This is a genomic window from Pseudomonas sp. JY-Q (genome assembly GCF_001655295.1).
Classification (GTDB): domain Bacteria; phylum Pseudomonadota; class Gammaproteobacteria; order Pseudomonadales; family Pseudomonadaceae; genus Aquipseudomonas; species Aquipseudomonas alloputida.
In genome coordinates this window covers 4852414-4908397 of the sequence record NZ_CP011525.1, presented here as the reverse complement: position 1 = coordinate 4908397, position 55984 = coordinate 4852414, and the positions used below count along the sequence as shown (strand labels likewise).

Here is a 55984-nt window from a genome sequence, read left to right as displayed (position 1 = left end):
TCAACGAATACAGCAAGAAGCGGGTGCATTCGGCTACCAAGTGTAGAGCATGACTCGTGCCAAGCCTTGCTGTCGACCTTAAACCGCTTGTATTGCTCGCGCTTGACAGTCTCGACATCTCTCCGGGGTTCGCCAGGCCGAATAAATAGCGCTTGCTCGTTCGGTTATCCGAACGCATGGGTCGCCGCACATCCAGATATCGCGTGTGGTAACTATGCAGTGCGCGGCAAGGGCGCAGACGTAGTGTGCTCTGCTCTTTGCCTGGAGAGCTCCACAGATGTCACCGCACCGGCCCCCGAACGATTCCATCGATAGCCTGATTGCCCAAAACTTGCCTGGATGGCTAGTCGACCACGCGCAACCGGAAAGGCTCGATGCGTTACGAAACGCCCTGCGGCGGCAGGCGAACTGCAATGCGCGGCTTGGCCCGATCCTCCAGGCCATCCCTTCTTTGCAGGCCTACGCAGCAGCGTTGCTCAAAACGAAACTGCGCAAGAGCGGCTTCAGCAACCCGGACGTGACGGGCTGGAGGGTAAGGGTCTCGCAGCGGCTGTTGCTGCCCAGCGCTTCGCCTGCGCTGCTGCGGCCCACCTATGTTCGTCGTTCCAGGCGGTCATTGCTGGAGGCGGCGCTGCATAACTATCATCGCAGGGAGACACGCCCCGGGCTCACGCTCAAAGGTGAACTGGTCGATGGCAACGGTAACCGCCTGCCGATGAGCTTCCACGCGTTTGCCTCCGCATGTCGCGAGGTTGACGCAGGGGGCAAGTACCAGGCGTTGCTCACCCACCATCTACAGCCTGAAGATGGCCCGGAGGATGAACCGGGCCAGGCCGTTTCCCGCTTGCACGGGCTGTTCGAAGCGAGTTTCAAGGCCCATTTCGAGGTGGCGATGCGGGTCGCTGCGTTGAAACAGGACATTGACGAGCGCACGTATTTTTTTCTGTTGCCGCTTATTGCCGAAAAGCCGGTGGTGCCTGCGCTGGTTGGCACTGTGGTTCCCCGACAGTTGTACCTGCTGGGCCGCCCGGTTCAAGGCGTGCTGACGCTGGAAGTGCGTCCGTCAGCTGAGGGCGCAGTGGAGTCGGTGGTGCTCTGGGTACCCGATGACCCTCATCAGCCCGTCTCCCGTCATGCCAGCTGGGATGCACTCGACAAGTACCTCGGTAAGCGCTTCCGTGCGCCGGCCTATCGGCGCTTTTTCGCGCGCTTCATTAACGAGCGTCAGCGCATCAATTTCTATCGGGTATTAAACGAACGGGTCGCGCAGGCATCGGCAGCCGGGGTGGAACTCGACGCCCGTTCTGCACCGATCACTGACGCACCGTTCGTACACCTGCGCCGGCAACACCTTGCCAAGATCAGGGATGACGCCAAGGTGCTCGCCGTGCCCACCGATGTCGAAGATGACGAAGACCGCGAAGCGCGCATGCAGGGCTACAAAGAGCTGGGTATGAACTTGCTGAATGTGGCGGGGGCCTTCGTGCCTGTGCTTGGCGAAGTGCTGCTGGTGGCAAATGCGGTTCAGATTGCTGACGAAGTGTATGAAGGGTATGAAGATTGGCGCATGGGTGATCGCGAAGGGGCGTTGAACCACCTGTTCAACGTTGCCGAGAATGTCGTGCTCGGCGGGATGATCGCAGCCGGCAGCCAAGTGGCCGTGCGTGCCCTTGAGCGTCTGGCCTTCGTGGATGACTTGGCACCGGTGTGCACCTCCGCAGGCAAGGTCAGGCTCATGGCCACGGATCTGCCCGGTTACGATGCCCAACCGTTGCGGGGTGTCGGCGCACAGGAATGGTTGTGGCACCTCGATGAGGGGCGTTATCGGGTGATGGAGGATCCGCAGGATGGTCGCTCCAGGATCCTGCACCCTGGTCGCCCCAGGGCCTACCGGCCAGTGATCGAGCAGAATGGCGCCGGCGGCTGGCGCCATGAACTGGAAGCTCCCCAATACTGGGAAGGGCGGGCCAATCTGGTACGCCGTTTGAGTACGCCCCTGGCAGAGCTACCGGAACCGACATGCGACTACCTGCTCCAGGTGACAGGGCTGAGTGAAGCGCAGATTCGCCGTTTGCACGTTGAGCACATGGGCGCACCTGCACGGTTGCTCGATGCCCTGGAGCTTTATCAGGCACATGAGTTACACCCGGACTTCAGCGCGCCGCGACTGGCGCAGTACGTTGCTGATCGGCAAGTGCAGCCCAATGGCATCGAGCGGATATTGCGGCGCACTTTCCCCGGCCTGTCGGCTCGCTGTACCCGTGAGCTGCTTCAGCAATGCAGCGGTGCGCAGCTCGATACACTCAGCACCGCGCAGCGGATCCCTTTGGCAGTGGCCGAGCGTGCACGATGGTCGCTGCGCGAAAGCCGTCTGGACAGGGCCTGTGCCGGTTTGCGCCTGCCGCGTTGCGTCAATCCGGACACCGAACGCCTGGCTTTGGGCTTGCTCGAGCGTCAGCTGAAATGGCCGGACACCCTGCGCATCGAACTGCGCGAAGGTAGCCCGAGTGGCCGGTATCTGGCCGGTATCGGCGCAGAGTCTGCGCAGGATGTACGGTGTATCGTGCGCCGCGGCGACGGCTACCGCTACGCCGGTCAAGGCACATCCGGCCCCTACCTGGCGGCACTGTTGGCTGCGCTGGATGAGACGCAGACAGCCGATCTCGGCGATGCCGCTGTCAGTCCAGGCGCCCTGGGCTCGTTGTTGATCGAGGCCGCTGCCGGGGATCGCACCCAAGCGGCTGAGCTCTGTGGCATGCCCCGCCTGGGCGTTGGCCTTCGACCCCCGACCCGTTTTGGAGATGGGCGTATCGGGTATGCCTTGAGTGGGCGAGGCGAGAGCAGTCGGCGTGCCATAGGGCGTGGTATTCACCAAGTGTTTCCGACGATGACAGACGGGGAGCTACAAGCCTATCTGCTTGACCTCATGGAGCGGCGAGTAGGGTTGTGGGAGCACTACAGCCAGCTGACGGGGCAGTTGGCGCGCCTGCGTCAGAGCCTGCGCCAGTGGCGCAGGGATGCCAGTAACCCACTGGACGCGCTGCGCCGCCGTCGGGTCGCTACTGCCGTACGGCGAAGCTGGCGGCGCAAGATAACCGACGAGGCCGGGGACTACGCGCTGATCATCAGGGGAGAGCGTATCGGGAGTCTGCCCGAATTACCGGAGGGGGTGAGCTTTGATCATGTGCGACGGCTGATCCTCAGTGACCTGGGCCTTGGTGAAATCAATGCGGACTTTCTTCGACGCTTTCCCAACCTGATTGAGCTCGACCTGTCCGGCAATCGCCTGACTGCGATCCCTCACGGCATTGAACATATGCCCCGCCTGCGGCAGCTAAACCTGCGCCGCAACAGCGTGATAATGGATGAGGCCGGTGAATTGCGTCTTGCCGGGATGAGTGCGCTGCGGTACCTGGACCTCAGCCACAACCCGTTGGGAAGGGCGCCGGTACTGACGCGCCTGGGCAATTTGCGTGAAGTCAACTTGCGCTCTGCCGGCCTGGAGGCGTTGCCTGAGCAGATTTCATTTCGTGCCCATGTGGACGTGCGTAACAACAACATTCGCACACTGCGCCGAGAGTTGCAGCAGCTGCGCCTGCAGGTGCACCAGTTGTCCTTGCACGATAACCCACTTGGCGAAGCTGACGCATTGCTGCTCGATGAGGCACGAGGTGTGGCCCCGGGCCAGTGGGGGTCAGCGTCCGCACGCCATCGCGCCATTGACAGTGACCTGTTCAATACCTGGGCCAACAGCACAGCCGACGCTGAACGTGATCGCCAGCAGACCATATGGACAGCGCTGCTTGAGGAACCGCATTCAGATGGAATGTTCCGCTTTCTGGCAGACTTCGTCCACGGCGAGGACTTTGAACAGCACCCTGGGCATTACCGCAGCCGAATCTGGCGGATTCTGGAAACGTGTGAGCAGCACGAGCAGTTGCGTCATCAATTGTTTCTTGAGGCATCTGGCCGGCGCAGTTGTGAGGACCGCCTGCTGCTGTTGCTGGAGCAGATGGAAATTGGGGTTTTGGTACTGCGCGCCGTCGAAGATGCTCATGGCAGCCGGATGGAAGCTCGTTTGCTGAGCCTTGCGCGTGGTTTGTTTCGCCTGGACGAGGTCGACCGCCACGCGACGTTGCACGTGCAACGCATGCATGCCGAGCACGCCCCACATATCGATGAAATCGAGACAAGGCTTTTTTACCGACAGCGGCTTGCGCGTCCGCTGGGCTTGCCGATCGAGCTCGACGAAATGCACTACCCAAGTTTTGCAAACGTAACCACCAGCGACCTGCTGCGGGTCCAGGACGCGGTTCTGCAAAATGAGTCGACGGATGCCCTGATTGCCTCGTTGGCACAGCGGCCTTTCTGGGAGCAATACGCGCGCGAGTTTCATGCGCAGCGATTTGAAGACCTGGTACAGCCACTGCACCAGCGGATGGAGGCCCTGCAGGCTCAGGTAGATGAGCAAGTGATCAGCGAAAACGAGTTTCTGCAACGCTGTGAAGCACTGAAGGCTGATTTCGATCGCAGCGAGCGGGCATTGCTGGCGCGGTTGGCGCGTGAAGCCTACGAGCGCTGGGCGAATACGCCCCCTTGACGGATCAAGAGGGCTTCACCGTCGGTATCAGGCTGCGCGGCTATTCGCGCGCACCTTGCGGGCTTGCTGCAGATACGCCTCCAGGGCCATCTGCTCCTGTGCGGTCAGCGACAGGCCCAGCTTGGTGCGACGCCAGATAATGTCAGCGGTTTGCTCTGCCCATTCCTCTTCCAGCAGGTAGTCCACCTCGCGGGTGAACAGCCCGGCCCCGATAGCCTGCCCGAGGTCTTCGGGGCCGTGAACGCCATCGAGCAGTCGCCACACACGGCTGCCATAGGTGAGCACCCAGCGTTTGGCCAGGTCTACAGGCAACCAGCCGCAACGTGCCAGTACGGCATCGATCAGCGCCTGTACCGTTGTCATGCCCTCTGCGCCCGGCAGTGGCGCACTGGCGGTCCAGGGGCCGCGCATCTGGGTGAAGAAGGGCTTGAGTTCAGCCATGGCCGATTCGGCCAGCTTGCGGTAGGTGGTGAGCTTGCCACCGAACACCGACAGCAGCGGTGCCTGGCCAGCTTCTGCCGAAAGGGCGAGTGTGTAGTCCCGGGTCACCGCCGAAGGGTTGTCCGACTCGTCGTTGCACAGCGGCCGAACGCCGGAGTAGGTATGCAGGATGTCGGCTTGGCTCAGTTGGTGGTTGAAGTGCTCGTTGACGACCTTCAACAGGTAATGTGTTTCCTGCTCGGTAATGGCGACCGCGGCCGGGTCGCCGCTGTATTCCCGGTCAGTGGTGCCGATCAGGGTAAAGCGGTCCAGGTACGGGATGCAGAAGACGATGCGCTGGTCTTCATTCTGCAGAATGTAGGCATGTTCACCTTCATACAGGCGCGGCACGATAATGTGGCTGCCCTGGATCAGGCGGATGCCGTAAGGCGCATCGAGCTTGAGGTCGTCCTTGATGAAGCTGGCCACCCACGGGCCGGCAGCGTTGACCAGCGCGCGGGTATGGATCGTCTGGAGGCTGCCGTCGGCGTGCTGCAGCTCTACCTGCCACAAGCCCTCTACACGTTCGGCGCGCAAGCAGCGGGTGCGGGTGTGGATGTGTGCGCCCAGCTCACGGGCCGCCATGGCGTTGAGTACTACCAGGCGGGCGTCATCGACAGCGCAGTCGGCGTATTCGAAGCCGCGGGTGATTGCCGGCTTCAGCGGGTAGCCCGGGCCGAAGCGCAGGCTACGCGAGGCGCCCAGGCGCTTGCGCTTGCCCAGGTGGTCGTAGAGGAACAGGCCGGCGCGGATCATCCATGCAGGGCGCAGGTGCGGGCGGTGCGGAAGCACGAAGCGCATAGGTTTGACGATGTGCGGGGCCTTGGCCAGCAGCACTTCGCGTTCAGCCAAGGCCTCGCGTACGAGGCGAAACTCGTAGTGCTCCAGGTAGCGCAGGCCACCGTGAATCAGTTTGCTGCTGGCTGACGACGTGTGTTGGGCCAGGTCGTCTTTTTCGCAAAGGAAGACCTTCAAGCCGCGACCAGCGGCGTCGGCAGCGATGCCCACGCCATTGATGCCACCGCCGATCACGACAAGGTCATAGCAGTCGGCTGTTGGGGGCTGGGACGAAACTGGCTGGGACACGGGCAAGGCCTCCTGGGGCTGTTCACATCGAATATGAACATTGATGTTCGTTTGCGAAAATATTAGCGCAACAGAAAGCCGGTCGCCAGTCAGTCTCTATAGAAAAAACTGATCAAATGACAACGAAGTGAACATTTCCGAAAATTTAGGGGGTGGCTTTGGTTATGGGGGGGGCGCTGTCTCAGGCATAACTGGCCCGAAACCGATGCAGGCGCGAGCCACGCTCGCGATGCGCCGCGCGGGCCGCACTTGATCTCACGGCCGCCACACATCTGGCGGCATGCACCCACCAGCCCTCAAACCACCTCAAGCCTGATCTTGTTCTGGTTCAACAATTGGGTCAGGGTTGGGGTTGGTGTCTGGTCGGTCACCAGGCAGTCGACCAGGTCGATCGAGCCCAGACGCACCATGGCATTGCGCCCGAACTTGCTGGAATCGGCCGCGAGGATCACTTGCCGGGCATTGGCGATGATGGCTTGCGACACCCGCACTTCCTGATAGTCGAAATCGAGCAGGCTGCCATCCTCGTCGATACCGCTGATGCCCACCAGGGCGAAGTCGACCTTGAACTGGTTAATGAAATCGACACTGGCCTGGCCGACTACACCACCATCACGGCGTACCGTGCCACCCGCCACCAGCACTTCGAAATCGTCCTTGGCGGCCAGGATCGCCGCCACGTGCAAGTTGTTGGTGATGACTTTCAGGTGGTTGTGGTTGAGCAGCGCCCGTGCGATCGATTCGGTGGTGGTGCCGATGTTGATGAACAGCGACGCATGGTCGGGAATCTGCCGGGCTACGGCGTCGGCAATGCGCTGCTTTTCGTCGCGCATCTGGTCGGCACGCATGGCGTAGGCGGTGTTCTCGATGCTCGAATCGTAAGCCGCGCCGCCGTGATAACGACGCAGCAGGTTGAGCTCGGCAAGCTGGTTGATGTCGCGTCGGATGGTCTGGGGAGTGACAACGAACAGCTGCGCCATTTCCTCGATACTGACATAGCCGCGTTCGCGTACCAGTTCGAGGATTTGTTGTTGGCGAGGGGGCAGATTCATGGGCGGTCCTTTGGGGCTGCCGGACAAATTCTGCAATGATGCCGTAGGAAGGGGATGACGGCCAGTGGACGATTGGGGCCGCATGGCGGCCCCAACAGCTATCATGCCTCGTGATCTTCCCAATCACGGGTACGCTCGACCGCCTTCTTCCAGCCGGCATACAGCTTTTCTTTCTGCGTTTCGTCCAACTGCGGGCTGAACTCACGCTCGATGATCGCCTTGTCGCGCAGCTCGTCCAGGCCACTCCAGAAGCCACAGGCCAGGCCTGCCAGATAGGCGGCGCCCAGCGCCGTGGTTTCGCGCATCTGCGGCCGCTCGACGCAGGTGCCGAGGATGTCGGCCTGGAACTGCATGAGGAAGTTGTTGGCCACTGCACCACCGTCCACGCGCAGCTCGGACAAGCGCTGGCCACAGTCCTGCTGCATGGCGTCGAGGACATCGCGGGTCTGGTAGGCGATGGACTCCAGTGCGGCGCGAATGATGTGGTCCACCTTTACACCACGTGTCAGGCCGAACAATGCACCGCGGGCATACGGGTCCCAATACGGGGCACCCAGGCCGGTAAAGGCGGGCACCAGGTACACGCCGTTGCTGTCCTTGACCTTGCTGGCGAAATACTCGGTATCCAGGGCGTCGTTGACGATCTTCAGTTCGTCACGCAACCATTGCACGGTAGAGCCACCATTGAATACCGCACCTTCCAGTGCATAGGCCACCTCACCACGCGGGCCGCAGGCAATGGTCGTGAGCAGGCCGTGGGACGACTTCACCGCCTGGTCGCCCGTGTTCATCAACAGGAAGCAGCCGGTGCCGTAGGTATTCTTGGCTTGACCCGGCTCAACGCACATCTGGCCGAACAGTGCCGACTGCTGGTCGCCGGCGATACCGGCAATGGCAATGCCGCTCTTGGTGTGGCCGTACACTTCCGAAGATGGGCGCACCTCAGGCAGCATTTGCCGCGGGATGCCCAGGATTTGCAGCAGCTTGTCGTCCCACTGCAGGCTGTGGATGTTGAACATCAGCGTGCGGGAGGCGTTGGTGTAGTCGGTGACGTGAACCTTGCCACCCGTAAACTTCCAGATCAGCCAGGTGTCGATGGTGCCGAACAGCAGTTCGCCACGCTCGGCGCGTTCACGGGCGCCGTCGACATTGTCGAGGATCCACTTCAGCTTGGTGCCGGAGAAATACGGGTCGGTAACCAGGCCGGTGGTTTCACGAATGTAGCCTTCGTGGCCGTCACGCTTGAGCTGGGCACAAATCTCGGTGCTGCGGCGGCACTGCCAGACAATGGCGTTGTACACCGGGCGTCCGGTTTCCTTGTCCCACACCACCGTGGTTTCGCGTTGGTTGGTGATGCCCAGCGCAGCGACCTGGGCGTGGCTGATACCCGCCTGGGCAAGGGCCTCGACCATGGTGGCGCTTTGTGTGGCGAAAATCTCCATCGGGTCATGCTCGACCCAGCCCGCCTGCGGGTAATGCTGTGCGAACTCGCGCTGGGAGGTACCTACAACATTGGCGTCACGGTCGAAAATGATCGCCCGTGAGCTGGTGGTACCCTGGTCCAGGGCGATGATGTAGTTCTTATCCTGGGTGTCTGTCATGGTCGTAGGCCTTGCAAGAATAGGGGGTCAGGGCTGTGCGTGATGGCGGCATCAATTGGCTTGAGTATCGCCCTGGCGAATGTCATTTGTCTCAGGGGTCGCGGCAGGCGCCATTGGCAGGTTGCGTGCAATCAGGCCGCGATAGCTCGCTGCACCCAAGCAGGCGCCAAGGATCGGTGCAAATACCGGAACCAGGAAATAGGGAATATCCCGCCCGCCAGTGAAGGCGATTTCGCCCCAACCGGCCAGGAAGGTCATGAGTTTTGGCCCGAAATCGCGGGCCGGGTTCATCGCAAAGCCAGTCAATGGGCCCATGGCGCTGCCAATCACTGCAATCAGCAGGCCGATCAGCAGCGGGGCCATGGCGCCGCGCGGCAGGCCGTTGTTGTCGTCGGTCAGGGCCATGATCACGGCCATCAGAATGGCAGTGATCACCACTTCGACCAGAAACGCCTGGCTGGTGGACAGCGACGGGTGCGGGTAGGTGGAGAACACCGAGGCCAGCTCCAGGCTGCCTTCGCTACCGCGCAGCATGGCGTGGGCTTGTTCGAAATCGAAGAACAGATTGCTGTATAGCGTGTAGACCAGTGCTGCGCCACAGAATGCGCCGCATACCTGGGCCAGCATGTAGAAGGGCAGCTTGCGCTTGTCGAACCCTGCGAACAGTGTGAGGGCGATACTCACGGCTGGGTTCAGGTGCGCACCGGAAATACCGGCGGTGAGGTAGATGGCCATGCTGACGCCCACGCCCCAGATGATACTGATTTCCCAAAGCCCGAAGCTGGCGCCGGCCACCTTGAGCGCGGCGACGCAGCCGGTACCGAAGAAGATGAGCAGGGCGGTGCCGAGAAACTCGGCCAGGCATTGGCTGGACAGTGTGGGTTGGCGCAGAGCAGTCGTCATGTATGACCTCGTTTTTTTTGTTGTGAGGCGCGTGGCGCTCGACAGCAAAACCCGGTGTCTATCCCCATTGACCCCGGGTGATGTAGGAAATGCACCTTATAAGTGCACCGCTTATTCAGAAACGAAAAAATATAGACAAGAAACGCTGATGTCAAAGGTCGAAAGTGAACGGTCAGTCACGATATGGTCGCTAGAATCAGCTGCTGATCCCTGTACTAGACGCGCGCGATTGCGGTGCGGTGGCTGGGATGTGGGAATTGTCCTAAAGTAGCCGCCGAGTCGTCCCTGACTGGAGCCCTTGCATGACCCCCGCCCTAGACTTGTTGAAGAAGCACCGTGCCGAGCATCGTGTGCACAGTTATGAACATGACCCGAAGTCGGCGTCGTATGGCCTGGAGGCGGCAGAAAAGCTCGGGCTAGACCCGCAACAGGTGTTCAAGACGTTGCTGGCAAGCAGCGAGAAAGGGGAATTGCTGGTAGCGGTTGTGCCTGTGGTGGGTACCCTGGACCTCAAGGCCCTGGCCCATGCTGCCGGGGTAAAAAAGTGCGAGATGTCCGACCCGGCAGCGGCGCAGCGGGCGACCGGTTACCTGGTGGGCGGCATCAGCCCGCTGGGGCAGAAGAAGCGCCTGCGGACCTTTATTGATGACTCCGCGCAGAATTTTGCAACTATCCATGTCAGCGCCGGCAGGCGTGGCCTGGAAGTGGAGCTGGCAGCGGCGGTGCTGGCGGAGTATACGCAGGGCACGTTTGCCGGGATTGGTCGAGGCTGAGAACAGGGGGCCGCCAAGCGGCCCCCTGGCGCTGAAGTCAAGTCGCCGAACTGTATCGACGCACGCCATTCTCCTGGCGTGGCAACTGTGCTGCAACGCTACCCGGTACCGGGAATAGCACCAGGTGATCGGCCTTCACTGCAATCTCCACATTCTCACCGACCTCGTGGTCGTTATGGCTAGGGAAGATCGCTTCGAGCTGGCTGCCGGTGGGTAACTGCAGGCGGTAGAGCGTGGATGCCCCAAGGAAACTCTTGCCCACGATGTTTGCCAGGAGCGCGCTGCCAGGTGCATGCACGATATCATCCGGGCGCAGCAGTACATCCACCGAACTGCCCGGCGCCATGATGTAGGCGCGGTTACCGCGCAGCTCACCCACTTCGGTATTGACTGCCTCGTGGCTGCTCATTTGCCCACGGATGAAGTATCCCTGGCCGATGAAACTCGCCACGAATGGCGTCTGCGGTTCGTGGTAAAGGTTATAGGGCGTATCCCACTGTTCCAGGCGGCCTTCCTTGAAGACGCCAACCTGGTCGCTGACGGCAAAGGCTTCTTCCTGGTCATGGGTGACCAGAATGGCGCTGGTACCGCGGCTTTTGAGAATATCGCGAACCTCATGGCTCAGGCGCCGGCGCAGCTCCACGTCGAGGTTGGAGAATGGCTCGTCAAGCAGCAACAGTTGCGGCTCGGGCGCCAGCGCCCGGGCCAGGGCGACACGTTGCTGCTGGCCGCCAGACAGCTCATGCGGGTAACGCCCGCCCAGCCCGCCGAGTTTGACCAGCTCCAGCATCTCTTCGATGACGGCGGCCTGGCGTGGGTGTTTGGCGATACCAAAGGCAATGTTCTGCGCCACGGTCAGGTGCGGGAATAGCGCGTAGTCCTGAAATACCATGCCGATGCGGCGCTTTTCCGGAGCCAGGGTGAAGCCAGCCCGGGAAATGACCTCACCGGCCAGGTGGATTTCACCTTCGTGCACCGGCTCGAAACCGGCGATGGCACGCAGGGTGGTGGTCTTGCCACAACCGGATGAACCCAGCAGGCAACCGATGTCGCCTGCGTTCAGGTGCAGGTTGAGGTTCTGGACGATGCGCTGGTCGCCATAGCCGCAGGCGAGGTTGCGCAGGTTGAGCAGTAGGGGTTGACTCATGCGTGGTGGTAAGCCGGTTCTACAAGGAATTCGAGAAGCGCCTTCTGTGCATGCAGGCGGTTTTCAGCCTCGTCCCAGGCGACCGAACGTGGGTCGTCGAGCAGGTCCTGGCTGATTTCCTCGCCACGGTGGGCGGGCAGGCAGTGCATGAAGAGGACATCGGGTGCAGCCAGGTCGAGCAGTTCGCGGGTGACCTGGTAAGGCGCGAAATGCGCCAGGCGCCGTGCAGTTTCCTCCTCCTGACCCATGGAAGTCCAGACATCGGTGACCACCAGGTGTGCATCACGCACAGCTTCCCTGGCATCCCGGATGATCTGCACGCGGTCACCGCCCAGTGCCATGAAGCGTTGATCCGGCTCATAGCCTTCGGGGCAGGCGATGCGCAGCTGGAAATCGAACTGCCTGGCGGCTTCGATATAGGAGTTGCACATGTTGAAGCCATCGCCGATCCAGGTCACGGTCTTGCCCTGAATCGAGCCGCGGTGTTCAACGAAGGTCTGCATGTCGGCCAGCAGTTGGCACGGGTGCGATTCGTCGGACAGGCCGTTGATCACGGGCACACGCGACTTGGCGGCGAACTCGGTCAGGGTGCTGTGGGCGTGGGTCCGGATCATCACCACATCAACCATGCTCGACAGCACGATGGCGCTGTCACCAATCGGCTCGCCGCGGCCCAGCTGGGTGTCGCGGGGCGACAGGAAGATGGCCTGGCCGCCGAGCTGGATCATGCCGGCCTCGAACGACACGCGGGTACGGGTCGAGGACTTTTCGAAGATCATGCCCAGCACACGGTTCTTCAGCGGTTCGAACAGCACGCCTCGCTTGCGCAGGTCCTTCAGCTCGATGCCGCGGCGGATCACCCCGAGCAATTCGTCGGTGGTGAAGTCCAGCAGGGAGAGAAAGTGCCTAGCGCTCATGAGTGACTACCTTATCTGCAACGGTATGCAGGTCGACCGTATGGTTTTTTTGACAACGGGGGTGACCTGCGGCGTAAGCCGCACGGGGCGGACGAAATAGGGAAAGGCGCAATACTATAAGTAAATGTCGCCTGAAGCCAAGAGGGGAAAAGCGGGGTGATCGCAAAGGGTATTGCAAAGGGTGTCTTTACCCGTTGGCCCGTGCTGTTCTTTATTTGCTACAGACGGTTGTACACGGCTTGCTGGCAATTTGGCAAATGGCTGTCGTAAATCGTGCGCCTGATGTCGGTGGATTCACGCGGCGAAGCGCACTGGCCGCGGGGCGGGGGCGGGCGCATAGTCACTGTTCGACAACAACAAGGCAGAGGCGGCCATGACCAAGACCCTGCATCACCGTGCCTGTCACCTGTGCGAAGCGATCTGCGGGCTCAACATCGAAGTCAGCCATGAGGAAGACGGGCGGGCCCTGATCAGCTCGATCAAGGGCGACCCCATGGACCCGTTCAGCCGTGGCCATGTCTGCCCCAAGGCCGTGGCGTTGCAGGACATTCAGAACGACCCGGATCGCCTGCGCCAGCCCCACAAGCGGGTCGGCGAGCATTGGCAGGCCATTGGCTGGGATGAGGCTTTCGCACTGGCAGCCGAAAAATTGTGGGCGGTCCAGCAAGCCCATGGGCGCAATGCCGTGGCGGTCTACCAAGGCAACCCGAGCGTGCACAATTACGGCTTGATGACCCACAGCAACTACTTTCTGGGCCTGCTCAAGACCCGTAACCGTTTCTCAGCCACTTCAGTGGACCAGTTGCCCCAACACCTGGTCAGCCACTTGATGTATGGGCATGGGCTGCTGCTGCCGATTCCGGACATCGACCACACGGGGTTCATGCTGATTCTTGGCGGCAACCCGCTGGCCTCCAATGGCAGCATCATGACTGTTCCGGACGTGGAGAAGCGCCTGAAGGCCCTGCGGGCGCGTGGTGGGCGCCTGGTGGTGGTTGACCCGCGGCGTAGCGAAACGGCGGCAATGGCTGACAGCCATTTGTTCATACGCCCCGGTGGTGATGCAGCCCTGTTGTGCGGCTTGCTCAACACATTGTTCGAAGAGGGCCTGGCACGGGTCTCGCACTTGCCGGTCAACGGCCTGCAGCAGGTGCGCGAGGCCATTGCGCCGTTCAGTGCCGAGGCCGTGAGCGCCCAATGTGGTATTGCTGCAGCGGATATTCGCCAGCTGGCACGCGACTTCGCCGCTGCCGGGCAGGCCGTGTGCTACGGCCGCATGGGCGTCTCGACCCAAGCATTCGGTACCCTTTGCCACTGGCTGGTGCAACTTGTGAACCTGGTGACCGGCAACCTCGACCGCACAGGCGGCGCGTTGTGCACGGAGCCTGCCGTCGACCTGGTGGCAACCACCTCGGGCGGCCATTTCAACGCCTGGCAGAGCCGTGTGTCGGGTTTGCCCGAGTACGGCGGCGAGCTGCCGGTGGCTGCCCTGGCCGAGGAAATGCAAACACCGGGCGAAGGGCAGGTGCGGGCCCTGGTGACCGTTGCCGGTAACCCTGTGTTGTCCACGCCTAACGGCCGCCAGCTGGATACGGCGCTGGAGGGTTTGGAGTTCATGCTCAGTATCGATCTCTACATCAACGAAACCACCCGCCATGCCGACTTGATCCTGCCCTCCACCTCAGCGCTGGAGAACGACCATTACGACAGCACCTTCAACTTGCTGGCAGTGCGCAATGTCACGCGCTTCAACCGGGCGATCCTGGCCAAGCCGGAGGGGGCACTGCATGACTGGGAGATCTTTGTCGGCCTGGCCCAGGCGTTTGCCCAGCGTGCCGAGTTGGCGTTGAAGCCGACCTGGTCGCCTGCGCAGATGATTGATCAAGCCCTGCGCAAAGGGCGCTATGGTGAAGCAACGCCTTGGCAGCTCTCCCTGGCAACACTGGACGATCACCCGCACGGGCTTGACCTGGGGCCGTTACGCAGCAACCTCGCTGGGCGCTTGGCGACCGCCAGCAAGGCTGTCGAAGCAGCCCCTCAGGTCTTGCTGGACGACTTGCACCGCCTGGCGCGAATGACGCCCCCAGTGCCGGGCGAGCTGCTGCTGATCGGGCGCCGCCATGTGCGCAGCAACAACTCGTGGATGCACAACTTCCATCGCCTGGTAAAAGGCAAGCCACGGCATCAGTTGTTGATGCACCCGCAAGATTTGCAGCAGCGGCAACTGCAGGATGGCCAGCGCGTGCGCATCCGTTCGCGTACTGGCTCACTGGAGGTCGAGGTGCAGGCCTGCGAGGACATGATGCCCGGTGTGGTCAGCTTGCCCCATGGTTATGGTCATGGTCGTCAGGGCGTGCACCTGCAGATCGCCCAGGCGCAACCCGGCGTGAGTGCCAATGACCTGACCGATGAGCGCTTTCGGGACCAGGTTTCCGGAAACGCTGCGCTCAATGGCGTACCCGTGCAGGTCGAGGCCGCTTGAGGAACGGCAAGGCCGAGCACGGCGCTCGGCTTTCCGATACAATGCGACACCGTGCCGACGACTGTGTCGGATAGTTCAGCCGAGGTGCTACATGGATATCATCGAAACGATCAAAGAGCAGATTGCCAACAACACCATTCTGCTTTACATGAAAGGCTCGCCGAATGCCCCGCAGTGCGGCTTCTCTGCGCGTGCATCGCAGGCCGTGATGGGTTGTGGCGAAAAGTTCGCCTACGTCGACATCCTGCAGAACCCGGAAATTCGCGCCAACCTGCCAAAATACGCCAACTGGCCGACCTTCCCGCAACTGTGGGTAGCCGGTGAGCTGGTTGGCGGCAGCGACATCATGCTGGAAATGTTCGAGAAGGGTGAGCTGCAAACCCTGATCAAGGAAGCGGCTGCCAAGGCCAAGGCTTCTGAAGCCTGATCTTCCGGCAAGCATAAAAGAACCCGCGATCAGCGGGTTTTTTTATGGGGCGAATAGTTACTCTTCGCCCATCTGCGACTGCAGGTAGTTCTCGATACCGATCTTGTCGATCAGCCCCAGTTGGGTTTCCAGCCAGTCGATGTGTTCTTCCTCGGACTCGAGGATATCTTCGAGCACGTCACGCGAGCCGAAGTCGCCAGCGGTTTCACAATGGGCGATGGCGGCCTTCAGGTCGACCAGGCCTTGCTGTTCAATCTTCAGGTCACACTCGAGCATTTCCTTGGTGTGCTCGCCGATCAGCAGTTTGCCCAGGTCCTGAACGTTAGGAATACCTTCGAGGAACAAAATACGCTTGATCAGTTTGTCAGCGTGCTTCATTTCATCGATGGATTCTTTGTACTCGTGCTTGCCGAGTTTGTTCAGCCCCCAATCTTCGTACATGCGTGCGTGCAGGAAGTACTGGTTGATCGCGACCAGCTCGTTTCCGAGGATCTTGTTGAGATGCTGGATGACGCTTACGTCGCCTTTCATGTCGGGTTCCTGCCCTGTAGAAGTGTGTCAATCCACTGAAGTTTGAGCCCGATACTTAGGTGTGTCAAACCTAAGTTCTTGAATACTAAGTGAAAATTAATAGGAATAAGAATGTTTGTGAACCGCGTTGCAACGCTAACTTGTTGAATTGCGGGCATAAAAAAACCGGACACCAGGTCCGGTTCTTGAAATTCTGCGTTCAGGCAGCGGTAAATTCGACGGGGTAGGGCAAGGCCGCCTGGCTGACCTGAAGCTCGGTCAGGGTCTCGCGGACCACCTGCTTGGCCACGCAGGCGCATTTCCCACACTGGCTGGCGACATTGGTGGCGGCTCGCACTTCCTTGTAACTGCAGCATCCTTCATAGATCGCATCGCGGATCTGTCCGTCGGTAACGCCGACACAAAGACACACATACATAAGGGCTGACCATCGCTGGTTGGGTCGATGGGGTGGAGCTTAATGTTAATGAGAATGCTTGTCAAAGATCTTTCTGAGGGTGCTGTGCTTGAGCGACCGGTGGTCGCTTTGTCGACGGAGTCGGCCTGTCATGAGAAGCCGTGTATGATGGTCGGCCTTTGTTGGATGTCGGGCAAGCCCGTCTGGCCCGGCAAACGGTTTTTCACCCTCATCAGGAGATTACAATGAGCGTACTCGTTGGTAAGAAAGCCCCCGATTTCACCGTTCCGGCCGTGCTGGGCAATGGCGAGATCGTCGATAGCTTCAACCTGGCCTCGGCCATCAAGGGCAAGTACGGCCTGGTGTTCTTCTACCCGCTGGACTTCACCTTCGTCTGCCCGTCCGAGCTGATCGCCCTGGACAACCGCATCCCTGACTTCCAGGCGCGCAACGTGGAAGTGATCGGCGTGTCGATCGACTCGCACTTCACCCACAACGCCTGGCGTAACACCCCGGTCAACAACGGCGGCATCGGTCAGGTGAAGTACACCCTGGCTGCCGACATGACCCACGAAATCTGCAAAGCCTACGACGTCGAGTCCGAAGGCGGCGTGGCCTTCCGTGGTGCCTTCCTGATCGATACCAACGGTGTTGTCCGTTCGCAGATCGTCAACGACCTGCCACTGGGCCGTAACATGGACGAGCTGCTGCGTCTGGTCGACGCTCTGCAGTTCCACGAAGAGCACGGCGAAGTGTGCCCTGCCAACTGGAAAAAAGGCGACAAGGGCATGAACGCTTCGCCTGAAGGCGTTGCTGCCTACCTGAGCGAGAACGCTGGCAAGCTGTAATTGCTGCGTGCATGAAAAAACCGGCCTTCGTGGCCGGTTTTTTTATGCCTCACTGTGCAGGTCTCTTACGGACGCGCTCGCGAATGCTTTTGGCAGATCAATCGTTGAAATCGCGCCAGCCGCCCATTTCTTTCCAGCGGTTGACGATGCCGCAGAACAGCTCAGCGGTTTTCTCGGTGTCATAACGTGCCGAGTGCGCCTCACGCCCGTCGAAATCGATGTCGGCGCTCTGGCAGGCTCGTGCCAGCACGGTCTGGCCATACGCCAGGCCCGCCAGGGTGGCGGTGTCGAAGCTGGAGAACGGGTGGAACGGGTTGCGCTTCAGGTCATTGCGCGCCACTGCTGCATTGAGGAAACCCAGGTCGAAGCTGCTGTTGTGGCCGACCAGAATCGCCCGCTTGCAGCCGTTGGCCTTGAGTGCCTTGCGCACGCCGCGGAAGATGTCGGTCATCGCGCTTTCCTCGCTGACCGCCATGCGCAGCGGGTGGTCCAGCTTGATCCCGGTGAACTCAAGTGCGGCCGGCTCGATGTTGGCGCCCTCGAACGGCTCCACGCGGTGGAAGTAGGTATGTTCGGGGAACAGGAAGCCTTTCTCGTCCATGCCGATGGTGACGGCGGCAATTTCCAGCAATGCATCGGTAGCGCTGTTGAAACCACCGGTTTCAACATCCACCACGACCGGCAGATAGCCGCGGAAGCGCTCGGCCATCGGATGGCGAGGACCGCTGCTGCCTTGGGTGTCCAGGTCGTCTTCGTAAAGGTCTTCGCTCACGCGTTTTTCTCCAGCAGGCGCCAGCGCAGTTTTTCGCCAGCGCGCAGCGGGACTACGGTTTGCTCGCCAAATGGCAGGCTTTCCGGAGCGGTCCATTCTTCGCGGACCAGGGTAATGGTGTCGGTGTTCGCCGGCAGGCCATAGAAGGCCGGGCCGTGCAGGCTGGCGAAGCCTTCCAGCTTGTCCAGCGCGTTACGCTGCTCGAACGCTTCGGCGTACATCTCGATGGCCGCATAGGCGGTGTAGCAACCCGCGCAACCGCAGGCTGCTTCCTTGGCGTGACGGGCATGAGGTGCCGAGTCGGTGCCGAGGAAGAACTTCGGATTGCCGCTGGTGGCTGCGTCCAGCAAGGCCACCTGGTGGGTGTTGCGCTTGAGGATCGGCAGGCAGTAGAAGTGCGGGCGAATGCCGCCGACCAGCATGTGGTTGCGGTTGTACAGCAGGTGCTGGGCGGTGATGGTCGCACCCACGTTGGCCGGGGCCTCGGTGACGAACTGCGCGGCATCGCTGGTGGTGATGTGTTCGAACACCACTTTCAGCGTCGGGAAGCGCTCGACCACACGGCGCATGTGCTCGTCGATGAAGCGCTTCTCGCGGTCGAACACGTCGATCTCGCTGCGGGTCACTTCGCCATGCACCAGCAGCGGCATGCCCACTTCCGCCATTGCCTCTATGGCCGGGAAGATGTTGTCGATGCTGGTCACGCCGGAATCGGAGTTGGTGGTGGCGCCGGCCGGGTACAACTTGGCGGCGTACACGAAACCGCTGGCCTTGGCCGCGCGGATGTCCTCGGGGCTGATGTTGTCGGTGAGGTACAGCACCATCAGCGGCTCGAAGCGGCTGCCGGCCGGGCGGGCAGCCAGAATGCGCTCACGGTAGGCGCCGGCCTCGGTGGCATTGCGCACCGGCGGCACGAGGTTGGGCATGATGATGGCACGGGCGAAGGTACGCGCCACGTCGCCAACGGTGTGGGGCAGGACGGCACCATCGCGCAGATGGATGTGCCAGTCGTCGGGGCGCAGGAGGGTCAGGCGATCGGACATTGGGGATTCCAGGCGGGTCGAACTCAAGCCCCAATCCTACCGGAAAACCCCGGGGCGAGCACGGCTATCAAGTTTTCCGGACAGCGTCCGATAGCCTGCAGGTAAGCCGTCAGAATTTGTGGAGCCGCCCGTGCGCCAGCGTTACCTAGCCCTGTTGACCCTGTTCGCCAGCCTGCCGGCCGGCGCACTGACTTTCCAGACGCGCATGGAGAACATTGCCTGGAAGGTCGAGGGTGACCAGTTCGAGTGCCGTCTGAGCCAGCCGATCGAAGGTTTCGGCAGCGGTACGTTCGTGCGTCGGGCAGGCGAGCAGCCGGTGTTCCAGCTGCGGTCGGACAGCAACGTACTGGGTGCCGGCACCGCCAGCCTGCTGGCTGCGGCAGCGCCGTGGCAACCTGGGCGTGGCGATATCAACCTGGGCAATGTGCGTATGGCCCGCAGTGGCGTGCTGTTCAGCTCCTCCCAAGGGCAGGCCAGCCGGCTGATCAACGGCTTGCTCGACGGGCGTAGCACCGTTGTGCGCAACTACACCGGTGAGGCGGGCAGGCCGATGGAGGTGCGTGTGCTGCCGGTCAGCTTCGCCAAAGCCTACAATGACTATCAGGTCTGTGCTGGCAAGCTGTTGCCGATGAACTACGACCAGGTGCGCCAGACCCAGGTGGGTTTCCCCGGGGGCGGTATCGAGCTGGATGCAGCAGCCAAGGCGCGGCTGGACGTGATCCTCGATTACATGAAAGCCGACCCGACGGTGAATCATGTCGAGCTCAATGGGCATTCCGACAACAGTGGCAACCGCCTGGCCAACCGCGACCTGTCACGCCGCCGCGCATTGGCCGTTGCCGATTACTTCAAGGCTAACGGTGTGCCGGAGGAGCAGATCACTGTGCGCTTCCATGGCGAACGTTATCCGCTCGCGAAGAACAACAGTGCGTCGAATCGGGCGCGTAATCGGCGGGTGAATATCGAGCTGGATCGGGTGGCGGTGGTTGAGAAACCGGTGGAAAAGCCGGTTGAGCAAGCGGCGCCGGTTGTTGCACCTGCCTCGGGCGTCCCGGGGGCGAAGGCGCCCTGAGATCTGGTCGGTGCATGTCATGGGCTCGCATCAAGGCCGCCAGGGGTTCGTCACAACATTTTCAGCGCCTGTGAGATCGAGCGCCGCCCGCGCGGCGCTTCGCGGGTAAACCCGCTCCTACGTTTGTTTCGGGCCAGTCCATCCTGTGCCTGGCGCGCGCGACCGCCTTGTTGGTACGACGCGATATCGAGATAGGCACCAAGGCGTTCGCGCGCGAATCCCACAGGCATAATTGGCCCGAAACAAACGTAGGAGCGGGTTTACCCGCGAAGCGCCGCGCGGGCGGCGCTCGGTCTCACAGGCGCAGAATGTGTCGAGGCGGACACCTGGCGGCGCTCGATCTCACAGGCGCAGAATGCGTCGAGACGGACACCTGGCGGCGCTCGGTCTCACAGGCGCAGAATGTGTCGAGGCGGACACCTGGCGGCGCTCGATCTCACAGGCGCAGAATGCGTCGAGGCGGACACCTGGCGGCGCTCGATCTCGCAGGCGCAGAATGTGTCGAGGCGGACACCTGGCGGCGCTCGATCTCACAGGCGCAGAATGCGTCGAGACGGACACCTGGCGGCGCTCGGTCTCACAGGCGCAGAATGTGTCGAGGCGGACACCTGGCGGCGCTCGGTCTCACAGGTGCAGAATGTGTCGAGGCGGACACCTGGCGGCGCTCGATCTCACAGGCGCTGAACTCCTCAAGGCATGCACGCTGCGGCTCGACGCCCCTCCATGGTCCTCATGCCACATCCCGCAACCGACCGCCCGTCGCCCCTACGAAAGTTCCTGTCGCTTTGTCGTCAGAAGCTGTCGCCCCACTGTAAATTTATCCGCAACGCCGGTAGAATCGGTCCCTTTCCGTACAACCCCGTGGAGTGATGGCATGGCGGACGTAAAAAAGGTCGTACTGGCGTATTCCGGCGGCCTTGATACTTCGGTGATTCTCAAGTGGCTGCAGGATACCTACAACTGCGAAGTGGTGACCTTCACTGCTGACCTGGGGCAGGGCGAAGAGGTCGAACCGGCCCGTGCCAAGGCCCAGGCAATGGGCGTTAAAGAGATCTACATCGACGACCTGCGCGAAGAATTCGTGCGTGATTTCGTGTTCCCGATGTTCCGCGCCAACACCGTCTACGAAGGCGAGTACCTGCTGGGTACTTCCATCGCCCGTCCGCTGATCGCCAAGCGCCTGATCGAAATCGCCAACGAAACCGGCGCTGACGCCATTTCCCATGGCGCCACCGGCAAGGGTAACGACCAGGTGCGCTTCGAGCTGGGTGCCTATGCCCTGAAGCCAGGCGTCAAGGTCATCGCCCCATGGCGTGAGTGGGACCTGCTGTCCCGCGAAAAGCTGATGGACTACGCCGAGAAGCACGGCATCCCGATCGAGCGCCACGGCAAGAAGAAGTCGCCGTACTCGATGGACGCCAACCTGCTGCACATCTCCTACGAGGGCGGTGTCCTGGAAGATACCTGGACCGAGCACGAAGAAGACATGTGGCGCTGGAGTGTCTCGCCTGAGAACGCCCCGGACCAGGCTACCTACATCGAGCTGACCTACCGCAATGGTGACATCGTTGCCATCGACGGCGTCGAGAAATCCCCGGCCACCGTCCTGGCAGACCTGAACCGTATCGGTGGTGCCAACGGCATCGGCCGTCTGGACATCGTCGAAAACCGTTACGTCGGCATGAAGTCGCGCGGTTGCTACGAAACGCCTGGCGGTACCATCATGCTCAAGGCACACCGTGCCATCGAGTCGATCACCCTGGACCGCGAAGTCGCTCACCTGAAAGATGAGCTGATGCCAAAGTATGCCAGCCTGATCTACACCGGCTACTGGTGGAGCCCGGAGCGTCTGATGCTGCAGCAGATGATCGATGCTTCGCAGGTCAACGTGAATGGTGTAGTGCGCCTGAAACTGTACAAGGGCAATGTGACCGTGGTTGGCCGCAAGTCGGACGATTCGCTGTTCGATGCCAACATCGCCACCTTTGAAGAAGATGGTGGTGCCTACAACCAGGCAGATGCTGCTGGCTTCATCAAGCTCAATGCACTGCGTATGCGCATTGCCGCCAACAAGGGCCGTTCGCTGCTCTGATTGCTGGTGTGTGCGAAAACCCCGGCTCAGTCCGGGGTTTTTTTATGCCCGCGCAAAGGTGGGTCGTTCAACTTCGATGGCTCACATCATCGCCCTCAAGTGCGCTGATCGAAAGCTGCGCACATTGACGTCTGTCCAGATTGCAAAAGCGCCAGACTCGCGTTGGCTCGGGCGGTTGGGCAAGTGCGTGCAAGAGTTGCTGCTCCATCATGCGATAGGCGTCGGGGCCGGAGAACATGAACGTGACAGGCTCGCCCTGTACCGCCTCACGGGCATCATTGGAAATCGCGGGTGTGGCCACACTGTTCAGTGCTGGCGTGTTGGGCTGTGCTGTGGTGTCGGGTAGCGGGTTGTAGAACGACTTGTAATTGAAGTTGAGCGTCAGAAAGAACAGTGCCGTCAGAAAGAATGGAAAGCCTACCAGGAACCAGGTGTAGAGCTTTTGGCTGGACTCGCCGAGAAATGGCAGTGTGGCAAGGGCGGAGGCTTCGATGATCCCCGCGAAGATGGCAATGATCGTCAGCGGGGCGACAGGTTGTGCTTGGGTCATATGGGCCGTCTCCAGCGGTTTTGTCCATCTTTACCTTACTGCTGTACTCAACTAAAGGCTGGATTGTTTCCCGGGGGAGGAATGATCGTCAGAGAACCTCGTTGTATGGCTTTTTCAACGTGTTTGAATCGGAAGTTTTCCTCTGCTCAAGATCAGTATTCAACTGGTACGTTTATGTCTGTGGGTGGTACCGTTTCTTTCGGTAATAAGTAATTTGTTTGTTACAACCCTAGTCATTATGTGTAGGAAGTTTCTGTAAGTTCTGTAGGCTTTTTCTGTCCATCGCTTTCGCTGGTAAATCGCCGCGCCAGCAAGCGTCCTGTCGGTTATCGTGGCGTGCCAAAGCAACAACAATGTATGGATATCGCATGAATAAAGTGCTTATCGTGGATGATCATCCGGTCATACGCCTGGCCGTACGCATGCTGATGGAGCGGCATGGGTATGACGTTGTGGCGGAGACTGACAATGGGGTAGCTGCGCTGCAGCTGACGCGGCAACACCTGCCGGATATTGTGGTGCTGGATATCGGTATCCCGAAGCTGGATGGCCTGGAGGTGATCGCCCGCATGGCGACATTCAGCCCGGGTAGCAAGGTACTGGTGCTGACGTCGCAGGCCCCCGGCAACTTTTCGATGCGCTGCATGCAGGCAGGGGCGGCGGGTTACGTGTGCAAGCAGCAGGAGCTTACCGAACTGCTCAGCGCTATCAAGGCTGTGTTGTCGGGTTACAGCTACTTCCCCAACCAGGCCTTGCATGCGTCACGTGGCAGGGGGGCGGGCAGCGAGACGGATATGGTGCATCGCCTGTCTGCGCGAGAAATGACGGTGCTGCAACAACTGGCGCGAGGGCGTTCGAACAAGGAGATTGCCGACAGCATGTACCTCAGTAACAAGACGGTCAGTACCTACAAGTCACGGCTGCTGCTCAAGCTCAATGCACGGTCATTGGTTGACCTGATCGAGCTGGCGCAACGGCAAGGTCTGAACTGATCGCCAAGCCTTGAAGCCTCCAGCCAGGAGGCTTTGCCAGGGCTATCGGTCCTTGACTACGGGACCCGCACTACAGGTCGTAATCGAAATCGGCCAACTGCTTTTGCAGGCGCCGTTCTTCCAGCATGTTGTCGATGGTGCGGCGTTTGCTCAGGTTGGTTTTTGCTGTTTCAACCTGTGGCTCCGCGTCATCGTCTGCGGCAACAAAATCATCATCGATCGACAGGTCGTCTTTATCGGTACTCATGAGTCGCTCCAAGCCAAGGGGCCATTGGCCGTCCTTATAACCAGAAAGCAGACGCTGGTAAAAAAGATTTTTTCAATCGACGTGAGTGGTTTTTGGCAATCGGCTCAATCGTCGGAGGTTTTGTGCTTGTACTCGCACAAATCTTCGATCCTGCAGCTGCCGCACCTTGGCTTGCGCGCCTGGCATACGTAGCGCCCGTGCAGGATCAGCCAGTGGTGGGCGTCGAGCAGGTAGTCCTTGGGTACAAACTTGACCAGTTTCTTTTCCACTTCCAGCACCGTTTTGCCTGGCGCGATGCCCGTGCGGTTACTCACCCGGAAAATATGAGTATCCACGGCCATGGCCGGTTGGCGAAACGCCGTGTTAAGCACCACATTGGCGGTTTTGCGGCCGACGCCGGGTAGCGCCTCCAACGCTTCGCGGGTTTGCGGTACCTGGCTGTCGTGGCGCTCGATCAGCAGCCGGCACGCTTCTATGACATTCTTGGCCTTGCTGTTGTAAAGCCCGATGGTCTTGATGTATTCGCTGAGGCCTTCAACGCCCAGGGCATAGATGGCCTCGGGGGTGTTGGCGACGGGGAACAGGCGGGCAGTGGCCTTGTTGACGCCGACGTCGGTGGATTGCGCGGACAGTGTCACGGCGACCAGCAGTTCAAACGGGGTCGTGTAGGCCAGTTCGGTCTTGGGGTCGGGGTTGTCTTCGTGCAGCCTGCGAAAAATCTCCAGGCGTTTGGCGGCATTCATGAAATCAGGGCTTTCCTTGACGATGTGGGTGGGCAGGGCCCGGAAGCAGGCGATTGTACAAGGCCAACAGCAGTCCCAGCAGCAGTAGCGCACCAGGGGCGAGGCTGGCCAGGTGCAGCTCGGCATGGTCAGCCAGCCATTGGCGGCTGGCGCCCAGCAGCAGGCAACTGGCAAAGACAGCGCCGAGGTGCGTTGCGAGCAGGCGCCAGCGGTGTTGGTCAGGCAGCAGGTGGTCACTGGCCAGGCATTGCAGGCACAACAATGCGGGATAGTGGCCCAAAGCAATGGCCAGCGGTAGCAGCCAGGCCCGCATGGCCAACTGCAGGCAACTGGCCAAGGCTGCCAGCAGCAGCAGGCTAGCCAGTACATAGGCCCAGCTGGCCATGTGTTTACGCAGTGGCGCCAGCAACAGTTGGTGCAGGCACCCCATCACTACTGCGCACAGGCCGATGGCCGCGCCTTCAGCCAGCGTTCGGGTGGCACCCAGCAGTGGCGCCAGGCTCATGGCCAGCAGGCAGAACCTATTCATGCGCGGCGCCCTCCAGCAATACACTACGCTGCTCGTCGAAATAGCTCAGCGTGTCCTGCAATGCGGCGATCACCGCTCGCGAGGTCACGGTTGCGCCGGCCAATTGGTCAAAGTCACCCTGGTCCCGCTTCAGTGCCCAGTGATCGCCCTGATCGCGGTTGTTGAACTGACTCAGCCAGTGCAATCGCGGATCTCCCAGGCGGTCGCCCAGCCCGGGGCTTTCCTGTTGTTCGACAACCTGGCTGCCGATCAGCCGGCCGTCCGTGGTGATGGCGACGCTCAGTACGATCGGCCCGGCATACCCCTGGGTCTGTGTGATCAGGATAATGGCGCTTGGCTTACCTGCCAAAGTGGCACGGTAAGCCGCCAGGATACGGCTGTTGGGCCGCTGTGCGGCGGGCCTTGGCAGTGGGCTTTCCAGCGGCTGGTTGTCATAGCTACCGTCGGGCAGCACGGCCAGCCGCTGGCGGCTTTGCAGCTGCTTTTCAGCGCCGGCGATGGCCGGACCGGTCCACTGCCGCCAGGCCAGGGTGGCAGACACTGCCAATACTCCAGTCAGCAGCAGCAGGCCCACATCCCGAACCCCGCGCTTCATCGGGCTGCCTGCTGACGCCGCACAGCCATACGATCGAGCGCCGGTGCCAAAAGGTTCATCAGCAGGACGGCGAACGCGGTGCCATCCGGGTAGCTGCCCCAGGTACGAATCAGGTAGATGAGCACCCCTGTCCCCACGCCGAAGCACAGCTTGGCCCAGTCGTCTCTGGGGCCGGACACTGGCTCGGTCGCAATGAAGAAGGCTGCCAGCATGGTCGAGCCGGAAAACAGGTGCAGCAAAGGCGAGCCATTGGAGTCCGACCCCGAACCGTTCCAGCCCAACAGGCTGAATACCACTAGCCCTGCTAGCAAACCTGCCGGCGCATGCCAACTGATCACCTTGCGCTGCATCAAGAACAGGCCGCCAAGCAGGAATGCCAGGTTGACCCATTCGCTGCCTGCCCCGCCAATGTTGCCAAAGCCTGGATGGCTGGCGAACAGCTCGTCGATGGTCAGGCTGCGGTTGTGGCGCAAGCCGTCGAGCAATGTCGGACGGGCCCAGGCATCGATCTGTTCGCCCCCAGCGAACACCTGCTGCACGCTGTCGAGCAGGCCTGGGGCCTGCCCAGGCCAATGGTTCATCTGCAACGGGAAGCTGAGCAGCACGAAGGCATAACCCACCATGGCCGGATTGAACAGATTTCGCCCGACCCCACCGTAGGCCTGCTTGCCGATACCGATCGCGACACTTGCCGCGATGACCGGCAGCCACCATGGCGCCAAGGTGGGCAGGGCGGCCGCCAGCAGCACGGCGGTCACCAGTGCGCTGCCGTCGTTTAGCGCCTGGCTCAGTGATTGGCTGCGCAGTGCCAGCAGCAATGCCTCACACAGCAGCGCGGCGCTGGCGCACAGCAACAGGTTCAGCATCATGCCCCAGCCATGCAGCCAAAACAGCGCCAGCAGTCCAGGCGTGCAGGCGAGCAAGACCAGGCGCATGCTGGTGCGTAGGCGCGGATCGGGGCTGCTCATTGGCCAAACATTCCGTTGAAACCGGAAAACGCCATGGCCATTACCCCGGCGCCGATCAATTCGATGGGCAGGCCGCGCAGCGCGTTGGGGATATCGGCGTGGGCGCTGCGCTGGCGCAGGTCGGCGAACACCATCAGCGCCAGCCAGAAGCCGCCCCCGGTCAGCAAGCCTTGGAGCAGCATGGTTGGCCAGGTGCCGTCGTCGCTTGTCTGTTGCAGGGCCAGCCCAAGCACTGCTGCATTGCTCAACAGCAACGCTGGCAACCCCACTACAGGCCAGGCCGGGCGCCACTTGGCCAATAGCCAGGGCAGGCCCCAGGCGAGCAAAGCCAGCCAGGGCAATAGCAGAAACAGGGCAAGATCGTGGATGTGCAACGGGGCAAGTACCGCGTGCACCAGCAACTGCGCGCCGATTACGCCCAGGGCGATGCACAGGGCGCAGGCCAGGCCGTGCACCTGCAGTTGCAGCCCGGAGAGTGGCTGTCGGAGCAGGCACAGGTGATTGATCAGTGCGGCGCTGATCAGGACCAGGATGTAGTCATTCATGAGATGACGATAGCCGGGAATCGGGCCGATTGTCCGGGTTTGGCATGAAGGGGCCTGCGTAATTGTGGGGGCGGGCAGGCCGCTCCCACAATGGCCCGCAGGGCGGTTACTTGATGCGCTGGCCTGGCTTGGCGCCGCTGTCCGGGCTCAGCAGGTAGATTTCTTCACCGCCAGGGCCGGCAGCCATGACCATGCCTTCGGACACGCCAAAGCGCATCTTCCGGGGTTTGAGGTTGGCTACCATCATGGTCAGGCGGCCTTCCAGCTTGGACGGGTCTGGGTAGGCCGACTTGATGCCGGAGAACACGTTGCGGCGCTCGTCACCAATGTCCAGGGTCAGTTGCAGCAACTTGTCGGCACCCGCCACGGCTTCAGCCTTGACGATCAGCGCCACACGCAAGTCAACGGCAGCAAAGGTATCGAACTCGATCTCTGCCGACAGCGGGTCCTTGGCCAGCTCGCCATTGCCCGCCGGGGCCTTGGCTTCGGCAGCCAGCAGGTCTTCCTTGCTGGCAGCGACCATGGCTTCGACCTTGGCCGGCTCGATACGGCTCATCAAGGCCTTGAACGGATTAAGCGGGTGGTTTTCCAGGCGTGTCAGGTGGTCGTTCCAGGTCAGCGGGGCCACGTTGAGGAAAGCCTCGGCGTCAGCGGCCAGCACCGGCAGTACCGGTTTGAGGAAGATCACCAGCTGGCGGAACAGGTTGATGCCTTGGGCGCAGATGGCCTGGACTTCATCCTGCTTGCCTTCCTGCTTGGCCAGTGACCACGGTGCCTTGTCGGCGATCCAGGCGTTGGCGCGGTCGGCCAGTGCCATGATTTCACGCATGGCGCGGCCAAAATCACGGGCTTCATAGGCTTCGGCGATGGAGGGGGCGGCAGCCAGGAAGGCTTCGGTCAGCTCTGGTGCGGCATCACCGCCGACCATCACGCCTTCGTTGCCCTTGTGGATGAAGCCGGCGCAGCGGCTGGCAATGTTGACGACCTTACCGACCAGGTCGGAGTTGACCTTCTGCACGAAGTCTTCCAGGTTCAGGTCCAGGTCGTCGACGCCACGGCCCAGCTTGGCCGCATAGTAGTAACGCAGGTATTCCGGCTGCAGGTGATCCAGGTAGGTGCGGGCCTTGATGAAGGTACCGCGCGACTTGGACATCTTGGCGCCGTTGACCGTCAGGTAGCCGTGCACGTTGACCGCGGTCGGCTTGCGGAAGCCGGCGCCTTCGAGCATGGCAGGCCAGAACAGGGCGTGGAAGTTGACGATGTCCTTGCCGATGAAGTGGTACAGCTCGGCCTTGGAGCCTTCGTTCCAGAAGGCGTCGAAGTCCAGCTCCGGGCGGCGTGCGCAGAGGTTCTTGAAGCTGGCCATGTAGCCGATTGGCGCATCCAGCCATACGTAGAAGTATTTGCCAGGCTCACCCGGGATTTCGAAGCCGAAGTACGGCGCGTCGCGGGAGATGTCCCACTCCTGCAGGCCGGAGTCCAGCCATTCAGCCAGCTTGTTGGCTACCGCGTCCTGCAGGGTGCCGCTTCGGGTCCACTGCTGCAGCATGGCCTGGAAGTCTGGCAGCTTGAAGAAGAAGTGCTGGGAATCACGCAGTACCGGGGTGGCACCGGAGATCGCTGACTTGGGGTTCTTCAGCTCGGTGGGTGCGTAGGTGGCGCCGCATTTTTCGCAGTTGTCGCCGTACTGGTCTTCGGCCGCGCACTTCGGGCAGGTGCCCTTGATGAAGCGGTCGGCAAGGAACATGCCTTTTTCCGGGTCGAAGTACTGGGTCACCGAACGGGTGGCGATGTGCCCGGCTTCACGCAGGCGCGAGTAGATCAGGCTCGACAGCTCGCGGTTCTCTTCGCTGTGGGTGGAGTGGAAATTGTCGAAGTCCACCAGGAAGTCGGCGAAATCGCTGCTGTGCTCGGCCTGGACGTTGGCGATCAGCTGTTCCGGGGTGATGCCTTCCTTTTCGGCGCGCAGCATGATGGCCGAACCGTGGGCGTCGTCGGCGCAGACATAGATGCACTGGTTGCCGCGCAGCTTCTGGAAGCGCACCCACATGTCCGTCTGGATGTACTCCAGCATATGGCCGAGATGGATCGATCCATTGGCATAGGGCAGGGCGCTGGTGACGAGAATCTGGCGTGGCTCGGACATGGTGGCTCGGCTACTTATCTGGCTACGGGGTAAAAATGAGGGTGATCGGCCACTATAAAGGGCTGGCGAAGATATTTCACCCCGCAAGCGCATCTGCTGACGATTGACGGGTTAGGATAGGAGGCTGTTTTACATTCAGTTTGCCAATGGGAGTCTCCATGAGTGCCGTCACCCGTGCCGCCGTTGAAGGCGTGCTTCGCCAGTACACCGACCCCTACCTGAACCAGGACCCGGTCAGCGCCGGCTGCGTGCGCGCCATCGATATCCAGGGCGGGCAGGTCAGCGTGCAGTTGCAGTTGGGTTATGCCGCAGGGCTGTTCAAGAACGGCTGGGCCCAGGTGCTGCAGACCGCCATTGGCAGCCTCGAGGGAGTCACTGGCGCCCAGGTTTCGATCGATTGCGTGGTGGCTGCGCACAAGGCCCAGGCCCAGGTGCCAGCCATGGCCAACGTCAAGAACATCATCGCCGTGGCCTCGGGCAAGGGCGGTGTGGGCAAGTCGACCACCGCTGCCAACCTGGCCTTGGCCCTCGCCCGTGAAGGTGCGCGGGTAGGTATTCTCGATGCCGATATCTACGGCCCCAGTCAGGGGGTGATGTTCGGCATCGCCGAGGGTACCCGTCCACAGATTCGTGAGCAGAAGTGGTTCGTGCCGATCAAGGCCCACGGCGTGGAAGTCATGTCCATGGCCTTCCTCACCGACGACAACACGCCGATGGTATGGCGTGGCCCGATGGTCTCTGGCGCGCTGCTGCAACTGGTCACCCAGACCGCCTGGGATGACCTGGATTACCTGGTGATCGATATGCCGCCGGGTACCGGTGACATCCAGCTGACCCTGGCACAAAAGGTGCCGGTGGTCGGTTCGGTGATCGTCACCACGCCACAGGACCTGGCGCTGCTGGATGCCAAGAAGGGCGTGGAAATGTTCCGCAAGGTCAACATTCCGGTGCTGGGTGTGGTCGAGAACATGGCCGTGCATATCTGCTCGAATTGCGGCCATGCCGAACACCTGTTCGGTGAAGGTGGTGGCGAGAAGCTGGCCAGCCAGTATGGCGTCGACCTGCTGGCGTCGCTGCCGTTGTCGATGCTGATACGTGAGCAGGCCGACAGCGGCAAGCCGACGGCGATCGCCGAGCCGGAAAGCCAGATTGCCATGGTTTACCAGGAACTGGCCCGCCAGGTGGGCGCGCGGATCGTGCTGCAGGAAGCTGCGGCGCCGGCAATGCCCAGCATTACCATCAGCGAAGACTGACGCATTCCCTGTGGGGCAACTGTCTTGCTCAATTTCTAAAAGCTGGCGCGATCCCTGTGGGAGCGGCCTGGCGTCGCGAAAGGGCCGCGCAGCGGCCCCAGGATCTCGGCATAATGCATAGATTGCTGGGGCCGCTTTGCGGCCCTTTCGCGACACAAGGCTCCACACACTTGCAATGCATGGCCTTCAGACAGGCATAAAAAAACCCGCCAGAAGGCGGGTTTTTTTGAAAGCTAGGAAGCTAGATCGACTTAGGCGATCTGAACTTCTTCAGCCTGCATGCCTTTCTGGCCGCGGGTAGCGACGAAAGTAACAGCCTGGCCTTCTTTCAGGGTTTTGAAGCCGTCAGCTTGGATGGCTTTGAAGTGCACGAACAGGTCATCGCCCGACTGAGGGGTGATGAAGCCGTAGCCTTTCTCATCGTTGAACCACTTAACAACACCGGATTGACGGTTGGACATTTTTCTGTCTCCTTGGACAATTTGATAACGGTCAGGAAAAACCCTGCCCGGGACTGAGCGCAAAGAGAGCAGAAAATTCAGCGATGGGCCGATCAGGATCGTGCATCAAACTAGAGATTCTCGGTGTCACGTGCAGCACAGTGGCAACACCTTACCCCACTTTCCGCAACCTGCCAATGGTCAGAAGACGCTTTAGGCAAATTCGGATCGGCGGCGGCTGCAGCCCCCACCCGGCGCGGGATGTGGGATGGAACTTTAACCTGGGCGCCGGGACCGGTAATATGCGCGTCACGATTTTCACCTCGCAACTCTTCAGGACACCCCGCCATGAGCATCAAATCGGACAAGTGGATTCGCCGCATGGCGCAGGAACACGGCATGATCGAGCCGTTCGTCGAGCGCCAGGTGCGCGGCGAGCAGGACAGCCGCGTGATCTCCTTCGGCGTCTCCAGCTACGGATACGACGTACGCTGCGCCGACGAATTCAAGGTGTTCACCAACATCAACTCGGCCACCGTCGACCCGAAAAATTTCGATGCTGGCAGCTTCGTCGATATCAAGAGCGACGTGTGCATCATCCCGCCAAACTCTTTCGCCCTGGCGCGTACTGTCGAATATTTCCGCATTCCCCGTGACGTGCTGACCATTTGCCTGGGCAAGAGCACCTACGCCCGGTGCGGCATCATCGTCAACGTCACGCCGCTCGAGCCCGAGTGGGAAGGCCACGTGACGTTGGAGTTCTCCAACACCACCACGCTGCCGGCGAAGATCTACGCCAACGAAGGCGTGGCGCAGATGCTGTTCTTGCAGTCCGACGAAGAGTGCGAAGTGTCGTACAAGGACCGTGGCGGCAAATACCAGGGCCAGCGCGGCGTCACGCTGCCGCGTACCTGAGCCGACAAGCGCGGGGAATTACCCGCGCCTTTGGCACTCCAACGAAGTAACGCCGGTGTGCATGATGTACATCGGCTTTCGTCAGGAGCAGCCAATGAAACTCCATCCCGCAATCAGTGCCAAGCTGGCAGGCCTGCAGCCCAATCACGTAGGGTTGTTGCCCTGGTCACTGCTGGCGCACCCGCTGCCCATGCAAGCGGGGGGCGTGCCCCATCAACCTGACCCCGATACCCCGCAACCGCCGGAACCCGGTGAGACGCCTCCCATGGAGCCGGGTGAGCCGACCTTGCCGGACGAGCCGCCTCCCGCCCCTGTCGCTTAAGCGTCGCTAAAGCGGCCAGACGCGGTCAGCGCCAACCAGGTACAGCCGGCTGGCGCTGGCGGGGGTGATTTCCCATCCTCCGGTGAACTCACCGAATGCAGGTAGCAGGCTGACTTGCTCATCGATCACGAAGCAAGGCAGGCGCAAGCGCTGACGGGCCTTGCCGCGCAGGACGAAGACGGGGTGTACGTGGCCCGCCAGTACCGGGTGTGTGTGGTGGGGCTGCGGCTCGTGCTGCAGGGCAAAGGGCTCCAGAACCCAAGGCTCGTCCACGACCTGAATATCGAGCGAGGCGGGTGGATCGCCGGCGTTGCGGTCATGATTGCCGCGTATCAGCACTATTTTCAGTTCATTGTGCCGCTTGCGCCAATCATCCACTTTGGCCAGCGTTGCCGGTGCTCGGGCCGCGCGGGCATGCAGAAAGTCGCCCAGGATGATCAGTTGCTCACAGTCCTGTGCGGCCAGCAGGCGATCGAGCCTGGCGAGTGTCGCCTCAGTCGTTCCACGTGGCACCGGTTGATGCAGGGCGCGGTAGCTGGCGGCCTTTCCGATGTGCACGTCAGCCACCAGCAAGGCGCGGCGGGCGGGCCAGTAGATGGCTTTGTCGGCAAGCAGCCAGAGCGCCTGCCCCCGGTGTTCGATGGGTTGGTAATTCATCCCGCGTTCGCCGCTTGTTCCAGTTCCGCCACCATCCGCGCAATGCGGTCTGCCAGCTTCTCGGTGCTCAATGTCTCGCGCATGCCTTCCACCAACAAGGCAAACGCCAGTGGCCCTGGCCGCTCCAACGCCCGCAGGTCCAGTTGCAACTCACTCATTTTTAGCAGTTGCCGATGCAGCCGTTCGATTTCCAGCTCTTCGCTCAAGACTTCATCCCGCGCCTGGCCAAGCAGCAAATTCCCCGCGTCATGCTTGCGAAACACCTCATAGAACAGCCCGCTGGAGGCCTGGATTTGCCGCGTGCTCTTCTGCGCGGCGGGATAGCCACCAAACACCAGCCCGGCAATCTGGGCAATTTCGCGAAAGCGCCGCAGTGCCATTTCCCCGGCATTCAGGCTGGCCAGCACATCTTCCAGCAGGTCCGTGGTGCCGAGCGCTTGTGGCAAGTGCCTGGCCCAGTCCACCTGGGCAGGGCTGAGGAGTTCGAATCCGTAGTCATTGACGGCAATCGATACCGACAGTGGTTGTGCGCGGCTAACCCGCCAGGCAATCAGATTGGCCAAGCCCAGGTTGGCCATGCGCCCGGCAAAGGGATACAGGAACAGGTGCCAGCCCTGGCGGGATTTGAAGGTCTCGGCCAGCAGTGTGCCTGTGGTGGGTAAGGCTGACCACTGCGCCTGAAGCGCAAGCAGCGGGCGTACTGCCCGCATTTCCGGCCCGTCAAAGCGTTCATGGGCGGCAGCATCGAGCTGCTCGACCAGCGCCTCGGCCAGTTCGCTCGAGAGCGGCATGCGCCCGCCGTTCCAGCGCGCTACCGCAGCCTTTCGCGCCGTGCTGCGACGCACATAGGCCGTCATGTTTTCCACGCGCACCAGCTCCAGTACCCGCCCGGCAAATACCAGCGTATCGCCGGGGCGCAGGCGGGCGATGAACGCTTCTTCAACACTGCCCAGCGTTTTCCCGCCGCCGCCCTTGCTCCAGTATTTCAGTTGCAGGTTGGCATCGCTGACGATAGTGCCGATGCCCATGCGGTGGCGCCGTGCCAAGCGTTCGCTGGTAACCCGATAAACACCGTCGGCCTGGCGCTCGACGCGCTGGTAGTCCGGATAGGCGGTCAGTGAGCTGCCGCCTTGGCAGACGAAGTCCAGCGCCCATTGCCATTGGCTGTCGCGCAACTGGCGAAAGGCCCAGGTGCTTCGCACTTCGGCGAGCAGTTGCTCCGGGCGAAAACCGCTGCCCAAGGCCATGCTGACCAGATGCTGTACCAGCACGTCCATGCACAGGCGCGGTGAAAAGCGGGCTTCGATGTGGCCGGCTATCAGCGCCTGCCGGGCCGCCGCCGCTTCCACCAGTTCCAGGCTATGGGTGGGCACCAGGGTGACCCTGGAGCGTCGCCCAGGCGCGTGTCCTGAGCGACCCGCCCGCTGCATCAGGCGGGCGATGCCCTTGGCCGAGCCGATTTGCAGCACCCGTTCCACGGGCAGAAAGTCCACGCCCAGGTCCAGGCTGGAGGTGCAGATCACCGCCTTGAGGCTGCCTTGCTTGAGGCTGCGCTCGACCCAGTCGCGGGTATCACGGGCCAGCGAGGCGTGGTGCAGGGCGATCAGCCCGGCCCAGTCCGGGCGGGCCTCAAGCAGGGCCTGATACCAGATTTCTGCCTGGGCACGGGTGTTGGTGAACACCAGGCTACTGGCACTGGCGTCGATCTCATGACTGACCTGGTCGAGCATCTTCAGGCCCATGTGTCCAGCCCAAGGGAAGCGCTCGATCGCTGCTGGCAGCAGGGTGTCGACTTGCAGTGCCTTGTCTTGCCGGCCTTGTACCAGCAGGCCGCCTTGAGGCAGCAAGACATCCCGTGCGTGTTGCAGGTTGCCGAGCGTTGCCGACAAGCCCCAGGTCGGTAGGCCTGGGTGCCAATGCCGCAGGCGCGCCAAGGCCAGCTGCAGTTGTACCCCGCGCTTGTTGCCAAGCAGCTCGTGCCATTCATCCACTACCACCAGTTGCAGCGTGGCGAAATCCTCATGTGCCTGTGCCCGGGTCAGCAGCAGGGTCAGGCTTTCGGGGGTGGTGATCAGCACACTGGGTAGCCGCCGGGCCTGTCGGGCGCGCTCGGCACTGTTGGTGTCGCCGCTGCGCACCCCTACGCTCCAAGGCAGCTGGAGCTCATCAAGCGGCGCTTGCAACGCACGTGCGGTGTCGGCGGCCAGGGCACGCATGGGCGTCACCCACACCACCTGTATGGGGGCCAACTGGCGGCTTTGGGGCCTGGGCTTGAACGCACGTAGTGCAGCGAGCCAGACCGCATAGGTCTTGCCGGCACCGGTACTGGCATGCAGCAAACCGGACTCGCCCCGTTCGACGGCAGCCCATACGCGCCGTTGGAAAGCGAAGGGCTTCCAGCCGCGCTTGGCAAACCAGGCATTGGCGAGGTCGGTAGCAGCAGGCATGAGGCAGGTGGCCCTCCGAAGGCTGTGCTTCTACAGACCACTTGCCGGCTGCAATGGTTTTACCGGATCAATTGGCCAACAGGTAGCCGCTGCGGCATACCTGTTCGCCGGCCACATGGGCGATGACCATGCCAGCCGTGGCCATGCGCCGTACGCTACGCGCATACAGCAGGCCTGGCTGGCGGTTGCGCAGGGCGGTGACTCGGTCACTGAGCGGGTCGATGACTTCGGCAATCAGTTGGCCGGCCTCCAGGTGCTGGCCCGGTTTGGCGTGGTAAACCAGCAACCCACCCAGTGGCGTTGCCACGGGTTCCACCGCGGCCAACGGCGTGGCGTGGCGTAACAGCGCGGGCAGAGCGGCGCTGGTGCCTTCGATGACACCTGCATGGGTCAGGAAGTCAAGGATCGCCTGGCAGTCCTTGCTGGCCAGATCATGGCTGACATCCGCCTGGCCACGCAGCTCGACGGTGACCGAGCAGCAGCCCAGCGGAATCGGGAAGCGTTTGCCGAAACGTTGCTGCAATTGCCACCAGACCAGGCTGAAACATTCATCGAACGACTGCCCGCCCGAGTCCGTTGCCAGCAGGCTGGCCTGGGCGCCCAGGTAACGGGCCAAGGGTTCGATCTGGGGCCAGGCATCGGGTGTGGTGTACAGGTGCTCGACTGCTTCGAAGTCGCAGTGCAGGTCCAGCACCATATCGGCATCGCAGGCCAGGCGCTGCAGTATCAGGCGCTGGGCCTGCAGGGGTGTGCGGGCCGGGTGTGCGTCCAGGCCGCGGCGCAGGTATTCGCGGATCAGTGCAAGGTTGTGCGTCGGGTCCTGGGTGAGGTGTTCTTCGATCAGGTCGCCGATGCTGTCCGACAGGTCGACGAAGTTGCGATTGAAGTTCTCGCCGCTTTGCAGTTCAAAACGCCCCAATGGCGCATCCAGCAGCACTTGCTCCAGGCCCACCGGGTTGGCCACCGGCACCAGAATGATCTCGCGCTGCAGTCGGCCTTGCTGTTCCAGCTCGACCAGACGGCGCTTGAGGTGCCAGGCTACCAGCATGCCCGGTAGCTCGTCGGCGTGCAGTGAGGCCTGTATATAGACTTTGCCACCACTGCGAGGGCCGAAGTGGAAACTGTGCAGTTGGCGGGTGATGCCCGGTACGGGGGAGAGCAGGTCATGGGTTGAATGGTGCATGTTGGTCCTGGCTGCGTGGCGAAAACGGTCTGCGACACGGGTCGGCTCAAAAATAGAAGCATAGTTTCAGCGAATGCGCCTCATCCTGCAGCAGTCGGGCATCGCAAACTTTTTCAGGCCAGTAGCGCCTGCAAGGTGGCCAGGTCATCTGCCTCCTCCACCGGCTTGTCCAGCCGCCAGCGCAGCATGCGCGGAAAGCGCACGGCGATACCGCTTTTGTGGCGCCGGGACAGGGCGATGCCTTCGAAGCCCAGCTCGAACACCAACGTTGGGGTCACACTGCGCACCGGCCCGAACGTTTCCACCGTGGTCTTGCGGATGATGGCGTCGACCTTGCGCATTTCTTCGTCACTGAGCCCTGAATAGGCCTTGGCAAAGGGCACCAACGCCCGACCAGGGGTACCTGCCGGTGCATCCCATACGGCAAAGGTGTAGTCGCTGTACAGACTGGCCCTGCGGCCGTGGCCGCGTTGGGCATAGATCAGCACCGCATCGACGCTGAACGGGTCGATCTTCCACTTCCACCAAATGCCCATGTCCTTGGTGCGCCCCACGCCGTACAGGGCCTCGCGCTGCTTCAGCATCAGCCCTTCCACGCCCAGGCTGCGTGACTGTTCGCGCTGGCGGGCAAGGTCGGCCCAGTCCGGGCCTTGCAGCAAAGGCGACAACAGCACGGGGGCAAGTGGGTGTTCATCCACCAGGCGTTCCAGCTGGCTTCGGCGTTCGTGCTGCGGTCGGCTGCGCCAGTCATCGCCCTGCCACTCCAACAGGTCGTAGGCCTGCAACACCACCGGCGCATCGTTCAGCAGCTTTTTGCCCAGCGTTTTGCGACCGATGCGCTGTTGCAGCAAGGCGAAAGGCTGCACGGCCAGTTCCGTCTCGGTTTCACCGGGTTTCCAGACCAGAATCTCGCCATCGAGCACCACGCCATCGGGCAACGTCTGTGCCAGGCCATGCAGTTCGGGGAAACGCTCGGTAACCAGTTCTTCGCCGCGTGACCACACCCACAGCTGGCCATCGCGCTTCACCACTTGCGCCCGAATGCCGTCCCACTTCCATTCGATTTGCCAATCGCTTGGTGGCCCGAGCAGGGTATCGAATTGATCGCTGGACACTTGCAGCGGATGGGCCAGGAAGAAGGGGTAGGGCTGGCCGCCACGCTGGTTGTGTTCATCGGCGGACTCTGGGGCGATCAGCCTCTGGTAACTGGCTGCGGTGGGGCGATGGCCTATATCGGTGTAGCCGACCAGGCGCTGGGCCACGCGTTTGGCGTCCAGCCCGGCCAGTTGCGCCAGGGCGCGGGTGACCAACAGCTTTGACACGCCCACGCGAAAGCTGCCAGTGATCAGTTTCAGGCATAGCATCAGGCTGGCGCGGTCCAGCCGGGCCCAGAGCGGCGGCAGGCGCTGGCGGACTTGCTCAGGCGGCAGCCCGCGCAGGGGCAGCAAGTGCTGTTCCACCCAGGTGGCCAGGCCTTCCTCGTTGCCATCGGCGTGCAGCGGCAGCAGCAGCGAAATGGTCTCGGCCAGGTCACCCACGGCCTGATAGCTTTCTTCGAAAAGCCAGTCGGGCAGGCCAGCCAGTGCCGTTGCCAGTTCGCGTAGAAGGCGGGTGGGCACCAGTTGGCGTGGGCGCCCGCCGGCCAGGAAATACACCGCCCAGGCAGCATCGTCGGCGGGCGCCATGTCAAAGTAGTCGCGCAGTGCCTCGAGCTTGGCATTGCTGGAGGTGGTCGCGTCCAGGCGCAGGAACAGCGTAGCGAAGGCTTTCATGGCGAGGGGGCGGTGTTGGGCACATCGTCTTCGTCGCCATACTCGGTGACAAAGGCGCGGGCATCCAGGCCTTGTTCGGTGAGGTAGCGCACCAGTACCTCGACCGAGCCGTGAGTGACCATCACCCGTTGGGCACCGGTCTGGCCAATGGCCCAGAGCAGGCCGGGCCAGTCGGCGTGGTCGGACAGCACAAAGCCCCGGTCCACGCCGCGCCGTCGGCGGGCGCCGCGTAGCAGCATCCAGCCGCTGGCGAAGGCATCACTGTAATCGCCAAAACGGCGCATCCAGCTACTTCCGCCGGCTGATGGGGGCGCCAGGACCAGTGCCTGGCGCAGCAGAGGATCGTTGCGCGGTATATCGCCTGCGTAGCGGGTTTCCGGCAGGCGGATACCGGCATTCCGATACACCCGGTTGAGCGGCTCCATGGCGCCATGCACGAGGATCGGGCCGATGCTGGCATCCAGCCCATGCAGAATCCGCTGGGCCTTTCCGAAGGCATAGCAGAACAGCACGCTGGCCTTGCCCTGTTCACGGTTGGCCCGCCACCAGGCATTGATGCTGGCGAAGATCTCACTTTGGCTTGGCCAGCGGTAGATCGGCAGGCCGAAGGTCGACTCGGTGATGAAGGTGTGGCACGCCACCGGTTCGAAGGGTGTACAGGTGCCATCGGGTTCTACCTTGTAGTCACCGGATGCAACCCAGACTTCACCTCGATACTCCAGGCGCACCTGTGCCGAACCCAGCACGTGCCCGGCCGGGTGCAGGCTCAACGTCACGCCTTGGTGCAGCAGGCGCTCACCGTAGGGCAGGGTCTGCAAATGGATGTCCTGGCCCAGGCGGCTGCGCAGAATGCCGGCACCGGGGCTGGCGGTCAGATAATGGCCATTGCCGCTGCGTGCGTGGTCGCCGTGGCCGTGGGTAATGACAGCCCGGTCCACGGGCCGCCAGGGGTCGATGTAGAAATCTCCGGGCGGGCAGTACAGGCCTTCGGGGCGGGCGATGACAAGGTCCATGGCACGGGCACTGGTTCTGGGGTTACCCGTTAAGAGGCATGGTGCCAGACGTTAGTTCGGATGGATTTGGGAGGGCGCTGCTGAAAAACTTCATCAAGCCCCCTCATGCACCTCTGAAGAATGCCGTTACCGCCCCGGTACCAATGTAAGCCGCTGGTTGCCATACGCCCTGCCGAAGTTCTGCTGTTGCAGTGGCAGGCTCATGAAGCGCCCTTTGAACCAGGCATCCAGCCCGTCGCGGTAATGCGCGCTGGCCGGGTTGCCGGACTGGCCGCTGCTGGTCAGTATCTGCAACGGTTCGGCCTGGCCGAAGTCGACGATCATCCGTGCCGAGGCTGGCAGATGCGTGTCGAAGTCGCTGCCCCAGGCGAATGGTGTGAGGGCCAGGGTAGTGAAGTCGCCGCCTGCGGCAAGCGGCGCACGGCTGATCGCATCACCCAGGCCATGGTAGGCCGGTGCCGGCCAGCGGTACTGGTGCAGCTGGCCCCACTGCCAGGTGCGTCGGTCGGCACCCAGCTGCGCGATCCCGGCCTCCATTGCGCCCGCCAGGCTGCGGGCGAGGATGGCGGGCTTGTCTTCTTTTTGCGGCGTGTTGCGGTCATCCCAGAAGGGGCTGTCATCGCGGCCCAGCAGATGATCGGCCTGCGCCGAGAACGACAAACGTGCATTGCTGACGAATGCCTGCCACGCCGGGCCGGCCTCCGGGCCCAGGTCATCGAGGAAGGTCTGGCGAGCGACCTCCTGCAAGAACAACTCGTACAGCGCGGCATCGGCCGACACCGGGCTCAGGCGGCCATCGAAGGCCTTGAGCCGGGCCAGCGTGTCGCGGGCCTTGTCGCGCTGCCCGGCGGGGAGGGCGTCGATCGCCTGCTTCAGTGGCTGGGCCATGCCGGGTGCGTCGAACATCTGCTTGAGCTTGTTGGCCAGCAGGGTCACTTGGTCGTTCTGCAGGGCCATCAGGCTGCGACTGTCGTGGCGACCGTTGCCGGCCAGCTGTGCCAGGCGTTCGGCACGTTCGGGGTAGTACCAGGTGCTGGACAGCTGCATGCCATAGCCGCGCGGCAGGCTGCGCTGGTTGGCGTGGCCGATCCAGCCTGCGGGCGGGTCCTGGTCGTACGGGTGCAGCATCGGGTCGGCATAGCCGTCCCAGTCGTAACGCCCGTCCCAGCCCGGCGAGGGCAGCAGGCCCTGGCCTTCGCGGCGATTGGGGTAGCGGCCACTGACTTGCCAGCCGATGTGCTCAGGCTCGGCGAAAACAAAGTTGACGGCAGCAGCCGTCACTTCACGTGTGCTGTCGAAGGCCCGCTCCACGTTCTTGGCCCGCGTCAGGTCGAACAGAGCATCCAGGCTGCGATCACCTTTGAATTGGGGCAGGTTCAGCGCCAGGCCCAGGCTGGCGTTTTCTGGCTGGGCCAGCAGGGTGCCGTGGCGGGTGTCGTACATCACTTCGCGCACGGGTCGCTGGCCACGTACAAAGTAGGTTTCGCTGCGGGCGCGGGCCGGCAGCCATTTACCATCGGCCAGGTAGCTCAGCTGATTGCCTTGGCGGCGCAGCCGCTCGAGGAACAGGTCCTGATTGTCGGCCATGACCGCGCTGCTGCTCCAGGCCAGCTTGCCATTGTAGCCGGCCAGCACAATTGGCAGGCCCGGCAAGGACAGGCCGGCAACCTGGTACTTGCTGGTATTGATTTGTACCGGGCTCAAGGCCCAGGCGGCGCGGCTGTCGCTGGCCAGCAGGCTCTTGCCGCTGCGGCTGCGCTGCGGGCCCAGGGCCAGGTTGGCCGACCCCGGGCTACCGAGCAGGTCGAGGTCGGCGAGCTTCTGGCTGGCAGCTGCCAGGGCTGGCAGCCCCGGCAACTGGCTGGCCAGGTTCAGGCCCTTGAGCTTGTCCACTTCCATTTCGGCCAGCGGCTCGTCCGGGGCCCCGGGCAGCAACCAGGCCAGCTTGTCGCTACCGGCTTTCTGCGCCAGGGTCAGGGCGCTGAGTTCCTCTTGCAGGTTGACCGACTGGCTGAACGCGTACAGGCAGAAGATCAGCGCCGAGTCTTCAGGCTTCCAGTATTCGGGGCGATAGCCACTACTGGCCAGGCCTGCTGGCAGCTTGTCGCGGTAGCGGAACAGGTAGGCGTTGACCCCGCGCGCGTACACTTCGAAGAAGCGCTTGAGCCGTGGCGATGCGTCGGCGTATTGCTGGGCGGCACTTTGCTTGAGGTTGGCGGCGCGCATGAGGCGGTCGATATCCAGCGCCTCGCTGCCGGCCAGTTCGGCCAGACGGCCTTGGGCGAGCAGGCGCATGGCGACCATCTGTTCGATGCGGTCGCCGGCGTGCACATAGCCCAGGCTGAACAGCGCATCATGGAAGCTGCTGCTTTCGATCAGCGGCGCGCCCATGGCATTGCGCCGTACCGAAACATTCTGTGCCAGGCCTTTGAGCGGCTGCACGCCGCTGGTCGGTGGCACGCTATCCTGGTAGCCGCCCGTCTGGCAGCCGGCCAGCCCGAGCATGCCGAGCAGGGTGGCAGCGGTTGCAAACCGCAGGCGGAAGGGAGGAAAGGCGGGGGCGGCCATGGCAAGGGCTCCTGCAAGGCGAGGCTGGTTTGGAAAGGCGCTAAGGTAGTAAGCGCGCAGGCGCCATGCAAGGTCCCAGGTCGGTTTATTTGATCGCGCCGGGTCAAACCTCGAAGTGCTCGGCCAAGGCGTCGGAAAAATGCGTGCAATTGATGCGCGTGTAGCGTTGGTAGTCACGGCTCACCGCGAATGCAGAGCCCGGCATCAGCAGGATCTTGTGTTGCTCCAGTTTACGCATGAAAGGTTGCAGGTCGGGCAGGTCCGGGTGGTAGACCCAAAGGAACATACCCCCTTGCGGCGCTATATCGAACTGCCAGCCGCGCTCGAGCAGCAAGCGTTGGGTTTGCACTTGCTGGCGGATCAGGCGCTGCTGCACGTCTTTCATGTGCCGGGCATACGTGCCATCCGACAATATGGTGTTGACGAAGCGTTCGCAAAACGCAGGGACGGCGACGCAGGTCAGCAGTTTAAGGCGTGTGAGCGGTTCGATCAGGTCTTGCGAGCAGGCAATGAACCCCACGCGCAGCGAGGCCGACAGGCATTTGGAGAAGCTGCCGATGTAGATAACCCGGTCAAGGTTGTCCAGCTCGGCAAAGGTCTGGCGCACAGCAGGGCTGAAGTCCCCATAGACATCGTCCTCGACCACGAAGAACTCGTGCTCCACCGCCAGGCGCAGGACGCTGAAGGCGTTGTGCGGGCTGATGTTGCTGCCGGTCGGGTTGTGGAAGGTGCTGTTGCAGAAAAACGCCTTGACCTTGTGCCTGGCCAGGTGGCTTCTCATTTCTTCCACATCTGGCCCGTCCTGGGTCCGCCGAATGCCGACGACGTGCCCGCCAGCCAGTTGGATCAGCTTGATCAGGTTGCCGTTGCCCGGCTCGTCGACGAAAACGTGGTCGCCCGGTTTGATCAGCAACCGTGCAACCAGGTCCAGGCCTTGCGTGGCACCCAGTGTGGTCAGCAACTGGTTGGGCCGGGCTTCGACACGGGTCAGCCGTTTCATGTGCACGCACAGCTGTTTGCGCATGGGCAGGTACCCCTGGATGTCGCCGTACTCTGCCAGCGAGCTTTGCTCCAGCCGCGCCGTGCGACGAATTGCCTTGGCCAGCAGTTCGGTGTCGCGCCACGCGGGGGGCAGCCAGCCGCTGCCCAGCTTGGTGAAGTGCTGGCCGCCCTGCAGCAGCCGGAACAGGGGGTCGCCGGCCATGCATTCGGGTTCGTGGATCACGCTGGTCTGCCTGGCGCGGTTTGCCACGAAGTAGCCTCGCCCAGGTGATGCCGTCAATACCCCTTCGCTGACCAGCTGGGCATAGGCCGACACGACGTCGTGGTAACTGAAGTCCACTGCAGCGGTCAGCTTGCGGATGGAGGGCATGCGTTGCCCGGGCAACCACTCGCCTGCATCCAGGCGTTGTTTCAAAAGGTGATGAAGGCTGCAGGGGATCATGGCAGGTCCGAAACCGTTAGAAAAAAAAGCCTAACAGTTAACGGAAATGCTTGTCGACTGTTCGTTTGCAAATGGCCAGCACATGCCAATATCCCCGTGTCGGAACTTTCGGCTGCCAACAAAGGAGGCACTTTTAGCGTCTGTGCAGACCAGACAACTGGATATCAAGCCCATGCACCCTATGGACATGCAATCAGCCGTCATTGCCAGGCTTCCTGTCCCTGACGAACTGGAGTCATTCAAAGTTGTAAAGAATCTTGTGACCTCGGCGTTATTGGAGTGTTGTTCAATCGTCGAGTTCGAAGCACTGAAAGAAACACCGGTCATTGAACGTGTGACTGAACAGGCACATGCCGATTTACAGGCATTTGCCATGAAAGATCCGGCTGCCGGCCGCGACCTGGTCTTCATTGCAAAAACCTACACCTCTTATTCTGCGGTTTTGCATTATCGGCTGGCCCATTGGATCTACAACAATAGCGCCGCGACCTACGGCGCCGGCGGTCAATGCCTGGCCGCCATGATCTCCAGGCGCGGAAAAATGCTTTCGGGGGCGGAGATCCATTTCCGCAGCCGCATTGGTGCGCGCTTCATCATCGATCACGGCATGGGCACCGTCATTGGTGAAACGTCGACCATTGGTGACGATTGCTACGTGCTTGGCGGCGTAACCCTGGGCGCCCGCGGTATCAGTGACAACCCCTCGAGCCCCAGGCACCCGACGTTGGGTAACCGGGTGCAGATCGGCGCTTTCGCCAGTGTGCTGGGCGCAATTCATGTCGGTGACGGTGCGTTTATCGGGCCGGGCTGCATTGTGACCAAAGACGTCCCGGCCGCTGCCCGGGTACAGGTTAAAACATCATTGCAGGTGGTATTGGAATCATGAACGCTCTGAACTATGAAGTTTTAAGAAATACCGAAAAACTGTATTACAAAGACCAGTACCTGGCGGGCGCGAATACGCAAGTAGCGCGGGTGCACAGTGACGGCATCGAGTTGCTGAGTACGGTGGCCTATCCAGAAGGGGGGGGCCAGGAAGCGGACTTCGGCACCATTGAATTACCGGTGGGTACCGTGCGATTCGTCTGGGTTAAAAAACTCTACGGTAGCCCTATTCGCCTGGACGGTTTCAAAGGCGGAAAACTGGGCGGCATTATTATTCACAGCCTGCACCCGGATGATTTACACCTGTTGGATGAAGTCACCGTGGGCATGCCGGCCCGCGTCACTATCGATATTGAACGGCGCGAACGGCTGACGTTGTCTCACAGTGCCAGCCACTTCCTGTATGCCGCCGCCATCGGGCTGCGTGAAGAACTGAAGCAATGGACGATCGGCTGCCATATCAAGGAGGACACGGCCCGTTTCGACTTCCTGGTCGAGGACGCTTTCACGGCTGAAGACGTACTTGAAATAGAACGACGGGCGAATGAACTGATTGGCTGCGATGCGCCGATCGAGCACTACGCGGTTCAAGGCCTGGAAGACGCGCGTTTGTGGACCTACGACGGCATCGAAATCCCGTGCGGTGGTACGCACCTCGATTCGCCTCGGCGCATCGGGCGCCTTAGCGTCAAGCGCAAACGCCTGGGTAAAGGCAAGGAACGGCTGATCTGCGTGTTCCCCGAGGCCGAAATCGACTTGTCCACTTATCACGAGCACGCACTATGAACAGCACGTTACCGCGGCGCACGTACCTGTACTTCACCGCACAGTCGATCAACCTGACGACTGCCGTGATGTCGGTGACGATGGCCGCCATTGTCGGGGCTGCGCTGGCGCCTGATGCCGCATGGTCCACGGTGCCGTACGGGTTCCAGTTTCTGTGCCTGATGTTGGCAACTTATCCGGTCTCCAGGCTGATGAGCCGCATCGGCCGTAAAAAGGCGTTCATGCTGGGCGCGATTCCCCTGGCGCTGTCTGGCGTCAGCGGCTTTCTGGCGGTGGAGCACCAGCATTTTCCAACGCTGGTCCTCAGCCACTCTGCATTGGGTGTGTACATCGCGTTCGCCAACTTCAACCGGTTCGCGGCAACCGACAATCTTTCCCAGGCCTTGAAGCCCAAGGCACTTTCGCTGGTCGTAGCGGGCGGGGTCATCGCGGCTGTCGTCGGGCCGACGCTTACCGAGTGGCTGCGTGACGTGGGTGGCTACCCACTGTTTTCGCTGTGTTATGCCGCGTTTGTCGGCCTGGCGTTGCTTTCATTGTTGATTGCGCTTTGCCTGCCCAACGATGCCGGTATGGCCAGCGCGGTCAACAGCGCAGCAAAGCCGGCCAGTGTCCGTGCCGAGCCGGCAGGCCCGAGCGTGGTTGTGGCAATGGCTGTCGCTGCGTTGGGCTACGGGATCATGAACCTGCTGATGATCCAGGCCTCGATGCACATGAAACATATGCACGAGGACTTCACTGACGTCCGCCTGGCGATCCAGTGGCATGTGATTGCCATGTTTGCCCCGTCGTTCTTCACCGGCGCCATCATCCAGCGGCTGGGTATCAAGACCACCATTTGTGCGGGCCTGGCCCTGTTGATCGGTTGCTCGGCGATGAATATCTGGTCGCACAGCTACGCCATGATGACCTTGGCACTGATTGCCCTCGGGCTGGGCTGGAACCTCACTTACGTAGGCGGAGGTGCCTTGCTGGCCCAGTCACTGCAGAACAGCCCGGCAGCGATGCAGATGCAGGGCAAGAACGACCTGGCGATTGCCATTTTTGCCACCCTCGGCGCATTCAGCCCCTCGTTGTTGCTGAGCTCGGTTGGCTGGGACGGTACCAACGCCATCTGCATGGTCCTCTGCCTGGGGCTGCTGGTTGCCACCGCCAGCCTGCTGCAGAACAAGGCCTGCCTGCAAACGTCAATGGAAGGTAGCCGCAAATGAGCGAGCTCATCAGTGTCAGCGATCGTATCTACACCAAGCTGGAAATGAACAACCCGGGCGGTAGCCACAAATACCGGGCGGCGCGGCGGATCATCGAACATGCCGTGCGCAAGGGTGACATCATTCCCGGAGTGACGACCGTCATCGAAAAAACCGGTGGCAGCTTCGGCTTTGGCTTGCTGGCGGCCTGCCACAAGTACCAGGTCGCCGTAGAGCTGGCGGTCGGGCTGAGTTTCAGCCAGACGAAGCGGGATCTGCTGGAGTGTTTCGGTGCTCGGCTGATCGGCAAGGAAATGCTGATGGCCGGTGCCACGCCCAAGGACGTGGTGATGCATCACCTGGATAACCAGGCCGCGTTGGGTAAGTCATACTTCTACACCGACCAGTTCAACAACCCGGTGGGCATCGAGGCCCATCGTTATCAGACCGCCAGTGAACTGGCCCTGCAACTGACCAACGCCGGGGCAGGGCGGCAGATCCTGTTCGTGGGCTGTGCGGGTACTGGCGCCAGTTTCACGGGTATCACCCTGGGGCTGAAAGACCATGGCTTCGACGTGTCGACGGTGCTGGTCGACCCCAATGGCTGTGATTCGAGGGCTGGCGTGTTCGCCGATCATCGTTTTGAAGGCATGGCCGTGGGCGTTTGCCCGCCGTTCATGGACTGGTCGCTGGTGGACGAGCGGGCTCAGGTGCAACATGCAGAAATGCTCGCCGCACAGCGCTGGTTCTACATGCAGAGTGGCATTTTTGTCGGTAATACAGCCGCTGCCTGCCTGGCGGTTGCCCAGCGCATGGCCCAGCACCCGCGGTATGTCGAGACCACCCTGGTGACCATCGCCTATGATGCCGGCCTTTGGTACCAGGATCTGCTGGGGGCTAACCGGCGAAAGGCCGCGTAGCCTCCTGTGTCAGGCTCATGATCCAGAGGCTGGCACGCTACCTGGGGAGCGGGCAAGCACGCGAAGCATGCGACGCGGTGTATGGCACGGGCTTCGCCCGTGTTCGCGGGCGCGCCCGCTCCCACAGTGATCGCGCAATCGCTCAGATGTTGAATCGCGTCAGTCGATCAGGCGCCGTGGCACTTCTTGTACTTCTTTTCGCTACCGCACGGGCACGGGTCGTTACGGCCAACGTCCTTCAGGGCGTTGCGCACCGGCTCCTGGTGGCCGTGGTTGCAGTGCGGGCCGTGTACATGGCCGTGGTCGTGGTGGTGATCATGGTCATGGTTGCAGTCAGGGCCATGAACGTGGGGTTGTTGGGACATTGCAGGGTTACTCCGGTATGTGATCGCCGGGGATTATCTCACCACTGCGCGAGATGTGCAGGTCCTGATGGATGAGCAATCCGGTCGCCAGTTCGCCCTGCAGGGTGTAATGCAGCGGCTGCTTGCTTCTGAGCAGCTTGGCCAGTGGCTTCAGGTGCTGCCACAGGTTGGTTCGTGCGGTGATCTTGAAAGTGCGCCCTGCATGCCCGCCCACGCTGCGCCATATGCTGGCTTCATCCTGCACCAGTAGCAGGTCATTGAGGCGTATTGCATACGACACGTTACGAATGAACAGGCGGCTGTCATTGGGGTTGTCGACCCGCAGGTGCAACACGAACTCCTGTTCCAGCAACCTGGCCTTGACCGTTTCGACCTCGACCAGATGCACTTCGGGTTCGCGCCAGTCCTCACCCCAACTGGCACAGCCCGTCAGCCATGCCAGTAGCGCACCGAGCAGTAGCAGACGGGTGCGCTTGATCATGTTCAGTTCCCTACGTAGCTGGCGCAGCATTTCTTGAATTTGTGCCCGCTGGCGCAGGGGCAGGGGTCGTTGCGCCCGGCCTTCAACCCGACCGTTGGGTCGATGAAGTACCAGCGGCCGGCATGCTGGACGAACGCCGAGCGTTCGCGGTGCTGATGATCGCCGTCTTGGTCGTGCCAGCGTGCGGTGAAGGTGACGAAGCTGTGCTCGGGTTGGCCGCCCAGCACTTCTGCGCTTACCACCTCCAGGCCCAGCCAGGTGCTCTGTGCACTCCAGTCGGCCATGGCAGCACGGTCCAGGCCGGCTTGCTGGGCCGGTAGGGTGGTGGCTACCAGGTAGTCGACCAGGCCCAGCACGTAGGCACTGTAGCGTGAGCGCATCAGGGCCTGGGCATCCGGTGCCGGAGTACCGGCATGGTAATGCCCGCAGCAGGCGTCAAGCAGGTTGCCACTGCCACAAGGGCAGACCGAGACACTCATCATCACCACCAGTACTTGCCGAAGTTTTCAGGGTTGGCCCAGAACCTGGCATTGAGCCAGTCCGGGACCTGCTTATAGTCATGTAGATCATAGGTGAACAGGTTCAAAACCTGTTGCTCACGGCAGAATTTCTCGCTGGCCGACATGGCCAGGGCGAAAAAGTCGGTGTCCTGCCAGCCGCAGGCAGCCAGGTCGGCCAGCACTGCAACCCGGCTGGCATTGAGGTTGCGAATGCCGCCGAGCAGCTCCAGGCCGGTGCGCTTGGGCAAGTGCTCCAGGCAGTCCACCAGTACCGCCAGGTCAAAGCGCTTGGCGGCCAGTTCAGCCGGCAGCGGCCCGGGGGCGGCGGTGTCGATGGTTACCTGGGGGTGTGCCTGGGCGAAAGCGTCCAGCGCTGGGAAGCGCGTACCCACCAGCAGCAGCCGTTGTGGAGTGAAGCGCTCGAGCAGGGCTGCCAGGGCCTGTTGCGGGGTGCGTTTGGAGAAACCTTCGGTCATTGCCATTCCTCGTTCAAGTCATCCAAGACTAGCGGGCTGCGGCGTGCGGGCAAAGGGGCATGTGACCGTGTCGTAGCTTATTGCTGGCAGGGTTGGAATGCGCGGTCTTTACTCCCAGAGATCGGCCTTATGCCGATTCCCCCTAGGAGAAGCAATGAAATGAGCATAGTACGCACAGCGATACCCCTGGTACTGCTCACCAGTGTGTTGACTGGTTGTGCAGGTTTGCAAAAAACCGACTGGCCGAAATGTGCCGCCGTCGGGGGTGTAGGCGGCGCCGCCCTGGGCGCCATCGAAAGTTCCAGCTGGGCTGGCTGGGGTGCGTTGCTGGGCGGTGGCCTGGCGGCGGGCTATTGCTGGGCCCATGGCGATGGCGACGAGGATGGCGACGGCGTGCCCGACAGCCGTGACAAGTGCCCTGGCACCCCGCGTGGTGTGCAGGTCGATGCCAACGGATGCCCGCCTGAGCCGGTTGCGGTGGTCGAAGAAGTGGTGGTGCAGAAGGAAGAAGTCATTGTCATCCGCGATGTGCACTTCGAGTTCGATTCTGCGCGCCTGACGGCCAGTGACAAAGAGCGCCTCAATACCATTGCCACGCGCCTGAAACAGGAAGCGCCCTCTGCCCGCCTTAGCGTCAGCGGCCATACCGACAGCGTCGGTTCCGACAGCTACAACCAGAAACTGTCCGAGCGACGTGCCCATTCGGTGACCGATTACCTGGTCGAGAGCGGTGTACCGCGCAGCAGCTTCGTTTCGGTGGTCGGCGCGGGTGAAACCCAGCCGGTGGCAGACAACGCCACGGCCGAAGGGCGTGCCATGAACCGTCGTACCGAGATCAAGATCCAGCGGTAAGACGGCGGGCGCCCGTGCCTCGAGCAGTGGCACGGGCGCGTCTTCATGCCGGCCAGCCGTTTGTGGCCAATGACACAGGAGCATTCAGCATGAGTGTGACGTCGAAGGCGGCTTTGCCGCTGTTGGTGGCTGCCAGCCTGCTCACGGGCTGCGCTACGCACAGCGATGGCAGCGCGCCCCTCAATCAAAGGACCTGGCCCATCTGTAGCCTGCTGGGCGGCTTGGTCGGTGGTGGCCTTGGTGCCATCGAGAGTTCTTCCTGGGCTGCCGGTGGCGGCGCCTTGGGCGCCATCGCCGGCGGGCTGATTTGTTACGCCCAGGACGGTGACGAAGATGGTGACGGCATTTTCGACCGGCGCGATCACTGCCCCGAGACCCCGGCCAACACGGCGGTCGATCACATGGGCTGCCCACTGAAACAGTACCCGGCCGCGCCACCTGCCAGTGCACCCGAACCCTCGCCAGAGGTGATCACCCTCGATGACAACGGCGCGGTGATGTTCGCCTTCGACTCCGCCGAACTGACGCCGGCGGCCCAGCAACGCCTGCAAGGCCTGGTGGCGAAACTCAATTCACCGACGGTGACCAAGGTCCGTGTGATCGGGCACACCGATGGTGTGGGCTCCGACAGCTACAACCAGGCACTTTCCGAACGCCGCGCCAGCAGCGTTGCCGAGTACCTGATCGGCCAGGGCCTGGAGATGGGCAAGGTCACCAGCCAGGGCCGTGGGGAAAGCGAGCCGGTTACCGACAACGAAACCGAGGAGGGCCGCGCGCGTAACCGACGGGTGGAGTTGCACCTCAACTGAGTGGTGCTGGTGCCTGTCTTGGCATTGCCGTTAATGTTGTTCGCACGGTTTGCTCGATCAGGCCACCTCGACATGACAACTCTCTATAGGGGCGTGGTATGAAGTTCATCCTGGGCCTGGGCAAGGTCCTGACGGTCGCTTTCTGGGGGGTGGTGCTGTTCAATCAGCTGATGCCACAACCCTTGCCCTTCAATCTGCTGATCAATGCCGCAGGCATCGTCTTGTTTGGCCTGCACCTGCTAGAAGTGCTGTTTTTCAATCGCAGCCTGCGCGGGCGCAGTCACCGCTGGTTTGACCGTTTGCAAATCCTGCTGACGGGTATCTTCCATGTCATGTCCATTCCCCGTCCGCGGGAGGCGCCGCGGGTGAACTGATCTTGCAGCGCCTCTGATGCTCACTGCGATCCCTTGCCGGAGCGGGCTTGCCCACGAACACCGGCAACGCCGGCGCCATGCACCGTGGCACCGGCTTCGCTGCAGGTTGCACGCAGCGCCTGTCAGATGACCAGTCGCGAACTGGCCACCGCAACCACTGCCAGCCCCAGCAGCAGATTGATCCCCACCATCCGCCGAATGCGCCCCAGTACCGCCGCACCCGTCGGCCAGTCCTCGGCCTGCACCGCTGCCTTCAATTCCGGCAGCAGCAACGCCTGAATGCGCATGAACAAGGCAAACATGGCGATCCCGCCACCGATCATCACGTGCACGTACCGGGGCGCCGTCTCGAAACCGCTGAAGCGCATGTGCAACATGCCGATACCACTTATCGCCAAAATCGCCACCGCCAGCCAGACCCAGCCGAAGAAGCGTCGGAAAACTTCCACCCACAAGCGCAGGCGGGCAGGCCCTTCAAGGGCTGCAACCGTTGCCGGGCGCAGCACCAGCCAGGCGAAGAACATGCCGCCGACCCATACGAGTGCGGCCAGAACATGCAGGGTGTAGGGCAGGGCAAAGGCGAGCATTCGGATCTCCATGCGGCAGAAAGGGCAATAGCGGGGTATGATAGCCGCCCCATGCGAAACACTGAAAATATATCCAGCCCTCCGGGCGCCTGCAGACCATGATCAGCAACGAACTCAAAGCCACTATCCAGGGCGCCTATTCGCGTTTTCTCGAAGCCAAGAGCCTCAAGCCGCGCTATGGGCAGCGCCTGATGATCGCCGAAGTGGCCAAAGTGCTTGGCGACATTGCCTGCGACGATGAAGGCCGCCGCGCTGGCGAGCCTGCCGTGGTGGCCGTGGAAGCGGGCACCGGTACCGGCAAGACGGTAGCCTACAGCCTGGCGGCCATCCCGGCTGCCAAGGCCGCCGGCAAACGCCTGGTGATCGCCACGGCCACCGTGGCCCTGCAGGAACAGATCGTCTTCAAGGACCTGCCCGACCTGATGCGCAGCAGCGGCCTCAACTTCAGTTTCGCCCTGGCCAAGGGCCGTGGCCGCTATCTGTGCCTGTCCAAGCTCGACATCCTGTTGCAGGAAGGCCACGCCCAGTCAGCCACGGCTCAGTTGTTCGAGGAAGAAGGCTTCCGCATCGAAGTCGACGAGCGCAGCCAGAAGCTGTTCAACAGCATGATCGAGAAGCTTGCCGGCAACCGCTGGGACGGTGACCGTGACAGCTGGCCAGAGGCCCTGGAAGACCAGGACTGGGCACGGCTGACCACCGACCACAGCCAGTGCACCGGCCGCCACTGCCCCAACTTCCAGCAGTGCGTGTTCTACAAGGCCCGCGAAGGCATGGGCAAGGTCGATGTGATCGTCACCAACCACGACATGGTCCTGGCCGACCTGGCCCTGGGTGGCGGTGCAGTGTTACCCGACCCACGCGATACCATGTACGTGTTCGACGAAGGCCATCATCTGCCAGACAAGGCCATCGGCCATTTCGCCCATTATTCGCGGCTGCGTTCCACCGCCGACTGGCTGGAACAGACCGCCAAGAACCTGACCAAATTGCTGGCCCAGCATCCGCTGCCCGGCGGCCTGGGCAAGTACATCGAGCAGGTGCCGGAGCTGGCGCGAGAAGTACGCACCCAGCAGCAGTTCATGTTCACCCTTTGTGAACAGGTGGCTGACTTCCGTCCCAGCGAGGACACCGAAGGCCGTGAGCGCCCGCGTTACCGTTTCGAGGGTGGGGTGGTGCCGGAGCAGATTCGTGAAGTGGGCATCGAACTGAAAAAGGGCTTTGCCCGCCTCAACGATCTGTTCACCCGCCTGGCTGACCTGCTCAAGGAAGGCATGGACGGCGAGGTCAATATCGGCATCGCCAGCCATCAGGCCGAAGAGTGGTATCCGCTGTTCGGTAGCCTGGTCACCCGTGCCCAGGGTAACTGGGAGCTGTGGACGGCCTTCACCGCCGAAGACCCGGAAGACAGCCCGCCCATGGCGCGCTGGCTGACCTTGGCCGAAAGTGGCGCGCTGTTCGACATCGAAGTCAATGCCAGCCCCATCCTCGCCGCCGATATGCTGCGGCGTAGCCTGTGGAGCGTGGCCCACGGCGCGCTGGTGACCTCGGCGACATTGACCGCGCTGGGCAAGTTCGACCGTTTCCGCATGCGCTCGGGGTTGCCGCGCGACGCAGTCACCTGCGTGGTGCCCAGCCCGTTCGTGCATGGCGATGCCGGCCTGTTGCGGGTCCCCGACCTGCAGGCCGACCCACGCGATGCAGCAGCGCACACCGCGGCGATCATCCGCGAGCTGCCGAACATCGTCGAGGATGCCCGTGGCGCGCTGGTGTTGTTCTCGTCACGCAAGCAGATGCAGGATGTGTTTGACGGTCTGGACCGTGACTGGCGCAAGCTGGTGCTCATCCAGGGTAACCTTTCAAAGCAGGAAACCCTGAACAAGCACAAGGCGCGGGTCGACGATGGCCAGCACAGCGTGCTGTTTGGCCTGGCCAGCTTTGCCGAAGGTGTCGACCTGCCGGGTGCGTATTGCGAGCACGTGGTCATCGCCAAAATTCCCTTTGCTGTGCCCGACGACCCGGTCGAAGCTGCGCTGGCCGAGTGGATCGAGGCACGTGGCGGCAATCCGTTCATGGAAATTGCCGTGCCTGACGCCTCGTTGAAGCTGATCCAGGCCTGCGGCCGCCTTCTGCGTACCGAGCAGGATCGCGGCGTTATCACCTTGCTTGACCGGCGCTTGGTCACGCAGCGCTACGGCAAGGCTATTCTCAATGCGCTGCCGCCGTTCCGGCGGGAAATTTCCTGACCGCCGGAGCACTTGCGCCGGCGCATTGTCCATCACCCGTCTTGGGCCCATCAGGGCCCTGAAGGAGAGCCCCAGCCTTATGATCCGCCGCACCCTGCCCGCCGTATTCGCCTTGTTGTGCAGTTCGCCCTTGCTGGCCGGGCAGCAGACGCTGTTCAGCTTCGTGCGCCCGGCTTCGGTGGTCAATGTGGCGACGGTGGATGCCGGCATGCCGCAGTACAACGCGGAACAAACGGCCGAGGGCGAGGTGTTGCGGCGTGTGGTGTTCAACCCGGCCCAGCAGCCGACCCTACGCCTGAGCCCGCAGAGTGGGGTGTGGGACTGGTCCGCTGGGCAGTTCCTGACCTTGCGCCTGCAAAGTGCCATGGACTGGGCATTGACCGTGGATGTCACCGTGCAAGGCAGCGATGGCCGCACCTTGACCAGCCGTATCGACCTGCCCGCGGGGCCCGCGCAAACCGTGCTGGTGCCCCTGACGGCCAGTTCGCCGCTGGACCAGGGCATGCGCGCCGGCCCGCCGATGCCCTGGAACCATGGTGGTCAGCGCCTCCTTTTGACCAGCAGTGCCGGTGCAGTCGACCTCAAGCAGGTGACCTCGGTCAGCCTGAGCATCCCCAGCCCCAAGGTGGCGCAGAGCCTGCTGATCGAGCGTGTCGGTATCCAGGATGACGACCAGGCGTACAGGGCGGCCTACCACGAGCTGATTGATGCTTATGGCCAGTCGACTCGCGGTAACTGGCCCGAGAAGGTATCCAGTGACGAGCAGCTCAAGGCGGCCGATACCCGTGAACAGCAACAGCTCAAGGGCTGGTTGGCAGAGCGCGGCAAGCAGCAGCTGGACGCTTACGGTGGCCTGGTGGGCGGTCCGGCCTTTGCAGCCAAGGGCTTCTTTCGCACTGAAAAGCGTGATGGCCGCTGGTACCTGGTAACGCCGGATGGGCACCCGTTCTATTCCCTGGGGGTAAACGCCGTGGCGGCAGACGGCGGGCGTACGTATGTCGCCGGGCGCGAAGGCATGTTCAAGGCCTTGCCCGCTGAGGGCGATGCACTGGCCGCGTTCTATGGCGAAAGCAACAACGACGATGGCAATGCCTCGTCGCAAGGGCGCAATTTCAAGCAGGGGCGCTGGTTCGACTTCTACGCCGCCAACCTGCAGCGTACCTATGGCAAACCCTGCCCGCCCGCAGTGGAGGGCCAGCCAGCCAGCTGCGCGCCGCCGGTACTGGATGCCGACCGCTGGCAGGCGCATGCGCTTGACCGCCTTCAGGCCTGGGGGTTTAACACTATTGGCAACTGGAGCGAGCCGGCGCTTGGCCAAGCCAGACGCATGCCGTATACCTTGCCGCTGTCGATCGTAGGCGACTACGCCAGCATCAGCACTGGCATGGACTGGTGGGGCCGCATGCCCGACCCGTTCGACCCGCGTTTTGCCATGGCCACCGAACGTGCCGTGGCCATCGCCGCGCGTGATCACCGTGACGACCCTTGGCTCATCGGTTACTTCGCCGATAACGAACTGGCCTGGGCAGCCCCTGGAAGCGACCCCAAGAGCCGCTATGGCCTGGCCTACGGCACCTTGCGTCTGACCACCGACGTGCCAGCCAAACGCGCATTCCTCAAGCAGTTGCGCGACAAGTATCGCAACCAGGAAGGGTTGTCCAAGGCCTGGGGCATCGAACTGACCGCTTGGGAACTCATGGAAGATCCTGGCTTCGAGGCGCCGTTGCCTGACCCGGAGCACCCGGAAATCGAACGTGACTACCAGCACTTCCAGCGGGTATTTGCCGAGACCTACTTCAAGACCATTTCCGATTCGTTGAAGTGGCATGCGCCCAATCACATGCTCCTGGGTGGCCGCTATGCGGTCAGCACACCGGAGGCGGTCAAGGCCTGCGCCGAGTTCTGCGATGTTCTGAGCTTCAACTTCTATACCCTCAAGCCGCAGGACGGCTACGACTTTGCCCGCC

General features: G+C 62.0%; 51 protein-coding genes (1 of these 51 cut by a window edge). 20 read left to right on the top strand and 31 right to left on the bottom strand.

All coding sequences use genetic code 11. The features are described from left to right. The first annotated feature begins 277 nt into the window (after positions 1 to 277). Positions 278 to 4600 carry an NEL-type E3 ubiquitin ligase domain-containing protein gene (locus AA098_RS22065; RefSeq protein WP_060546184.1) on the top strand — a complete coding sequence of 1441 codons (4323 nt, stop codon included), beginning with the start codon at positions 278 to 280 and terminating at the stop codon, positions 4598 to 4600. A 27-nt stretch (positions 4601 to 4627) separates the two neighbouring features. On the opposite strand, the gene glpD is transcribed toward AA098_RS22065, so the two are convergent. The 4 genes from glpD to AA098_RS22045 all read right to left on the bottom strand — a co-directional run bounded on the left by glpD (position 4628) and on the right by AA098_RS22045 (position 9722). Beyond that, positions 4628 to 6166 carry a glycerol-3-phosphate dehydrogenase gene (gene glpD / locus AA098_RS22060; protein WP_003254964.1) on the bottom strand — a complete coding sequence of 513 codons (1539 nt, stop codon included), beginning with the start codon at positions 6164 to 6166 and terminating at the stop codon, positions 4628 to 4630. 296 nt (positions 6167 to 6462) lie between these two features. Continuing rightward, positions 6463 to 7218, bottom strand: coding sequence for a DNA-binding transcriptional repressor GlpR (gene glpR / locus AA098_RS22055; protein WP_003254962.1), 756 nt, complete (start codon positions 7216 to 7218; stop codon positions 6463 to 6465). A 101-nt stretch (positions 7219 to 7319) separates the two neighbouring features. After that, on the bottom strand, positions 7320 to 8819 hold the full coding sequence (gene glpK / locus AA098_RS22050; protein ID WP_004575666.1) for a glycerol kinase GlpK: 1500 nt from the start codon (positions 8817 to 8819) through the stop codon (positions 7320 to 7322). Between the two features lie 51 nt (positions 8820 to 8870). After that, positions 8871 to 9722: an MIP/aquaporin family protein gene (locus AA098_RS22045; protein WP_003254959.1), complete on the bottom strand. Its 852-nt coding sequence runs from the start codon at positions 9720 to 9722 to the stop codon at positions 8871 to 8873. A 302-nt stretch (positions 9723 to 10024) separates the two neighbouring features. Between AA098_RS22045 and ybaK the strand changes: the two genes are divergently transcribed. Continuing rightward, positions 10025 to 10495, top strand: coding sequence for a Cys-tRNA(Pro) deacylase (gene ybaK, locus AA098_RS22040; RefSeq protein WP_064615002.1), 471 nt, complete (start codon positions 10025 to 10027; stop codon positions 10493 to 10495). 37 nt (positions 10496 to 10532) lie between these two features. Here the strand turns inward: ybaK and AA098_RS22035 are convergent, their stop codons facing one another. Beyond that, a complete protein-coding gene (locus AA098_RS22035) occupies positions 10533 to 11642 on the bottom strand; it encodes an ABC transporter ATP-binding protein (protein WP_003254955.1) in 1110 nt (369 codons plus the stop codon). Beyond that, a complete protein-coding gene (gene argF / locus AA098_RS22030) occupies positions 11639 to 12559 on the bottom strand; it encodes an ornithine carbamoyltransferase (protein WP_003254953.1) in 921 nt (306 codons plus the stop codon). Before argF ends, AA098_RS22035 begins: the two co-directional genes overlap by 4 nt. A 373-nt stretch (positions 12560 to 12932) precedes the next feature. On the opposite strand from argF, the gene AA098_RS22025 reads away from it, so the two are divergent. Both AA098_RS22025 and grxD read left to right on the top strand, forming a co-directional pair. Further along, on the top strand, positions 12933 to 15041 hold the full coding sequence (locus tag AA098_RS22025) for a molybdopterin-dependent oxidoreductase (RefSeq protein ID WP_004575665.1): 2109 nt from the start codon (positions 12933 to 12935) through the stop codon (positions 15039 to 15041). Positions 15042 to 15132: 91 nt separating this feature from the next. Next, positions 15133 to 15468: a Grx4 family monothiol glutaredoxin gene (gene grxD, locus AA098_RS22020; RefSeq protein WP_003254949.1), complete on the top strand. Its 336-nt coding sequence runs from the start codon at positions 15133 to 15135 to the stop codon at positions 15466 to 15468. A 57-nt stretch (positions 15469 to 15525) separates the two neighbouring features. Here grxD and bfr read toward each other — a convergent pair whose 3' ends face one another. Then, positions 15526 to 15999 (bottom strand): bacterioferritin, encoded by a 474-nt coding sequence (gene bfr, locus AA098_RS22015; RefSeq protein WP_003254948.1) that lies wholly within the window; start codon positions 15997 to 15999, stop codon positions 15526 to 15528. Positions 16000 to 16198: 199 nt separating this feature from the next. Then, positions 16199 to 16417 carry a bacterioferritin-associated ferredoxin gene (locus tag AA098_RS22010; protein ID WP_003254947.1) on the bottom strand — a complete coding sequence of 73 codons (219 nt, stop codon included), beginning with the start codon at positions 16415 to 16417 and terminating at the stop codon, positions 16199 to 16201. Positions 16418 to 16641: 224 nt separating this feature from the next. Between AA098_RS22010 and AA098_RS22000 the strand changes: the two genes are divergently transcribed. Continuing rightward, the gene (locus AA098_RS22000) at positions 16642 to 17244 is read left to right on the top strand and encodes a peroxiredoxin (protein WP_003254945.1); all 603 of its coding nucleotides are present in this window, start codon (positions 16642 to 16644) and stop codon (positions 17242 to 17244) included. 97 nt (positions 17245 to 17341) lie between these two features. Here the strand turns inward: AA098_RS22000 and rnt are convergent, their stop codons facing one another. Together rnt and pyrC are read right to left on the bottom strand one after the other, a co-directional pair. Continuing rightward, entirely contained in the window at positions 17342 to 17953 is a 612-nt protein-coding gene (gene rnt, locus AA098_RS21995) for a ribonuclease T (protein WP_010952252.1), read from the bottom strand. A gap of 59 nt (positions 17954 to 18012) precedes the next feature. Beyond that, the gene (pyrC, locus tag AA098_RS21990; protein ID WP_003254943.1) at positions 18013 to 19059 is read right to left on the bottom strand and encodes a dihydroorotase; all 1047 of its coding nucleotides are present in this window, start codon (positions 19057 to 19059) and stop codon (positions 18013 to 18015) included. Between the two features lie 130 nt (positions 19060 to 19189). Between pyrC and AA098_RS21985 the strand changes: the two genes are divergently transcribed. Then, a complete protein-coding gene (locus AA098_RS21985) occupies positions 19190 to 20131 on the top strand; it encodes an OmpA family protein (RefSeq protein WP_004575662.1) in 942 nt (313 codons plus the stop codon). 874 nt (positions 20132 to 21005) lie between these two features. After that, a complete protein-coding gene (locus AA098_RS21980) occupies positions 21006 to 22223 on the top strand; it encodes an argininosuccinate synthase (RefSeq protein ID WP_003254941.1) in 1218 nt (405 codons plus the stop codon). Between the two features lie 67 nt (positions 22224 to 22290). Here AA098_RS21980 and AA098_RS21975 read toward each other — a convergent pair whose 3' ends face one another. Beyond that, a complete protein-coding gene (locus AA098_RS21975; protein WP_064615001.1) occupies positions 22291 to 22773 on the bottom strand; it encodes a hypothetical protein in 483 nt (160 codons plus the stop codon). Positions 22774 to 23141: 368 nt separating this feature from the next. Here AA098_RS21975 and AA098_RS21970 point away from each other — a divergent pair, with 368 nt between their 5' ends. Beyond that, positions 23142 to 23765 carry a response regulator transcription factor gene (locus tag AA098_RS21970; protein ID WP_064615000.1) on the top strand — a complete coding sequence of 208 codons (624 nt, stop codon included), beginning with the start codon at positions 23142 to 23144 and terminating at the stop codon, positions 23763 to 23765. Between the two features lie 70 nt (positions 23766 to 23835). Here AA098_RS21970 and AA098_RS29610 read toward each other — a convergent pair whose 3' ends face one another. From AA098_RS29610 to metG, 7 genes are all read right to left on the bottom strand, one after another. Further along, entirely contained in the window at positions 23836 to 24012 is a 177-nt protein-coding gene (locus tag AA098_RS29610) for a PA3496 family putative envelope integrity protein (RefSeq protein WP_003254937.1), read from the bottom strand. Between the two features lie 104 nt (positions 24013 to 24116). Further along, positions 24117 to 24755, bottom strand: a complete 639-nt coding sequence (nth, locus tag AA098_RS21965) for an endonuclease III (protein WP_003254935.1) — start codon at positions 24753 to 24755, stop codon at positions 24117 to 24119. 4 nt (positions 24756 to 24759) lie between these two features. Further along, positions 24760 to 25284 carry an Rnf-Nqr domain containing protein gene (locus AA098_RS21960; protein WP_003254934.1) on the bottom strand — a complete coding sequence of 175 codons (525 nt, stop codon included), beginning with the start codon at positions 25282 to 25284 and terminating at the stop codon, positions 24760 to 24762. Further along, positions 25277 to 25879 (bottom strand): RnfABCDGE type electron transport complex subunit G, encoded by a 603-nt coding sequence (locus AA098_RS21955; protein ID WP_004576225.1) that lies wholly within the window; start codon positions 25877 to 25879, stop codon positions 25277 to 25279. Before AA098_RS21955 ends, AA098_RS21960 begins: the two co-directional genes overlap by 8 nt. Next, positions 25876 to 26847 carry an RnfABCDGE type electron transport complex subunit D gene (locus tag AA098_RS21950; RefSeq protein WP_060546245.1) on the bottom strand — a complete coding sequence of 324 codons (972 nt, stop codon included), beginning with the start codon at positions 26845 to 26847 and terminating at the stop codon, positions 25876 to 25878. The genes AA098_RS21955 and AA098_RS21950 overlap by 4 nt, the downstream gene beginning before the upstream one ends. After that, positions 26844 to 27392: an Rnf-Nqr domain containing protein gene (locus tag AA098_RS21945; RefSeq protein WP_003254927.1), complete on the bottom strand. Its 549-nt coding sequence runs from the start codon at positions 27390 to 27392 to the stop codon at positions 26844 to 26846. Before AA098_RS21945 ends, AA098_RS21950 begins: the two co-directional genes overlap by 4 nt. A gap of 106 nt (positions 27393 to 27498) precedes the next feature. Continuing rightward, complete coding sequence (gene metG / locus AA098_RS21940) at positions 27499 to 29538, bottom strand: methionine--tRNA ligase (protein WP_054889542.1); 2040 nt, start codon at positions 29536 to 29538, stop codon at positions 27499 to 27501. Between the two features lie 158 nt (positions 29539 to 29696). Between metG and apbC the strand changes: the two genes are divergently transcribed. Beyond that, on the top strand, positions 29697 to 30791 hold the full coding sequence (gene apbC, locus AA098_RS21935; protein WP_003254924.1) for an iron-sulfur cluster carrier protein ApbC: 1095 nt from the start codon (positions 29697 to 29699) through the stop codon (positions 30789 to 30791). Between the two features lie 251 nt (positions 30792 to 31042). Here the strand turns inward: apbC and AA098_RS21930 are convergent, their stop codons facing one another. Next, the gene (locus AA098_RS21930) at positions 31043 to 31252 is read right to left on the bottom strand and encodes a cold-shock protein (protein WP_003254922.1); all 210 of its coding nucleotides are present in this window, start codon (positions 31250 to 31252) and stop codon (positions 31043 to 31045) included. A 327-nt stretch (positions 31253 to 31579) separates the two neighbouring features. Between AA098_RS21930 and dcd the strand changes: the two genes are divergently transcribed. Both dcd and AA098_RS21920 read left to right on the top strand, forming a co-directional pair. After that, complete coding sequence (gene dcd, locus AA098_RS21925) at positions 31580 to 32146, top strand: dCTP deaminase (RefSeq protein WP_003258001.1); 567 nt, start codon at positions 31580 to 31582, stop codon at positions 32144 to 32146. 94 nt (positions 32147 to 32240) lie between these two features. Continuing rightward, complete coding sequence (locus tag AA098_RS21920; RefSeq protein WP_003254918.1) at positions 32241 to 32468, top strand: hypothetical protein; 228 nt, start codon at positions 32241 to 32243, stop codon at positions 32466 to 32468. A gap of 6 nt (positions 32469 to 32474) precedes the next feature. Here the strand turns inward: AA098_RS21920 and pdeM are convergent, their stop codons facing one another. The 7 genes from pdeM to AA098_RS21885 all read right to left on the bottom strand — a co-directional run bounded on the left by pdeM (position 32475) and on the right by AA098_RS21885 (position 43552). Beyond that, on the bottom strand, positions 32475 to 33125 hold the full coding sequence (gene pdeM, locus AA098_RS21915; protein ID WP_003254916.1) for a ligase-associated DNA damage response endonuclease PdeM: 651 nt from the start codon (positions 33123 to 33125) through the stop codon (positions 32475 to 32477). Beyond that, entirely contained in the window at positions 33122 to 35572 is a 2451-nt protein-coding gene (locus AA098_RS21910; protein ID WP_064614999.1) for a ligase-associated DNA damage response DEXH box helicase, read from the bottom strand. Before AA098_RS21910 ends, pdeM begins: the two co-directional genes overlap by 4 nt. Before the next feature lie 67 nt (positions 35573 to 35639). Beyond that, on the bottom strand, positions 35640 to 36755 hold the full coding sequence (locus AA098_RS21905) for a succinylglutamate desuccinylase/aspartoacylase family protein (RefSeq protein WP_004576221.1): 1116 nt from the start codon (positions 36753 to 36755) through the stop codon (positions 35640 to 35642). A gap of 113 nt (positions 36756 to 36868) precedes the next feature. Continuing rightward, the gene (locus AA098_RS21900; RefSeq protein ID WP_054889545.1) at positions 36869 to 38527 is read right to left on the bottom strand and encodes an ATP-dependent DNA ligase; all 1659 of its coding nucleotides are present in this window, start codon (positions 38525 to 38527) and stop codon (positions 36869 to 36871) included. Then, a complete protein-coding gene (locus AA098_RS21895) occupies positions 38524 to 39540 on the bottom strand; it encodes a ligase-associated DNA damage response exonuclease (RefSeq protein ID WP_064614998.1) in 1017 nt (338 codons plus the stop codon). The genes AA098_RS21900 and AA098_RS21895 overlap by 4 nt, the downstream gene beginning before the upstream one ends. Positions 39541 to 39666: 126 nt before the next feature. After that, complete coding sequence (locus AA098_RS21890; protein ID WP_064614997.1) at positions 39667 to 42108, bottom strand: penicillin acylase family protein; 2442 nt, start codon at positions 42106 to 42108, stop codon at positions 39667 to 39669. A gap of 103 nt (positions 42109 to 42211) precedes the next feature. Beyond that, a complete protein-coding gene (locus AA098_RS21885; protein ID WP_012051411.1) occupies positions 42212 to 43552 on the bottom strand; it encodes a PLP-dependent aminotransferase family protein in 1341 nt (446 codons plus the stop codon). 172 nt (positions 43553 to 43724) lie between these two features. Between AA098_RS21885 and AA098_RS21880 the strand changes: the two genes are divergently transcribed. Genes AA098_RS21880 through AA098_RS21865 form a run of 4 tightly spaced genes read left to right on the top strand, consistent with a single transcriptional unit; the run spans position 43725 to position 47330 of the window. Next, positions 43725 to 44438 carry a serine O-acetyltransferase gene (locus AA098_RS21880; protein ID WP_003254905.1) on the top strand — a complete coding sequence of 238 codons (714 nt, stop codon included), beginning with the start codon at positions 43725 to 43727 and terminating at the stop codon, positions 44436 to 44438. After that, the gene (locus AA098_RS21875) at positions 44435 to 45223 is read left to right on the top strand and encodes an alanyl-tRNA editing protein (protein WP_004576216.1); all 789 of its coding nucleotides are present in this window, start codon (positions 44435 to 44437) and stop codon (positions 45221 to 45223) included. Before AA098_RS21880 ends, AA098_RS21875 begins: the two co-directional genes overlap by 4 nt. Continuing rightward, positions 45220 to 46431 carry an MFS transporter gene (locus AA098_RS21870; protein ID WP_019750615.1) on the top strand — a complete coding sequence of 404 codons (1212 nt, stop codon included), beginning with the start codon at positions 45220 to 45222 and terminating at the stop codon, positions 46429 to 46431. The genes AA098_RS21875 and AA098_RS21870 overlap by 4 nt, the downstream gene beginning before the upstream one ends. Further along, entirely contained in the window at positions 46428 to 47330 is a 903-nt protein-coding gene (locus AA098_RS21865; protein ID WP_004576214.1) for a pyridoxal-phosphate dependent enzyme, read from the top strand. Before AA098_RS21870 ends, AA098_RS21865 begins: the two co-directional genes overlap by 4 nt. Positions 47331 to 47497: 167 nt before the next feature. Here AA098_RS21865 and AA098_RS21860 read toward each other — a convergent pair whose 3' ends face one another. Genes AA098_RS21860 through AA098_RS21845 form a run of 4 tightly spaced genes read right to left on the bottom strand, consistent with a single transcriptional unit; the run spans position 47498 to position 49152 of the window. Next, the gene (locus AA098_RS21860) at positions 47498 to 47695 is read right to left on the bottom strand and encodes an SEC-C metal-binding domain-containing protein (protein WP_003254900.1); all 198 of its coding nucleotides are present in this window, start codon (positions 47693 to 47695) and stop codon (positions 47498 to 47500) included. 7 nt (positions 47696 to 47702) lie between these two features. Next, the gene (locus AA098_RS21855) at positions 47703 to 48176 is read right to left on the bottom strand and encodes an LEA type 2 family protein (protein ID WP_003254899.1); all 474 of its coding nucleotides are present in this window, start codon (positions 48174 to 48176) and stop codon (positions 47703 to 47705) included. Between the two features lie 2 nt (positions 48177 to 48178). Continuing rightward, on the bottom strand, positions 48179 to 48655 hold the full coding sequence (locus AA098_RS21850; RefSeq protein ID WP_004576212.1) for a YchJ family protein: 477 nt from the start codon (positions 48653 to 48655) through the stop codon (positions 48179 to 48181). A 2-nt stretch (positions 48656 to 48657) separates the two neighbouring features. After that, positions 48658 to 49152 carry a DUF6231 family protein gene (locus tag AA098_RS21845; RefSeq protein ID WP_004576211.1) on the bottom strand — a complete coding sequence of 165 codons (495 nt, stop codon included), beginning with the start codon at positions 49150 to 49152 and terminating at the stop codon, positions 48658 to 48660. A 159-nt stretch (positions 49153 to 49311) separates the two neighbouring features. Here AA098_RS21845 and AA098_RS21840 point away from each other — a divergent pair, with 159 nt between their 5' ends. The 3 genes from AA098_RS21840 (at position 49312) to AA098_RS21830 (ending at position 51187) form a co-directional block, all read left to right on the top strand. Continuing rightward, positions 49312 to 50004 carry an OmpA family protein gene (locus AA098_RS21840; protein WP_003254894.1) on the top strand — a complete coding sequence of 231 codons (693 nt, stop codon included), beginning with the start codon at positions 49312 to 49314 and terminating at the stop codon, positions 50002 to 50004. Positions 50005 to 50093: 89 nt separating this feature from the next. Beyond that, the gene (locus AA098_RS21835; protein WP_064614996.1) at positions 50094 to 50813 is read left to right on the top strand and encodes an OmpA family protein; all 720 of its coding nucleotides are present in this window, start codon (positions 50094 to 50096) and stop codon (positions 50811 to 50813) included. A gap of 98 nt (positions 50814 to 50911) precedes the next feature. Beyond that, positions 50912 to 51187 carry a DUF1145 domain-containing protein gene (locus AA098_RS21830; protein WP_003254892.1) on the top strand — a complete coding sequence of 92 codons (276 nt, stop codon included), beginning with the start codon at positions 50912 to 50914 and terminating at the stop codon, positions 51185 to 51187. A 122-nt stretch (positions 51188 to 51309) separates the two neighbouring features. Here the strand turns inward: AA098_RS21830 and AA098_RS21825 are convergent, their stop codons facing one another. Further along, positions 51310 to 51774, bottom strand: a complete 465-nt coding sequence (locus AA098_RS21825) for a CopD family protein (RefSeq protein ID WP_003254890.1) — start codon at positions 51772 to 51774, stop codon at positions 51310 to 51312. A gap of 98 nt (positions 51775 to 51872) precedes the next feature. On the opposite strand from AA098_RS21825, the gene dinG reads away from it, so the two are divergent. Beyond that, positions 51873 to 54017, top strand: a complete 2145-nt coding sequence (dinG, locus tag AA098_RS21820) for an ATP-dependent DNA helicase DinG (RefSeq protein WP_064614995.1) — start codon at positions 51873 to 51875, stop codon at positions 54015 to 54017. A 79-nt stretch (positions 54018 to 54096) separates the two neighbouring features. Beyond that, positions 54097 to 55984: the 5' portion of a beta-galactosidase gene (locus AA098_RS21815; protein ID WP_060538669.1), read on the top strand. 347 nt of this gene lie beyond the right edge of the window; the window shows 1888 of its 2235 coding nt (coding positions 1-1888); the start codon lies at positions 54097 to 54099; its stop codon lies beyond the right edge, outside the window.

Excerpts from the sequence above, each read along its gene's own strand:
- AA098_RS22065 (WP_060546184.1), top strand. The coding sequence starts at position 278 with ATGTCACCGCACCGGCCCCCGAACGATTCCATCGATAGCCTGATTGCC.
- glpR (WP_003254962.1), bottom strand. The coding sequence starts at position 7,218 with ATGAATCTGCCCCCTCGCCAACAACAAATCCTCGAACTGGTACGCGAA.
- glpK (WP_004575666.1), bottom strand. The coding sequence starts at position 8,819 with ATGACAGACACCCAGGATAAGAACTACATCATCGCCCTGGACCAGGGT.
- AA098_RS22045 (WP_003254959.1), bottom strand. The coding sequence starts at position 9,722 with ATGACGACTGCTCTGCGCCAACCCACACTGTCCAGCCAATGCCTGGCC.
- ybaK (WP_064615002.1), top strand. The coding sequence starts at position 10,025 with ATGACCCCCGCCCTAGACTTGTTGAAGAAGCACCGTGCCGAGCATCGT.
- AA098_RS22035 (WP_003254955.1), bottom strand. The coding sequence starts at position 11,642 with ATGAGTCAACCCCTACTGCTCAACCTGCGCAACCTCGCCTGCGGCTAT.
- argF (WP_003254953.1), bottom strand. The coding sequence starts at position 12,559 with ATGAGCGCTAGGCACTTTCTCTCCCTGCTGGACTTCACCACCGACGAA.
- AA098_RS22025 (WP_004575665.1), top strand. The coding sequence starts at position 12,933 with ATGACCAAGACCCTGCATCACCGTGCCTGTCACCTGTGCGAAGCGATC.
- grxD (WP_003254949.1), top strand. The coding sequence starts at position 15,133 with ATGGATATCATCGAAACGATCAAAGAGCAGATTGCCAACAACACCATT.
- bfr (WP_003254948.1), bottom strand. The coding sequence starts at position 15,999 with ATGAAAGGCGACGTAAGCGTCATCCAGCATCTCAACAAGATCCTCGGA.
- AA098_RS22010 (WP_003254947.1), bottom strand. The coding sequence starts at position 16,417 with ATGTATGTGTGTCTTTGTGTCGGCGTTACCGACGGACAGATCCGCGAT.
- AA098_RS22000 (WP_003254945.1), top strand. The coding sequence starts at position 16,642 with ATGAGCGTACTCGTTGGTAAGAAAGCCCCCGATTTCACCGTTCCGGCC.
- rnt (WP_010952252.1), bottom strand. The coding sequence starts at position 17,953 with ATGGCCGAGCGCTTCCGCGGCTATCTGCCGGTCGTGGTGGATGTTGAA.
- pyrC (WP_003254943.1), bottom strand. The coding sequence starts at position 19,059 with ATGTCCGATCGCCTGACCCTCCTGCGCCCCGACGACTGGCACATCCAT.
- AA098_RS21980 (WP_003254941.1), top strand. The coding sequence starts at position 21,006 with ATGGCGGACGTAAAAAAGGTCGTACTGGCGTATTCCGGCGGCCTTGAT.
- AA098_RS21975 (WP_064615001.1), bottom strand. The coding sequence starts at position 22,773 with ATGACCCAAGCACAACCTGTCGCCCCGCTGACGATCATTGCCATCTTC.
- AA098_RS21970 (WP_064615000.1), top strand. The coding sequence starts at position 23,142 with ATGAATAAAGTGCTTATCGTGGATGATCATCCGGTCATACGCCTGGCC.
- AA098_RS29610 (WP_003254937.1), bottom strand. The coding sequence starts at position 24,012 with ATGAGTACCGATAAAGACGACCTGTCGATCGATGATGATTTTGTTGCC.
- nth (WP_003254935.1), bottom strand. The coding sequence starts at position 24,755 with ATGAATGCCGCCAAACGCCTGGAGATTTTTCGCAGGCTGCACGAAGAC.
- AA098_RS21960 (WP_003254934.1), bottom strand. The coding sequence starts at position 25,284 with ATGAATAGGTTCTGCCTGCTGGCCATGAGCCTGGCGCCACTGCTGGGT.
- AA098_RS21955 (WP_004576225.1), bottom strand. The coding sequence starts at position 25,879 with ATGAAGCGCGGGGTTCGGGATGTGGGCCTGCTGCTGCTGACTGGAGTA.
- AA098_RS21950 (WP_060546245.1), bottom strand. The coding sequence starts at position 26,847 with ATGAGCAGCCCCGATCCGCGCCTACGCACCAGCATGCGCCTGGTCTTG.
- AA098_RS21945 (WP_003254927.1), bottom strand. The coding sequence starts at position 27,392 with ATGAATGACTACATCCTGGTCCTGATCAGCGCCGCACTGATCAATCAC.
- metG (WP_054889542.1), bottom strand. The coding sequence starts at position 29,538 with ATGTCCGAGCCACGCCAGATTCTCGTCACCAGCGCCCTGCCCTATGCC.
- apbC (WP_003254924.1), top strand. The coding sequence starts at position 29,697 with ATGAGTGCCGTCACCCGTGCCGCCGTTGAAGGCGTGCTTCGCCAGTAC.
- AA098_RS21930 (WP_003254922.1), bottom strand. The coding sequence starts at position 31,252 with ATGTCCAACCGTCAATCCGGTGTTGTTAAGTGGTTCAACGATGAGAAA.
- dcd (WP_003258001.1), top strand. The coding sequence starts at position 31,580 with ATGAGCATCAAATCGGACAAGTGGATTCGCCGCATGGCGCAGGAACAC.
- AA098_RS21920 (WP_003254918.1), top strand. The coding sequence starts at position 32,241 with ATGAAACTCCATCCCGCAATCAGTGCCAAGCTGGCAGGCCTGCAGCCC.
- pdeM (WP_003254916.1), bottom strand. The coding sequence starts at position 33,125 with ATGAATTACCAACCCATCGAACACCGGGGGCAGGCGCTCTGGCTGCTT.
- AA098_RS21910 (WP_064614999.1), bottom strand. The coding sequence starts at position 35,572 with ATGCCTGCTGCTACCGACCTCGCCAATGCCTGGTTTGCCAAGCGCGGC.
- AA098_RS21905 (WP_004576221.1), bottom strand. The coding sequence starts at position 36,755 with ATGCACCATTCAACCCATGACCTGCTCTCCCCCGTACCGGGCATCACC.
- AA098_RS21900 (WP_054889545.1), bottom strand. The coding sequence starts at position 38,527 with ATGAAAGCCTTCGCTACGCTGTTCCTGCGCCTGGACGCGACCACCTCC.
- AA098_RS21895 (WP_064614998.1), bottom strand. The coding sequence starts at position 39,540 with ATGGACCTTGTCATCGCCCGCCCCGAAGGCCTGTACTGCCCGCCCGGA.
- AA098_RS21890 (WP_064614997.1), bottom strand. The coding sequence starts at position 42,108 with ATGGCCGCCCCCGCCTTTCCTCCCTTCCGCCTGCGGTTTGCAACCGCT.
- AA098_RS21885 (WP_012051411.1), bottom strand. The coding sequence starts at position 43,552 with ATGATCCCCTGCAGCCTTCATCACCTTTTGAAACAACGCCTGGATGCA.
- AA098_RS21880 (WP_003254905.1), top strand. The coding sequence starts at position 43,725 with ATGCACCCTATGGACATGCAATCAGCCGTCATTGCCAGGCTTCCTGTC.
- AA098_RS21875 (WP_004576216.1), top strand. The coding sequence starts at position 44,435 with ATGAACGCTCTGAACTATGAAGTTTTAAGAAATACCGAAAAACTGTAT.
- AA098_RS21870 (WP_019750615.1), top strand. The coding sequence starts at position 45,220 with ATGAACAGCACGTTACCGCGGCGCACGTACCTGTACTTCACCGCACAG.
- AA098_RS21865 (WP_004576214.1), top strand. The coding sequence starts at position 46,428 with ATGAGCGAGCTCATCAGTGTCAGCGATCGTATCTACACCAAGCTGGAA.
- AA098_RS21860 (WP_003254900.1), bottom strand. The coding sequence starts at position 47,695 with ATGTCCCAACAACCCCACGTTCATGGCCCTGACTGCAACCATGACCAT.
- AA098_RS21855 (WP_003254899.1), bottom strand. The coding sequence starts at position 48,176 with ATGATCAAGCGCACCCGTCTGCTACTGCTCGGTGCGCTACTGGCATGG.
- AA098_RS21850 (WP_004576212.1), bottom strand. The coding sequence starts at position 48,655 with ATGAGTGTCTCGGTCTGCCCTTGTGGCAGTGGCAACCTGCTTGACGCC.
- AA098_RS21845 (WP_004576211.1), bottom strand. The coding sequence starts at position 49,152 with ATGACCGAAGGTTTCTCCAAACGCACCCCGCAACAGGCCCTGGCAGCC.
- AA098_RS21840 (WP_003254894.1), top strand. The coding sequence starts at position 49,312 with ATGAGCATAGTACGCACAGCGATACCCCTGGTACTGCTCACCAGTGTG.
- AA098_RS21835 (WP_064614996.1), top strand. The coding sequence starts at position 50,094 with ATGAGTGTGACGTCGAAGGCGGCTTTGCCGCTGTTGGTGGCTGCCAGC.
- AA098_RS21830 (WP_003254892.1), top strand. The coding sequence starts at position 50,912 with ATGAAGTTCATCCTGGGCCTGGGCAAGGTCCTGACGGTCGCTTTCTGG.
- AA098_RS21825 (WP_003254890.1), bottom strand. The coding sequence starts at position 51,774 with ATGCTCGCCTTTGCCCTGCCCTACACCCTGCATGTTCTGGCCGCACTC.
- dinG (WP_064614995.1), top strand. The coding sequence starts at position 51,873 with ATGATCAGCAACGAACTCAAAGCCACTATCCAGGGCGCCTATTCGCGT.